At 69.5% G+C, this 53,967-nt stretch carries 64 protein-coding genes (2 of these 64 running past the window's edge); 25 read left to right on the plus strand and 39 right to left on the minus strand.

Annotation, left to right across the window (positions count from 1 at the left end; all coding sequences use genetic code 11):
• The 3 genes in view from DEA06_RS13020 to DEA06_RS13030 are tightly spaced (at most 45 nt apart) and all read right to left on the minus strand, a layout consistent with a single transcriptional unit that may run on beyond the window.
• Positions 1–1,037, minus strand: partial view of a Rieske 2Fe-2S domain-containing protein gene (locus DEA06_RS13020; protein WP_116648442.1) — the 5' portion only. It extends 43 nt beyond the left edge of the window; only the first 1,037 of its 1,080 coding nucleotides appear in the window; the start codon lies at positions 1,035–1,037; its stop codon lies off the left edge, out of view.
• A 45-nt stretch (positions 1,038–1,082) separates the two neighbouring features.
• Positions 1,083–1,886, minus strand: coding sequence for a cytochrome c (locus DEA06_RS13025; protein WP_116648443.1), 804 nt, complete (start codon positions 1,884–1,886; stop codon positions 1,083–1,085).
• Positions 1,887–1,905: 19 nt separating this feature from the next.
• Complete coding sequence (locus DEA06_RS13030; RefSeq protein WP_116648547.1) at positions 1,906–2,535, minus strand: heme-copper oxidase subunit III; 630 nt, start codon at positions 2,533–2,535, stop codon at positions 1,906–1,908.
• Between the two features lie 170 nt (positions 2,536–2,705).
• Between DEA06_RS13030 and trpD the strand changes: the two genes are divergently transcribed.
• Together trpD and DEA06_RS13040 are read left to right on the plus strand one after the other, a co-directional pair.
• Positions 2,706–3,773: an anthranilate phosphoribosyltransferase gene (gene trpD / locus DEA06_RS13035; protein ID WP_116648444.1), complete on the plus strand. Its 1,068-nt coding sequence runs from the start codon at positions 2,706–2,708 to the stop codon at positions 3,771–3,773.
• A gap of 27 nt (positions 3,774–3,800) precedes the next feature.
• Positions 3,801–4,793 (plus strand): PHP domain-containing protein, encoded by a 993-nt coding sequence (locus DEA06_RS13040; RefSeq protein ID WP_205781280.1) that lies wholly within the window; start codon positions 3,801–3,803, stop codon positions 4,791–4,793.
• A gap of 11 nt (positions 4,794–4,804) precedes the next feature.
• Here DEA06_RS13040 and DEA06_RS13045 read toward each other — a convergent pair whose 3' ends face one another.
• The 4 genes from DEA06_RS13045 to DEA06_RS13060 form a co-directional block, all read right to left on the minus strand.
• Complete coding sequence (locus DEA06_RS13045; protein WP_116648548.1) at positions 4,805–5,122, minus strand: hypothetical protein; 318 nt, start codon at positions 5,120–5,122, stop codon at positions 4,805–4,807.
• A 129-nt stretch (positions 5,123–5,251) separates the two neighbouring features.
• On the minus strand, positions 5,252–5,914 hold the full coding sequence (locus DEA06_RS13050; RefSeq protein WP_116648446.1) for a response regulator transcription factor: 663 nt from the start codon (positions 5,912–5,914) through the stop codon (positions 5,252–5,254).
• Complete coding sequence (locus DEA06_RS13055) at positions 5,911–7,080, minus strand: sensor histidine kinase (protein WP_116648447.1); 1,170 nt, start codon at positions 7,078–7,080, stop codon at positions 5,911–5,913. The genes DEA06_RS13050 and DEA06_RS13055 overlap by 4 nt, the downstream gene beginning before the upstream one ends.
• A gap of 96 nt (positions 7,081–7,176) precedes the next feature.
• A complete protein-coding gene (locus DEA06_RS13060; protein WP_116648448.1) occupies positions 7,177–8,106 on the minus strand; it encodes a 5'-3' exonuclease in 930 nt (309 codons plus the stop codon).
• Between the two features lie 261 nt (positions 8,107–8,367).
• On the opposite strand from DEA06_RS13060, the gene DEA06_RS16390 reads away from it, so the two are divergent.
• Entirely contained in the window at positions 8,368–8,721 is a 354-nt protein-coding gene (locus DEA06_RS16390) for a hypothetical protein (protein ID WP_133241768.1), read from the plus strand.
• 173 nt (positions 8,722–8,894) lie between these two features.
• Here DEA06_RS16390 and DEA06_RS16395 read toward each other — a convergent pair whose 3' ends face one another.
• Positions 8,895–9,665, minus strand: a complete 771-nt coding sequence (locus DEA06_RS16395) for a hypothetical protein (protein ID WP_133241769.1) — start codon at positions 9,663–9,665, stop codon at positions 8,895–8,897.
• Positions 9,666–9,670: 5 nt separating this feature from the next.
• On the minus strand, positions 9,671–10,204 hold the full coding sequence (locus DEA06_RS13075) for a hypothetical protein (RefSeq protein WP_133241770.1): 534 nt from the start codon (positions 10,202–10,204) through the stop codon (positions 9,671–9,673).
• A 93-nt stretch (positions 10,205–10,297) separates the two neighbouring features.
• Here DEA06_RS13075 and DEA06_RS13080 point away from each other — a divergent pair, with 93 nt between their 5' ends.
• A complete protein-coding gene (locus DEA06_RS13080; protein ID WP_116648452.1) occupies positions 10,298–10,888 on the plus strand; it encodes a nucleoside deaminase in 591 nt (196 codons plus the stop codon).
• A gap of 31 nt (positions 10,889–10,919) precedes the next feature.
• Here the strand turns inward: DEA06_RS13080 and DEA06_RS13085 are convergent, their stop codons facing one another.
• Positions 10,920–12,011: a hypothetical protein gene (locus DEA06_RS13085; protein WP_133241771.1), complete on the minus strand. Its 1,092-nt coding sequence runs from the start codon at positions 12,009–12,011 to the stop codon at positions 10,920–10,922.
• Positions 12,012–12,099: 88 nt separating this feature from the next.
• Here DEA06_RS13085 and DEA06_RS13090 point away from each other — a divergent pair, with 88 nt between their 5' ends.
• The 5 genes from DEA06_RS13090 (at position 12,100) to DEA06_RS13110 (ending at position 15,696) form a co-directional block, all read left to right on the plus strand.
• Positions 12,100–12,522, plus strand: coding sequence for a YchJ family metal-binding protein (locus DEA06_RS13090; protein WP_116648549.1), 423 nt, complete (start codon positions 12,100–12,102; stop codon positions 12,520–12,522).
• Positions 12,523–12,572: 50 nt separating this feature from the next.
• Complete coding sequence (locus DEA06_RS13095; protein ID WP_240606943.1) at positions 12,573–13,697, plus strand: NAD(P)-binding domain-containing protein; 1,125 nt, start codon at positions 12,573–12,575, stop codon at positions 13,695–13,697.
• A gap of 27 nt (positions 13,698–13,724) precedes the next feature.
• A complete protein-coding gene (locus DEA06_RS13100) occupies positions 13,725–14,108 on the plus strand; it encodes a PPOX class F420-dependent oxidoreductase (RefSeq protein WP_116648455.1) in 384 nt (127 codons plus the stop codon).
• A 3-nt stretch (positions 14,109–14,111) separates the two neighbouring features.
• Positions 14,112–14,753 (plus strand): SDR family oxidoreductase, encoded by a 642-nt coding sequence (locus DEA06_RS13105; RefSeq protein ID WP_116648456.1) that lies wholly within the window; start codon positions 14,112–14,114, stop codon positions 14,751–14,753.
• 166 nt (positions 14,754–14,919) lie between these two features.
• Positions 14,920–15,696, plus strand: coding sequence for an isocitrate lyase/phosphoenolpyruvate mutase family protein (locus tag DEA06_RS13110; protein ID WP_116648457.1), 777 nt, complete (start codon positions 14,920–14,922; stop codon positions 15,694–15,696).
• 6 nt (positions 15,697–15,702) lie between these two features.
• Here DEA06_RS13110 and DEA06_RS13115 read toward each other — a convergent pair whose 3' ends face one another.
• Genes DEA06_RS13115 through DEA06_RS13125 form a run of 3 tightly spaced genes read right to left on the minus strand, consistent with a single transcriptional unit; the run spans position 15,703 to position 17,674 of the window.
• Positions 15,703–16,338 (minus strand): LON peptidase substrate-binding domain-containing protein, encoded by a 636-nt coding sequence (locus DEA06_RS13115; RefSeq protein WP_116648458.1) that lies wholly within the window; start codon positions 16,336–16,338, stop codon positions 15,703–15,705.
• Positions 16,335–17,405, minus strand: coding sequence for an FUSC family protein (locus DEA06_RS13120; RefSeq protein ID WP_116648459.1), 1,071 nt, complete (start codon positions 17,403–17,405; stop codon positions 16,335–16,337). The genes DEA06_RS13115 and DEA06_RS13120 overlap by 4 nt, the downstream gene beginning before the upstream one ends.
• 50 nt (positions 17,406–17,455) lie before the next feature.
• Positions 17,456–17,674, minus strand: a complete 219-nt coding sequence (locus tag DEA06_RS13125) for a DUF2945 domain-containing protein (protein ID WP_116648460.1) — start codon at positions 17,672–17,674, stop codon at positions 17,456–17,458.
• A gap of 116 nt (positions 17,675–17,790) precedes the next feature.
• Here DEA06_RS13125 and DEA06_RS13130 point away from each other — a divergent pair, with 116 nt between their 5' ends.
• Together DEA06_RS13130 and DEA06_RS13135 are read left to right on the plus strand one after the other, a co-directional pair.
• Positions 17,791–18,129, plus strand: a complete 339-nt coding sequence (locus tag DEA06_RS13130) for a TraR/DksA C4-type zinc finger protein (protein WP_116648461.1) — start codon at positions 17,791–17,793, stop codon at positions 18,127–18,129.
• 134 nt (positions 18,130–18,263) lie between these two features.
• Complete coding sequence (locus DEA06_RS13135) at positions 18,264–18,479, plus strand: hypothetical protein (RefSeq protein ID WP_116648462.1); 216 nt, start codon at positions 18,264–18,266, stop codon at positions 18,477–18,479.
• Between the two features lie 105 nt (positions 18,480–18,584).
• Here the strand turns inward: DEA06_RS13135 and DEA06_RS13140 are convergent, their stop codons facing one another.
• A complete protein-coding gene (locus tag DEA06_RS13140; protein ID WP_116648463.1) occupies positions 18,585–19,007 on the minus strand; it encodes an organic hydroperoxide resistance protein in 423 nt (140 codons plus the stop codon).
• 17 nt (positions 19,008–19,024) lie between these two features.
• Positions 19,025–19,465 (minus strand): MarR family transcriptional regulator, encoded by a 441-nt coding sequence (locus tag DEA06_RS13145; protein ID WP_240606944.1) that lies wholly within the window; start codon positions 19,463–19,465, stop codon positions 19,025–19,027.
• Between the two features lie 338 nt (positions 19,466–19,803).
• Here DEA06_RS13145 and DEA06_RS13150 point away from each other — a divergent pair, with 338 nt between their 5' ends.
• Together DEA06_RS13150 and DEA06_RS13155 are read left to right on the plus strand one after the other, a co-directional pair.
• Complete coding sequence (locus DEA06_RS13150; protein ID WP_116648464.1) at positions 19,804–20,454, plus strand: SGNH/GDSL hydrolase family protein; 651 nt, start codon at positions 19,804–19,806, stop codon at positions 20,452–20,454.
• Between the two features lie 52 nt (positions 20,455–20,506).
• Complete coding sequence (locus tag DEA06_RS13155; protein WP_116648465.1) at positions 20,507–21,016, plus strand: ACT domain-containing protein; 510 nt, start codon at positions 20,507–20,509, stop codon at positions 21,014–21,016.
• Between the two features lie 15 nt (positions 21,017–21,031).
• Here DEA06_RS13155 and DEA06_RS16925 read toward each other — a convergent pair whose 3' ends face one another.
• Genes DEA06_RS16925 through DEA06_RS13175 form a run of 5 tightly spaced genes read right to left on the minus strand, consistent with a single transcriptional unit; the run spans position 21,032 to position 23,715 of the window.
• Positions 21,032–21,157 carry a hypothetical protein gene (locus DEA06_RS16925; RefSeq protein WP_276308359.1) on the minus strand — a complete coding sequence of 42 codons (126 nt, stop codon included), beginning with the start codon at positions 21,155–21,157 and terminating at the stop codon, positions 21,032–21,034.
• Positions 21,158–21,171: 14 nt separating this feature from the next.
• Positions 21,172–21,411, minus strand: coding sequence for a hypothetical protein (locus tag DEA06_RS13160; RefSeq protein ID WP_116648466.1), 240 nt, complete (start codon positions 21,409–21,411; stop codon positions 21,172–21,174).
• The gene (locus tag DEA06_RS13165; RefSeq protein WP_205781281.1) at positions 21,408–22,076 is read right to left on the minus strand and encodes a hypothetical protein; all 669 of its coding nucleotides are present in this window, start codon (positions 22,074–22,076) and stop codon (positions 21,408–21,410) included. Before DEA06_RS13165 ends, DEA06_RS13160 begins: the two co-directional genes overlap by 4 nt.
• Positions 22,073–22,903, minus strand: a complete 831-nt coding sequence (locus DEA06_RS13170) for an endonuclease/exonuclease/phosphatase family protein (RefSeq protein ID WP_240606945.1) — start codon at positions 22,901–22,903, stop codon at positions 22,073–22,075. The genes DEA06_RS13165 and DEA06_RS13170 overlap by 4 nt, the downstream gene beginning before the upstream one ends.
• Positions 22,900–23,715, minus strand: coding sequence for a glycosyltransferase family A protein (locus DEA06_RS13175; protein ID WP_240606946.1), 816 nt, complete (start codon positions 23,713–23,715; stop codon positions 22,900–22,902). Before DEA06_RS13175 ends, DEA06_RS13170 begins: the two co-directional genes overlap by 4 nt.
• 111 nt (positions 23,716–23,826) lie before the next feature.
• Here DEA06_RS13175 and DEA06_RS13180 point away from each other — a divergent pair, with 111 nt between their 5' ends.
• The 4 genes from DEA06_RS13180 to DEA06_RS13195 all read left to right on the plus strand — a co-directional run bounded on the left by DEA06_RS13180 (position 23,827) and on the right by DEA06_RS13195 (position 25,949).
• On the plus strand, positions 23,827–24,141 hold the full coding sequence (locus DEA06_RS13180) for a biopolymer transporter Tol (protein ID WP_116648468.1): 315 nt from the start codon (positions 23,827–23,829) through the stop codon (positions 24,139–24,141).
• Between the two features lie 102 nt (positions 24,142–24,243).
• Positions 24,244–24,726, plus strand: a complete 483-nt coding sequence (locus tag DEA06_RS13185) for a pyridoxamine 5'-phosphate oxidase family protein (RefSeq protein ID WP_116648469.1) — start codon at positions 24,244–24,246, stop codon at positions 24,724–24,726.
• Between the two features lie 54 nt (positions 24,727–24,780).
• Positions 24,781–25,521: a sulfurtransferase gene (locus tag DEA06_RS13190; protein WP_116648470.1), complete on the plus strand. Its 741-nt coding sequence runs from the start codon at positions 24,781–24,783 to the stop codon at positions 25,519–25,521.
• Positions 25,518–25,949, plus strand: coding sequence for a DUF3054 domain-containing protein (locus DEA06_RS13195; protein WP_116648471.1), 432 nt, complete (start codon positions 25,518–25,520; stop codon positions 25,947–25,949). Before DEA06_RS13190 ends, DEA06_RS13195 begins: the two co-directional genes overlap by 4 nt.
• 153 nt (positions 25,950–26,102) lie before the next feature.
• Here DEA06_RS13195 and DEA06_RS13200 read toward each other — a convergent pair whose 3' ends face one another.
• From DEA06_RS13200 to efeU, 9 genes are all read right to left on the minus strand, one after another.
• Positions 26,103–26,306 carry a cold-shock protein gene (locus DEA06_RS13200; protein WP_116648472.1) on the minus strand — a complete coding sequence of 68 codons (204 nt, stop codon included), beginning with the start codon at positions 26,304–26,306 and terminating at the stop codon, positions 26,103–26,105.
• A 31-nt stretch (positions 26,307–26,337) separates the two neighbouring features.
• The gene (locus DEA06_RS13205) at positions 26,338–26,658 is read right to left on the minus strand and encodes a hypothetical protein (RefSeq protein WP_116648473.1); all 321 of its coding nucleotides are present in this window, start codon (positions 26,656–26,658) and stop codon (positions 26,338–26,340) included.
• Between the two features lie 190 nt (positions 26,659–26,848).
• Positions 26,849–28,126: an NAD(P)/FAD-dependent oxidoreductase gene (locus tag DEA06_RS13210; RefSeq protein ID WP_116648474.1), complete on the minus strand. Its 1,278-nt coding sequence runs from the start codon at positions 28,124–28,126 to the stop codon at positions 26,849–26,851.
• 62 nt (positions 28,127–28,188) lie between these two features.
• Positions 28,189–29,268: a DNA polymerase IV gene (locus DEA06_RS13215; protein ID WP_205781282.1), complete on the minus strand. Its 1,080-nt coding sequence runs from the start codon at positions 29,266–29,268 to the stop codon at positions 28,189–28,191.
• 93 nt (positions 29,269–29,361) lie between these two features.
• A complete protein-coding gene (msrA, locus tag DEA06_RS13220; RefSeq protein ID WP_116648475.1) occupies positions 29,362–29,916 on the minus strand; it encodes a peptide-methionine (S)-S-oxide reductase MsrA in 555 nt (184 codons plus the stop codon).
• Positions 29,913–30,389, minus strand: a complete 477-nt coding sequence (msrB, locus tag DEA06_RS13225) for a peptide-methionine (R)-S-oxide reductase MsrB (RefSeq protein ID WP_116648476.1) — start codon at positions 30,387–30,389, stop codon at positions 29,913–29,915. The genes msrA and msrB overlap by 4 nt, the downstream gene beginning before the upstream one ends.
• Before the next feature lie 374 nt (positions 30,390–30,763).
• Positions 30,764–32,068: an iron uptake transporter deferrochelatase/peroxidase subunit gene (gene efeB / locus DEA06_RS13230; protein ID WP_116648477.1), complete on the minus strand. Its 1,305-nt coding sequence runs from the start codon at positions 32,066–32,068 to the stop codon at positions 30,764–30,766.
• A 1-nt stretch (position 32,069) separates the two neighbouring features.
• The gene (efeO, locus tag DEA06_RS13235; protein WP_116648478.1) at positions 32,070–33,299 is read right to left on the minus strand and encodes an iron uptake system protein EfeO; all 1,230 of its coding nucleotides are present in this window, start codon (positions 33,297–33,299) and stop codon (positions 32,070–32,072) included.
• The gene (gene efeU / locus DEA06_RS13240) at positions 33,296–34,288 is read right to left on the minus strand and encodes an iron uptake transporter permease EfeU (RefSeq protein ID WP_116648479.1); all 993 of its coding nucleotides are present in this window, start codon (positions 34,286–34,288) and stop codon (positions 33,296–33,298) included. The genes efeO and efeU overlap by 4 nt, the downstream gene beginning before the upstream one ends.
• Before the next feature lie 263 nt (positions 34,289–34,551).
• Between efeU and DEA06_RS13245 the strand changes: the two genes are divergently transcribed.
• From DEA06_RS13245 to DEA06_RS13255, 3 genes are read left to right on the plus strand one after another with little or no spacing between them, the layout of a single operon-like run.
• Positions 34,552–35,373, plus strand: coding sequence for an SDR family NAD(P)-dependent oxidoreductase (locus DEA06_RS13245; RefSeq protein ID WP_240606947.1), 822 nt, complete (start codon positions 34,552–34,554; stop codon positions 35,371–35,373).
• A 5-nt stretch (positions 35,374–35,378) separates the two neighbouring features.
• On the plus strand, positions 35,379–35,534 hold the full coding sequence (locus tag DEA06_RS16945; RefSeq protein ID WP_116648481.1) for a DUF2256 domain-containing protein: 156 nt from the start codon (positions 35,379–35,381) through the stop codon (positions 35,532–35,534).
• Positions 35,531–36,976, plus strand: coding sequence for a cryptochrome/photolyase family protein (locus DEA06_RS13255; protein WP_116648482.1), 1,446 nt, complete (start codon positions 35,531–35,533; stop codon positions 36,974–36,976). Before DEA06_RS16945 ends, DEA06_RS13255 begins: the two co-directional genes overlap by 4 nt.
• Positions 36,977–37,015: 39 nt before the next feature.
• Here DEA06_RS13255 and DEA06_RS13260 read toward each other — a convergent pair whose 3' ends face one another.
• Positions 37,016–37,717 (minus strand): response regulator, encoded by a 702-nt coding sequence (locus DEA06_RS13260; protein WP_116648483.1) that lies wholly within the window; start codon positions 37,715–37,717, stop codon positions 37,016–37,018.
• Positions 37,714–38,967 carry an ATP-binding protein gene (locus DEA06_RS13265; RefSeq protein WP_116648484.1) on the minus strand — a complete coding sequence of 418 codons (1,254 nt, stop codon included), beginning with the start codon at positions 38,965–38,967 and terminating at the stop codon, positions 37,714–37,716. The genes DEA06_RS13260 and DEA06_RS13265 overlap by 4 nt, the downstream gene beginning before the upstream one ends.
• Positions 38,968–39,092: 125 nt before the next feature.
• Here DEA06_RS13265 and DEA06_RS13270 point away from each other — a divergent pair, with 125 nt between their 5' ends.
• From DEA06_RS13270 to DEA06_RS13280, 3 genes are read left to right on the plus strand one after another with little or no spacing between them, the layout of a single operon-like run.
• Complete coding sequence (locus tag DEA06_RS13270; RefSeq protein ID WP_116648485.1) at positions 39,093–40,076, plus strand: tripartite tricarboxylate transporter substrate-binding protein; 984 nt, start codon at positions 39,093–39,095, stop codon at positions 40,074–40,076.
• A gap of 20 nt (positions 40,077–40,096) precedes the next feature.
• On the plus strand, positions 40,097–40,726 hold the full coding sequence (locus DEA06_RS13275) for a tripartite tricarboxylate transporter TctB family protein (RefSeq protein WP_165818008.1): 630 nt from the start codon (positions 40,097–40,099) through the stop codon (positions 40,724–40,726).
• Positions 40,726–42,264 (plus strand): tripartite tricarboxylate transporter permease, encoded by a 1,539-nt coding sequence (locus tag DEA06_RS13280; RefSeq protein WP_116648487.1) that lies wholly within the window; start codon positions 40,726–40,728, stop codon positions 42,262–42,264. The genes DEA06_RS13275 and DEA06_RS13280 overlap by 1 nt, the downstream gene beginning before the upstream one ends.
• Before the next feature lie 75 nt (positions 42,265–42,339).
• Here DEA06_RS13280 and DEA06_RS13285 read toward each other — a convergent pair whose 3' ends face one another.
• The 8 genes from DEA06_RS13285 to DEA06_RS13320 form a co-directional block, all read right to left on the minus strand.
• Positions 42,340–42,927 (minus strand): hypothetical protein, encoded by a 588-nt coding sequence (locus tag DEA06_RS13285; protein WP_133241772.1) that lies wholly within the window; start codon positions 42,925–42,927, stop codon positions 42,340–42,342.
• A 63-nt stretch (positions 42,928–42,990) separates the two neighbouring features.
• Positions 42,991–44,097, minus strand: coding sequence for an Lrp/AsnC family transcriptional regulator (locus DEA06_RS13290; protein WP_116648489.1), 1,107 nt, complete (start codon positions 44,095–44,097; stop codon positions 42,991–42,993).
• The gene (locus DEA06_RS13295; RefSeq protein WP_116648490.1) at positions 44,031–44,939 is read right to left on the minus strand and encodes an alpha/beta hydrolase; all 909 of its coding nucleotides are present in this window, start codon (positions 44,937–44,939) and stop codon (positions 44,031–44,033) included. The genes DEA06_RS13290 and DEA06_RS13295 overlap by 67 nt, the downstream gene beginning before the upstream one ends.
• A gap of 46 nt (positions 44,940–44,985) precedes the next feature.
• Positions 44,986–46,179, minus strand: coding sequence for a Xaa-Pro peptidase family protein (locus tag DEA06_RS13300; RefSeq protein WP_116648491.1), 1,194 nt, complete (start codon positions 46,177–46,179; stop codon positions 44,986–44,988).
• Positions 46,169–47,071 (minus strand): ABC transporter permease, encoded by a 903-nt coding sequence (locus DEA06_RS13305; protein WP_116648492.1) that lies wholly within the window; start codon positions 47,069–47,071, stop codon positions 46,169–46,171. Before DEA06_RS13305 ends, DEA06_RS13300 begins: the two co-directional genes overlap by 11 nt.
• Positions 47,068–48,033 carry an ABC transporter permease gene (locus tag DEA06_RS13310; protein WP_116648493.1) on the minus strand — a complete coding sequence of 322 codons (966 nt, stop codon included), beginning with the start codon at positions 48,031–48,033 and terminating at the stop codon, positions 47,068–47,070. The genes DEA06_RS13305 and DEA06_RS13310 overlap by 4 nt, the downstream gene beginning before the upstream one ends.
• 18 nt (positions 48,034–48,051) lie before the next feature.
• Positions 48,052–49,668: an ABC transporter substrate-binding protein gene (locus tag DEA06_RS13315; RefSeq protein ID WP_116648494.1), complete on the minus strand. Its 1,617-nt coding sequence runs from the start codon at positions 49,666–49,668 to the stop codon at positions 48,052–48,054.
• Positions 49,668–50,876: a membrane dipeptidase gene (locus DEA06_RS13320; protein WP_116648495.1), complete on the minus strand. Its 1,209-nt coding sequence runs from the start codon at positions 50,874–50,876 to the stop codon at positions 49,668–49,670. The genes DEA06_RS13315 and DEA06_RS13320 overlap by 1 nt, the downstream gene beginning before the upstream one ends.
• Before the next feature lie 168 nt (positions 50,877–51,044).
• On the opposite strand from DEA06_RS13320, the gene DEA06_RS13325 reads away from it, so the two are divergent.
• Both DEA06_RS13325 and pgi read left to right on the plus strand, forming a co-directional pair.
• Complete coding sequence (locus DEA06_RS13325) at positions 51,045–52,721, plus strand: ABC transporter ATP-binding protein (RefSeq protein WP_205781283.1); 1,677 nt, start codon at positions 51,045–51,047, stop codon at positions 52,719–52,721.
• 20 nt (positions 52,722–52,741) lie between these two features.
• Positions 52,742–53,967, plus strand: partial view of a glucose-6-phosphate isomerase gene (pgi, locus tag DEA06_RS13330; RefSeq protein WP_116648496.1) — the 5' portion only. Its footprint extends 454 nt past the window's final position; only the first 1,226 of its 1,680 coding nucleotides appear in the window; its start codon is at positions 52,742–52,744; the stop codon falls past the right edge of the window.

Genomic DNA, 53,967 nt, shown 5'->3' on the forward strand with positions numbered 1-53,967 from the left:
TCGCTACGAGCGACGAGGTAGCCCTCGTCGTCGACGGTGATGGGCAGCTGCGGCAGCGGACGAGCGGCGGGCCCGAAGATGACCTTCGCGCCGTCGGCCACGTCGAACTGCGACTGGTGGCAGGGGCACAGCAGGTGGTGGGTCTGCTGCTCGTAGAGGGCGACGGGGCAGCCGACGTGCGTGCAGACCTTGGAGTACGCGACGATGCCGTCGTACGACCAGTCCTTCTTGTCATCGGCCTCGGTGAGCTGCTCGGGGAGCATGCGCATGAGCAGCACGATCGCCTTGGCCTTCTCCTCGAGGTACCCCTCGTCGTGGCCGAGGTCGGCGAGCTCTTCGGGGATGACGTGGAAAGCGGAACCGAGGGTGACGTCCGCGGCGCGGATGCGACGACCCGACGGGTCGTGAGCGAGGTGCGAGCCCTCTTTCCACATCGTGTGGCTGAGGAGCGCCACCGGGTTGCCCGCGATCGGGTTCTCGGGGGAGTTCTCCGGTGCCAGGCCGCGGAAGAGCGTGATGCCGGGGATGACCGAGGCGACGAGCGCGGCGAAGAGGGAGTTGCGGATCACCTCGCGGCGTCCGAAGCCCGACTCCTCGTTCGCGTCGACGAAGACGTTGATGGCGCCTTCACGCGTCGCATCGCGACCACGCGTCGCGTGACGCGGCTCGATGTACTCCTTGTCGGACATGACGGCCTTCGACCAGTGGATCGCGCCGATGCCGATGGCCAGCAGGGCGAAGCCGATGCCGAGTCCGATGAAGAGGTTGTTGTTGCGGATGTCGATCATCTCGCCCGACTCGATCGGGAAGATCATGTAGGCGATGCTGGCCCAGAGGCTGGCGGCGACCGACAGGTAGAACAGCGTGTAGACCGTGCGGACCGCGCGGCGCATGGCCTTGGGGTCCTGGTCGGTGACGCGGTGACGGTGGGGCGGCAGCTCCGTACCCTGCACGGGGTCGGGCACCACGACAGCGAGCCCGGAGGCGGGCTTCCATGAAGCCCTCTCGTGCTCGAGCGCGTCTTCCTCGTGTGCCATGTTGCTCCTCGTGCGTGTGATGTGTCGTGCGGGCGTCGGTCGAAACTAGTTCGACTTCGCCGTGATCCAGACGGTGAGGGCGATCAGCGAACCGATGCCGAACACCCAGATGAACAGGCCCTCGGAGACGGGACCCAGCGAACCCAGCGTGAAGCCGCCGACGGACGGGCTCTCCTGGTTGTACAGCAGGTAGGAGATGATGTCGCGCTTGTCTTCGACGGTCAGGTTCAGGTTGTTGAAGACGGGCATGTTCTGCGGGCCCGTGACCATGGCGGCGTACATGTTCACCGGGGTCGTGGTGTGCAGGTTGGGGGCGTACTTGCCCTCGGTCAGCGCACCGCCGGCGCCGGCGACGTTGTGGCACATCGCGCAGTTGATACGGAACAGCTCGGCACCGTTGGCCAGGTCGCCTTCACCGTCGAGAGTCTCCTCGTCGGGGAATGTCGGGCCCGGAGACGTCGACTGGACGTACTTGCCGAGCGCGTCGATCTGCTCCTCGGTGAACTGAACGGGCTTCTGCGGTGCCTGCGGGGCCTGCGCCTGCAGCGGCATGCGTCCGGTCGAGACCTGGAAGTGCACCGACAGCTCACCGGCGCCGTACAGCGACGGCCCGGCTTCGGACCCCTGCAGGTCCATACCATGGCAGGTTGCGCAGTTCGCCTGGAAGAGCTTCTGTCCGTCTTCGACCGTCAGCGTGGACGTCGTCGCGGAGGTGTCGTCGGTCGCGGCCATCGCCGCGGACGCACCGGCGTAGATGCCGCCGGTGAGGAGCAGGCCGATGCCGATGAGTGCGGCCGCTGCCAGGGGGCTTCGGCGGCCGTTAGAGCGGCGCTTCTTCTCTCGTGCCATGTCGGGGTGCAGCTCCGCTCTATTTCAGGAAGTAGATGACAGCGAACAGGGCGATCCAGACCACGTCGACGAAGTGCCAGTAGTACGACACGACGATCGCGGTGGTCATCTCTTTGCGCCCGAAGTTCTTCACGGCGTACGCGCGGCCGATGACGAGGAGGAAGGCGATGAGGCCGCCCGTCACGTGCAGGGCGTGGAAGCCGGTGGTCAGGTAGAAGGCCGACGCATATGCGTTGGCGGTGATGGGCATGCCCTCGGCGACGAGCTGGGCGTACTCCCACACCTGTCCGGAGACGAAGATCGCGCCGAGCGCGAAGGTGAGGAAGAACCACTCGACCATGCCCCAGCCGAGGATGCCGCGCTTCTTCGTCGAGTAGGGCTGGTACCGCTCGGCGGCGAACACGCCCATCTGGCAGGTCACCGACGACAGCACGAGGATGATCGTGTTGCCCAGCGCGAACGGAACGTTCAGTAGCGCGCTCTCCTGCTCCCACAGACCGGAGGAGGTGCTGCGCAGCGTGAAGTAGATGGCGAACAGGCCGGCGAAGAACATGACCTCGCTGCCGAGCCAGACGATGGTGCCCACGGCAACCGGGTCCGGCCGCTTCACGGAGCGCAGAGCCTGGGAGTATGTCGCTGGGGTCGTCACCTGACCATTATGGACGATTTCGGCGTCGTAGTTTCGCACCGCCGACCCAACAAACTGCTTCGTCTAACTAAGCACCGCCTAAGAATCGTCCGCGAGTTCACTGGATGCCGGGTGCGACGTGGGCGCGAGAACCGCGCGGTCATGCGGGCGGCCCTCACTAGGATCGAATCATGGCGGAGCGGTATTCCTGGCCCGAAATTCTCACGATGCTCCTCGACGGGCGCGACCTCAGCGTGTCGGAGTCGACCTGGGCGATGCAGCAGGTGATGGCGGGCGACGCCACGCCGTCGCAGTTGGCGGCCTTCCTCGTCGCGCTGCGGGCGAAAGGCGAGACGGTCGACGAGATCGTCGGCTTCCGCGACGCGATTCTCGAGGCCGCCGTCGGGTTGCCGGTCAAGGCCGACGTGCTCGACATCGTGGGCACCGGTGGCGACCGTCACCGCACGGTCAATGTCTCGACGATGTCGGCGATCGTCGCGGCCGCGACAGGCATCCCGGTCGTCAAGCACGGCAACCGCGCGGCCAGCTCGGCTTCCGGGTCGTCCGACGTCTTGCGCGAGCTCGGCATCGACCTGACGCTGTCGCCCGAGGCGGTGGCCGAGACGCTCGAGCGCACCGGCCTCACCTTCGCCTTCGCGACGGCGTTCCATCCCGGATTCCGCCACGCCGGTCCGACGCGTGCCGAACTCGGCATACCCACGGTCTTCAACTTCCTCGGTCCCCTGTGCAACCCGGCGCGCGCCGAGGCGAACGCGGTGGGTGTGGCGCACCTCGACCGCGTCCCTTTGATCACGGGGGTTTTCCGCACGCGCGGCGCGACCGCACTGGTCTTCCGCGGCGACGACGGTCTCGACGAGCTGACGACGACGGGTCACAGCCGCCTGTGGGAGGTCAGCCGCGGTGACGTGCACGAGCACGACCTCGACCCTCGCGACCTCGGTATCCGCTTCGCCGACCTCGACGATCTCCGTGGCGGGTCGCCCGCCGACAACGCCGAGGTCGTCCGTCGCGTGCTCGCCGGCGACACCGGTCCGGTGCGCGACATCGTGCTTCTCAACACGGCGGCGGGCATCGTCGCGTTCCGGCTCTTCCAGGATCCAACGCAGGTGCAGCGTCCGATCGTCGAGCGGCTCGCGGAGGGGATGGCTGCTGCTGCACAGGCCGTCGACGACGGCCGCGCGGCGGCGAAGCTCGACGACTGGGTTGAGACGAGCCGATCGCTCGCGACGCCGTCGTAGGGCCCGAGCTCAGGAGAGGAGATCGACGTGGATCCGCTCGACGCACTGAACGAGATCGCGTACCTGCTCGAGCGGGAGCGCTCCTCTCGCTACAAATCGAAGGCGTTTCGCACGGCGGCGCAGTCCATCGCAGACCTCGACGACGCGGCCCGGCGGGATCCGGCGCTCCGCCGTCGCAAGGGTGTCGGCGACTCCACCTTCGCCGTGATCACCCAGGCGCTCGACGGGCGTGTGCCCGACTATTTGGTCGGTCTGAGGGAGAAGGCGGGGGTCGCGACCGGCTCTGAGCTGCGGGGGCTCCTGCGGGGGGACCTTCACAGCCACAGCGAGTGGTCGGACGGTCTGACCCCGATCGAGCTCATGGTCGACGCGGGCCGCCGGCTCGGGCACGAGTACCTGGCCCTGACCGACCATTCCCCGCGCCTGCGCGTCGCGAACGGTCTCTCGCCCGAGCGGCTCCGTGAACAGATGGGCATCGTCGAGTCGTTTCGCGGTGACGGCTTCACCCTCCTCACCGGTATCGAGGTCGACATCCTCGACGACGGCGCGCTCGATCAGGAAGACGACCTGCTCGACGAACTGGACGTGGTCGTCGCATCCGCCCATTCCCAGCTCCGCATGGAGAGCGGTCCGATGACCCGTCGCCTGGTCGGGGCGGTCTCGAACCCGAGGGTCGACGTGCTCGGTCATGTCACCGGACGCCTCGTCGAGGGGGCGCGGGGAACGCGGCCCCCCTCGACGTTCGACCCGCGCGCCGTCTTCGACGCGGCTGCGGCGCACGGGGTGGCGGTGGAGATCAACTCGCGGCCCGAGCGCCAGGACCCTCCCGACGAACTGATCGCGATCGCCCTCGACGCGGGCTGCTTGTTCTCGATCGACTCCGACGCGCACGCACCTGGCCAGCTCTCCCTCATCGACTACGGCGCCGCGCGTGCGGAGCGGGCGGGTGTGCCCACTGATCGCGTCGTCACCACCTGGTCGCTCGAGCGCCTGCGGGAGTGGCTCGGCCGACGGCGGTGACCGCTCGCGGCTCAGCCGGGCTGCGCGTTGGCGCGCAGCACCTCGAGCCGCGCGCGATATTCGGTCTCATCGATGTCGCCCTTCGCGAACCGCTCGGCGAGAGTGCCTTCGGCCAGCTGGGCTGGACTGCGCCGGCCCCCGGGCCCGAAGCCGTTGGCTGCGGCGGCGCGGCGCCACCGACGGCCGAACACGGCGAAGAGCACGCCGATCAGCACGATCCAGAACAGGGGGATCAGCAGGAACCACCAGCCGAAGCCCGGGCCGCCCCACCCCCCGGGGTGATGGGCGGACAGGTGAGCGGCCGCCGCGGCGACCAGGGGTACGGACATGGAGTTCCTCTCCGTCGGGCCGCGGAAGATCGCGACCGGATGCGTCGAGTCCACTCCCATCGCGGTCGTCGCGAATCCACCCGGGGGAGGCACTTCGCCTGCATCCGGCGGAGTACCGTCGGTCGGCGTCTACTGCCACCCGGGCGCGACGAGCCCGGACTCGTACGCCAGCACGACCAGCTGGGCGCGGTCGCGCGAGTGCGATTTCTGCAGGATGCGCGAGACGTGCGTCTTCGCCGTCAACGGAGACAGCACGAGCCGCTCGGCGATCTCGTCGTTGGTCAGACCTTGCGCGACCAGCCGCAGCACCTCGCGCTCACGGTCGGTCAGCGCGGCCAGCAGTACAGGATCCGGACTCGCGCGCAGCCCGTCCGCGGCGCGCTCGAGCAGCCGCCGCGTCACGCCGGGCGAGAGCAGCGCGTCTCCGGCGACCGCGACCCGTACGGCGCGGATCAGATCGGCGGGTTCGGTGTCTTTGACGAGGAAGCCGCTCGCCCCGGCTCGGATGGCCCGGCCGACGTACTCGTCGAGCTCGAAGGTCGTCACGATCACGACGCGCACGTGTTCCAGCGCGGGGTCGACCGCGATCTGCTCGGTCGTCCACAGCCCGTCTCCGTCGGGCATGCGGATGTCGATCAGCACGACGTCGACCGGTGTCGTGCGCAGCATCCGCAGCAGCTCTTCGCCCCCCGACGCTTCGACGACGACGTCGATGTCGGGCTCGGAGTCGAGCAGCGCCCGGAACCCCGCGCGCACGAGCTGGTGGTCGTCGGCGAGCGCGACGCGGATCACGGGGCGCCGCGCCAGGGGAGCCGGGCGGCGATGACGGTGCCGTGACGCGAGTCGGACGAGATCACGAGCGTGCCGCCGGCGAGCTCGGCCCGTTCGCGCATGCCGCGGATGCCGCCTCCCGCGACGTGGTCGGGAACCATCCCGGTGCCGTCGTCGCCGACCGTGGCGACGAGATCGTCGGCGTCACGCGCGAGCGTCACCGTGGCGGTGGTCGCCCCCGAGTGCCGCACGACGTTCGTGAGTGCCTCCTGCACGATGCGGTAAGCCGTGGTCTGCACGACGCTCGGCGGGGTCTCTCCGCGCAGTTCGTCGTCGAGCCTGACCTCGAGTCCGAGTCCCGACCGGTCGCGGGCGAGAAGCGACAGGTCGGCGAGCTGGGGTTGTGGAGTCAGCGGCGCGCTGGTCGGGTGCCGTTCGTCACCGCGGAGGAACGACAGGACGCCGCGCACCTCGTCGAGACCCGTGGCACTGAGGGCGCGGATGCTTCTGAGCGCCTCGCGGGCGCGCTCGGGATCGCGGTCGAACAGATGCAGCCCCACGCCGGACTGCACCGAGATCTGGCTCAGCGAGTGGGCGAGCACGTCGTGGAGCTCGCGGGCGATGCGCGCGCGTTCGTCCTGTTCGGCGGTGCGGCGGCGTTCGTTCAGCTGCGCCCGGCGCTCGTCGACAGCCGCACGGCGCGCACGGAACCCCTCGCCGATGGCGAAGCAGACGCCGAGCCCGACCGTCACGACCGCGACGCGGAACGGATGCCACGACGTGTCTGCGCGCAGACCCGCGATCGCGATCGCGACCACCCAGCCCGCGCCGACGGCGCCGAGGGCCCAGAAGCGGGCGCCGCGCACGACGGCGCCGATGATCGCGAAGGCGAGGGCGAACATCGGAGGCCCCGCGTCGGGGCGGAGGAGGAGCCCGGCCACGGTGAGGGCGGTGACGGCGACCACCGTCGGACCGGGGAAGCGGCGGGCGCCGAGCAGGGCGAGCGCGGATGCGGCCGCGAGAGCGATCGCCAGCGCTGCGCTCGGACCCCACGAGCGCCCGGCGGCGGTGATCGCGATCGTTCCGGGCACCTGCAGCACGAAGGCGACGATGACGGGGAGGTACAGGGTGACCCCGGGCGGCGGGCGGAAGCGGGGCGCGCCGTCGTCCCAGGTGGTGCTCGGCATGCGCTCGATGCTACGCCGCGCCGGTGGGACGGGCGTCGGCCGCACGGACCGGTGCGGTGTACTCCCGGGGGAGTACTCGGATGCTTCGGTGGCTCGTCAGCGGGCGAGCGCGGCGATCGCGCGGCCCATCGGGCCGGTGAGGTTCCAGCGCTCGGCGAGCGCGTCCGCCGCATCCGTCCTCTCGGCGTCGAGCGGCACGATGGCCGTCGGTACCTCGGCGAGCGACAGGTCGCGAACGACCTCGACTACCGTCGGCGCGACGGCGATGTAGTCGAGCGCGGCCAGGATCTTCGCCCGCTGACCGGCGGGCATGCCTTCGCCGGCGCGTGCCGCCGCGACGATGCCGCCGAGGTCGCCGTGGGCGGCCAAGAGCGACGCGGCCGACTTGTCTCCGATGCCCTTGACGCCGGGAAGGCCATCGGAGGAGTCGCCCCTCATCGACGCGAAGTCGGCGTACTGCCGCGCGTGCACCCCGTACTTGGCGAACACGACGTCGTCGGTGACGATCTCGAGGTTGCTCATGCCGCGCGCGGTGTAGACAATGCGCACGGCGCGGTCGTCGTCGACGAGTTGGAACAGGTCGCGGTCGCCGGTGACGATATCGACGGGCATGTCGGCCGTCGTCGCGAGCGTGCCGATGACGTCGTCGGCTTCGTGCTCGGCCGCACCCACGATCGCGATGCCGAGGGCGTCGAGCGTCTCGCGGATGACCGGCACCTGCAGTTCGAGCGGATCGGGCACGACCTCGACATCGGGCGCGTTCTCGACCGGCTCGGCGACACGGTGGGTCTTGTAGCTCGGGATCAGGTCGACCCGCCACTGCGGGCGCCAGTCGTCATCCCAGCACGCGACGATGTGGGTGGGTTCGTAGGTCGCGACGAGCTTCGCGATGATGTCGAGGAACCCGCGCACGGCGTTGACCGAGGTGCCGTCGGGCGCCTTGACGGTGTCGGGCACGCCGTAGAACGCACGGAAGTACAGCGACGCGCTGTCGAGCAGAAGCAACTTCTCGGGCCGTGGTGCCATGTGCTCAGCGTAGTGACGTCGCCCTCTGCCGCTCGCGTCCTCCGATCCCCACCGGGTCGCTATGCTCTGACCCGTGTCGCACGTGCTGACCCGCTGGCGGTACTCGGCACGCGATGGGCGGAAAGCGAATGCTGGGACCTGAAGTGGCGCGGGTTCTTCCGCTTACGCCCTGAGCTGGTCGCCCGTGCGCCTCTGAGGTTTCTCGACTGGACGATCGACGGCCAGCCGCTCCGCGACAGGCTCGCGTTTGCGAACGGACGAGTGTGCGAGAACGTCACGTTCCTGACGGAAGGCTCTTACGGCGATCCATTTGCCATCGAGAGTCTTCGCGCGCTCCTCGGGGAGAACACGTCCGGCATGGATCCGTGGGTCCAGTACGACGACGGCCGTGCCGGTGTGTGCTGTTCTGCCTCGGGTGCGGGGGGGCTGGATTGTGGCGCCGTCAGCACGGACGTGCAGGTGATGGAGACGACGGTGGAATGGCGCAACGTCACGTACCAGGACGGCCTGACGGGCGAGGTCGGGGGGCCGGATGCCCCTGCGTTCACTCTGCGGTTCGATCGCACGCAATACGAGACGACGGTGCGCGCCCTCCTGGAGGAGTGGAGTACCTAGAACGTCGCGGCGACGTCCGCCCGGAAGTACAGCGACGCGTCGAGAGCGAGCGGCGACGCTCGGTGTCGTTGGGGGCAGGTTGTGGGCGTAGGAGACGGCGCCGGCGTAGGACGTCTTGCGGCGATGTGTCCTACGCCGGCGCCATGTCCTACGCCCGACACGGATGATGCGGATCAGCAGCCGGGGCCGGAGGGGTTCTCGGCGCAGGTCTTGTCGACAAGCGCCGTGCGCGCTTCGAAGATCTCGACGCGCTGACCGGGTCCGGCCGCGGTGACGACCCCGATCACCGGGCGCCAGCCGGTGCCGAAGTCGACGGCGGCGACGTACTCGACCGACACGACGGCGTTGTAGACACCGCGGGAACCGTAGGCGTGGCTCGTCGGGGTGGCCGTGAACTGCGGTTGACCCAGCGCGGTCCAGGCGGTGCCGCCGGATGCAGACCGAGCGGACGAGCCGTCGCCGTAGGAGAAGACATAGGCCGACGGGGTGAAGCGCACCGTCACCGGCCTGTCGAAGAGCGTGCCGGTGAGAGTCTGCGTCGACGCGGAGGCGACGAAGTTGGTCGGCATGCCGACGATGCCGACACCGCCGGGTTCGGCCTCGAACGACGGAGTCGCGGGCGCGAACGACGCGAGGTCGGATGCCGTCACGTCGGGCAGCGAGACCACCCCGAAACCGCGGCCCCGGCACAAGACGTCGGCCGGCCCGCAGTCCTGCGGCGCGATGGCTTGCGAACCGTCGTCGGGGGAGGAGCCGGCGCTCGGAGGCGCACTACCGCCGGCGGACGCGTTCGAGCCGCCGGAACCGACCGTGCCCCCGACGGTGACCTGCGAACCGTCCGTGGAGGCATGGCAGGTGGTGCCCCATGTGCCGACGTCATTGCATTGTTTGCCGGCGATGGGCAATGTGGTCAGACCTGCCAGAAGAGCGACAGTGACAAGCACGCGGACTAATCGCATACTGGTTCCCCGCTGCGTCCAGAAACTGAACTGACTTGCAAGCTTCCCGCTGCAGTTCGCGGGCCTTCCACTGTCACCCGCAGGCTCTGAACGGGAACACGGTCAGGATCGACGATCGATTCCCCGCTGAGTTCAGTCAACTCGACTGTCGAGACGTCAAGGCACACGGAGAAGTGGATGATGCCGTTCTCCAGGTCAGCCGACTCGCGTTGCAGATCGGTAATCGTTGATTCGCCCGACTTTGCTACTTGATCGGCGTGATATGTGGAGAGCCCTCTACGGTCGCTGGTGTTGAGCTCGCCGGTGGTGAGGGCGAAGACGGGCTCGAACGTCTCGGGGTCGCTCAGGTCGACCTGGTTGAGCGCGTCGACGTAGGCGCGGTAGGTCTGCTCCGCTGCGGCGAACGCCTCTTCTTCGGTGGCGAAAGCGGGGGTGGTCTCTTCCGGTTCGGGGGTGACGGAGCATCCGCCCATCACAAGGACCATCGTGGCGAGGGCGGCGGAGGCGACGTGGCGAGCGTTCACCCGATCAGGGTATGAGGTGGGCGCAGACCCCGCCGGGGTTCTCCACAACGCCGCTGTAACAAGCGGTTCACACGGATGGGCGAGGATGTCGGCATGACACTTGCGACCGGCTTCTCCGTCTCCCTTCCCGAATGGCTGCGGGGCGAGCTCGATCAGCTGCCCGACGCGCTCGAAACCGCAGAGGAGCGGATGGACCTCGTGAACGCGCTCGCCGACCGCAACTGGCGCGAGGGCAATGGTGGACCGTTCGCGGCGATCGTCGTGGAGGCTGCCACAGGTCGCCTTGTCTCGGCGGGCGTCAACGTGGTGCTGAGCTCGGGTCTCAGCTCGCAGCACGCAGAGGTCACCGCCCTCGGGCTCGCCCAGACCGCGCTCGGCCGGTGGGACCTGGGTGCCGACGGTGCCGACCTCGAGCTCGTCGTCAACTGGCGTCCGTGCGTCATGTGCTACGGCTCGACCATGTGGAGCGGCGCGCGCTCGCTCGTGATCGCCGGTGATGGTCCGGAGCTCGAGGAGCTGAGCGGGTTCGACGAGGGGCCGATGGTCTCCGACTGGGCGGAGCAGTTCGAAGCGCGCGGAATCCGCGTGCGCATCGGGGTGCGAAACGCCGAGGCGATCGAGGTCTTCCGGGCCTACGGCGCGTCGGACGCCACCGTCTACAACGCGCGCGGCGCCGTCGACTGACGGGCGTCGCCGACGGGTCGTGCGCGGCGCGTCAGAGCGCGGCCGCTCCCCAGAACACGGTCTGACCCGAGTCGAGGTCGAGCACGTAGAAACCCGAGCCGACGGCATCGGGTGCGAGGTCGTACACCTCGTAGAACGTGACCGTCTCGCCCGGCTCGACCACCTCGACGTCCCACGCGCTGGGATAGGTCTCGATGTCGGAGAGGTAGGTCAGCTCTGCCTCGCCCCCGTCGGCCGTGAGGAAGCGGGTGTACGGCAGGTAGGCGTAGTCGACCGCCAGATCGATGGTCTCGTCGGTGACGTTCGTCAGCTGCACGGGCACGCCGACATAGGCGCCGAATGCGGGCTCGAGGTCTCCGGTTGCCGCGGCGGCGGCCGTCAGGTCTTCGAAGGGGAGAACGGTCAGCGCCCACACGTCTTGCGAGACGTTGTCATCGGTGATCGTGATGGTGGAGCCCGGAACGAGCGGGGCGGAGATCGTGTTGCCGTCGGCGCCGAAGTCGGGGGTACCGAGCATCGGATAGGAGTAGTAGTCGTCGTCGGGCGCGGGGGAGTACTCCGACCCCGAACTCGATCCCGACGAGACGGCCGAGCCGAACGCGCCGATGGTGAACAGCACCACGGCCCAGACGATCGACAGAAGGAATCCCGCACCGGTGATGATGAGTGCGGCGATCGACATCCCCTTGCCGGGGGTCTTCTTCACCAGGGCGATGATGGCGAGGATGATCGCGGTCGCGAACAGAGCCCAGGCGAGCGCCGAACCGACGAACGGGATGAAGGAGATCAGCACCCCGAGCACCGACGCGACGAGGGCGAGCACCGCGAGCACCGACGAGCCACTCTGCGGCGCACCGGCATTCCACGGTGCGCCGGGAGCCGGGCCGCCCATGGGCGGACCCCACGTCGGCGGGGCACCCGGGTAATCCTGACGCGGTGCACCGTAGGCCGCAGGGCCGCCGGGCGCGGCATAGGGCGGAAGGGGCGCGGGGTGGACAGGCGGCGTCGGAGCACCCTGGGGCTGCGGGGGCGGTGGCGCGGACTGCGGGCCGGCGGCGTAGGGCGGCAGGGGAGGCGACGCGGCGGCTCGCTCGTTCTCGTTCGGGCGGGTGCCGTCGGTCATGGCTGCTCCTGTTCGGTGGTCCGCCCATGCTACGGAAGATCGCCGACACGTCGGAGGCCCTTGCGGGCGCGGCGGTACAGTGACGAACGTGTCTTTCGGAGCCGCGTCGTCGCGAAGGGGATTCCCCCGGTTCGCGGCCGGCGACCCGTGCCCGTGCGGAGCCGGACGATACGACGGATGCTGCGGCCCGATCCTCGGCGGTGAACCCGCGCCCACCGCGGAGAAGCTGATGCGCTCGCGGTACACGGCGTTCGTCGCCGGTGACGCGGAGCATCTGCGGCGCACCTGGCACCCGCGCACCCGTCCCGCCGATGTCGAGCCGGATCCCGCGACGGCATGGACCGGGCTCGAGGTGCTCGCCACAGAGGCCGGCGCACCGGCCGACCTCGAGGGGACGGTGGAGTTCCGCGCCCGCTGGAGCGAGAGGGGAGTGCGCGGCGGCCTGCACGAGCGCAGCCGCTTCGCGCGCCGAGGCGGGCGATGGGTGTACGTCGACGGCGAGATCCTCTGACTCGACCCGTCACGCGGAATACCGGCGCGCCGTGCGTGGTTCTGGAGGCCGTGAGCACCACAGCGCGCACGGTCGACGTCGTCGTCGTCGGCGCGGGCCAGGCGGGGCTGTCGACGGCCTACCACCTGCGTCGCCGCGGCTTCGTCCCCGACGGCGAGGCGCACGCATCCGATCGATCGTTCGTCGTGCTCGACGCGAATTCCGCTCCCGGTGGTGCGTGGCAGCATCGATGGGCGTCGTTGCGCATGGCGACGGTGAACGGCATCCACGAGCTGCCCGGGTTCGATGTGCCCGCGGCCGACCCGACGGCGCGGGCGCGTGATGTGCTGCCCGCGTACTTCGCGGACTACGAGCGCGAGTTCGGCCTGGGGGTGCGTCGGCCGGTCGCCGTCACGGCCGTGCGTCGCGAGGCCGACGCGCTGCGCGTCGAGACCGACGCCGGCGCCTGGCGCGCGCGGTTCGTCGTGTCGGCGACGGGAACGTGGACGCGCCCGTTCTGGCCCCACTACCCGGGCCAGGAACGTTTCCGCGGGCGCCAGCTGCACACGGCCGACTACGTCTCGGCCGAGGAGTTCGCGGGTCGTCGGGTGCTGGTGGTCGGTGCGGGGGTGTCGGGCGTGCAGCTTCTGGACGAGATCTCGCACGTCGCCACGGTGTTCTGGATGACGCGCCGCGAGCCCGTCTGGATCGAGTCCGACTTCGACGCGCCCGCGCGGGTCGCCGCCATCGCCGGTGTCGAAGACCGCGTGCGCCGTGGCTTGCCGCCCGGCAGCGTCATCTCGGTCACCGGTATGCACTGGACGCCGTGGGCGCGCGCGGCGCGCGCGCGGGGCGTGCTCGAGCGGCTGCCGATGATGGCCGGCATCGAAGAGGACGGCGTGCGCATGCCCGACGGCACGTTGCTCGAGGTCGATGCGATCCTGTGGGCGACGGGATTCCGTCCTGCCCTCGAACACCTGGCGCCGCTTCGCCTGCGAACACCGGACGGCGGATTCCGGGTCGACGACTCGAGGTCGCTCGACGAGCCGCGCCTGTTCTTCGTGGGGTACGGCCCGTCGGCCTCGACGGTCGGGGCGAATCGGGCGGGGCGATCGGTCGCCGCCCGGATCGTGAAGGAACTCGCCCCCGATGCTCCGGCGTCAAGCCCCGCGCGGCGGGTCGGGGCCGGTGCGTAACGTGGAGATCCGACGAAAGGAGTGCGCGTGATTCCCGACGACCTGCGCGATCTACTCGACGAACCGAATTATGGCGCCCTGGGCACGGTGAGACCCGACGGCTCGGTCCAGGTCAATCCGATGTGGTTCGAGTACGACGGTGAGCACCTCCTGTTCACCCATACGACCCGGCGGCAGAAGTTCCGCAATCTCGCGGCGAACCCGTCGATGAGCCTGATGGTCTTCGACCCCGAGAACCCCTATCGCTACATGGAGGTGCGCGGGCGTCTCGTCGAGGCGACACCCGACCCCGAGGGCGCCTTCTACGTGCGGCTCGGGCAGCGCTACGGCAACGCCGATCAGCAGCCGCCGCCCGACAGCGCCGACCGGGTCGTTCTCAGCATGTCCATCGAACACATCGGAAGGCACTGACTCATGAAGGTTCTCGTTCTCGGCGGCCACGGCAAGGTCGCCCTCCTGCTCGCACCGCTTCTCGCCGCCCGCGGCGATGACGTCACGTCGGTCATCCGCAACCCCGAGCACGCGGACGACGTGACCGCCGCCGGTGCCAGCTCGCTCGTGCTCGACGTCGAGGCGGCCGACGAGGCCGCGCTGCGAGACGCCGTCGACGGATACGACGCGGTCGTGTGGTCGGCGGGTGCCGGAGGCGCCAGCGCCGAGCGCACCTACGCGGTCGACCGCGACGCCGCGATCCGCACGATGGATGCTGCTGCCGCGACCGGTGTGCGTCGCTTCGTGATGGTGTCGTGGATCGGCTCGACCCCCGACCACGGCATCTCGCCCGACGATTCGTTCTTCGCCTACGCCGACGCGAAGCTCGCCGCCGACGACCACCTGCGCGCAACCGCGCTGGACTGGACGATCCTCGGCCCGGGCACCCTCACGCTGGGCGAACCGACCGGCACGATCACGCTCGACCCCGAGGGCAAGGGCGAGGTGTCGCGCGCCGACGTCGCGGCCGTCATCGCGGCGTCGCTGGCGGACGACCGCACCGTGGGCCGTTTCATCCGATTCGGAGGCGGCGACACGCCGATCGCCGAGGCGCTCGCCGCCTGAGCTCCTTCCGCGGGCGCACGGGTTGCGACCCCGCGCACGGCCTAGGCCCGCGCCCTGGTCGTGCGCTCGGAGCCAACCCGTGCGCGCGAGGCGAGCGACTCGTGCAGCCGCGGACCGGTCGCAAGGCCGGGGACCGCGTCTCTCGGCGCACCGTAACGTGGGACGCATGAGCACCCAGATCGAGAAAGCCCAGAGCTTCGCGCAGCTGCACACCGCCCCCGAGATCCTCCGCGTCGTGAACGTGTGGGACGTCGTCTCGACGAAGGCGATCGCCGCCCTCCCCGAGACGAAGGCCATCGCCACGGCGGGGCACTCCATCGCCGCCACGTTCGGCTATGAGGACGGCGAGAACATCCCCCTCGACGTCATGCTCGACATGGTGCGTCGCATCGCCGAGGCTGTCGACCTGCCCGTGACCGCCGACCTCGACGCGGGGTACGGCGATGCGGGCGAGACCGTGAGGAAGGCGATCGGCGCCGGAGCGGTCGGTGCGAACATCGAAGACCGCTTGAAGCCGCTCGCCGAGTCGGTGGCCGTCGTCGAGGCCGCCATCGCCGCCGGCGAGGCGGAGGGTGTGCCGTTCGTGCTGAATGCGCGCACCGACGCGTTCGTGCGCGGCGGCGATCGTCCCGTCTCCGCATCGATCGCCGACGCGATCGAGCGTGGCCGGGCCTTCCTCGACGCCGGCGCCACCTCGGTCTTCGTTCCCGGACTCCTCGACGCTGACACCACCCGCCAACTCGTCGAGGGCATCGGTGACCGTCGCGTGAGCGTCATCGGCCTCCCGGGAGCCCTCACCGCGGCGGAATACGAAGCTTTCGGCGTGGCGCGCATCTCGTACGGACCCACGACGCAGCGCGTCGCTCTCACCGCCCTGCAGGACGTCGCGAAAGACCTCTACGCGAACGGCGTCATCCCGTCCAGCATCCGCGCCCTGAACTGAGCGCGTCTATTCGAAGGGCTCCTCGTCGACACCGCGCACGGCGAGGAGCTCTTCGGCCGCCAGCGTCAGATCGATGACCTCGCGGAGGAGTCCGCCGACGCTCGTCGCGCCGAGCAGCGCGAGCTGGTCGATCGGCCCGAGCGGCGCGATCGCGGCGATCTGCCACGCCCGCGCGAGCGGTTCTTCGGCGAGCTCGATGCTCGGTTCCCACCGGGTGTCGCCGTACTCGCCGGCGCGCGCGAGCACGCGCCGAACGATCCTCTCGGCCTCCGACGAAAGGGGGGCGAGGGCATCGTTCCAGTCCAGATCGGGCAGCATGCGCACTCGGGCGCGCGGGTAGGGCGCGTCGTCGAGCCACTCCTCCACCTCGAAGCGGCTTCCTCCGCGTGCGAGCACCGAGATGACGCCCTCCTGCGGCAGCACCCGTTCGAGTCGCGCGACCGCGCCCCGTGCGAACCGCTTCTCTCCGCCCCCCACTTCGTGTCCGCGTTCGATCAGCACGACGCCGAACTCCGCGGGTTGTTCATCGAGCAGCATCCCGAGCATCTTCAGGTAGCGCTCCTCGAAGATGCGTGCTGCGAGGGGTGTGTGGGGAAAGAGCACCATGCCCAGGGGGAACATCGCGAGCGTGCGGTCGGTCATGAGTTCGCCGTCTCTCCGAGAGCTTCGTGAATGCGGTGCAGGTCGACGAGCAGTGAGCCGACGAGAACCCAGTGGCCCTCCGACGGCGCGCCGATGTCGAGCGGTCGAGTCAGGGCCGGGGGTTCGAGGGGTGAGGATGCTGCGCCGTCGGCCGCGCGCGACGCCGAGGTCGCATCGGGGGCCCGGTGCCGGAGGACCGCGAGATGCACGTCGTGCGCGGCCCGGCGCAGCTGTTCGGCGATGGCGCGGACCGACGGTTCGTCGACGATCGACGGGTCGTACCGGTCGTAGGCTGCCCGGGTCATGCCGATCACCTGCGTGAGGATCGGAGTGAAGACGTCGAGCAACCGCTCGAGCTGGGCGAGGTCGTCGCGGTGACGGCGGCCCCGCGGATTGAGGGCGAGCGAGTCGCGTGCGTCTGACAGCGCTTCGTCGGCCGCGTCGCGCATCGGCCGCATCAGGCGTGCCTCGAGCAGGAGCTCTTCGAGAGAGGCGGGCGTCTGCGGGGTCGCGAGCGCGTCGGCGAGGCGATCGAGGGCGGCCGACAGCTCGTCGCCGAGCGCCTCGATGCGCTGCCGGGCCGGGGCGACGGCGACAGGGGGCACGAGCGCCACGTTCACGATGAGGCCGACCAGCGCGCCGATGAGCGTCTCGATCACGCGATCGACGGCGTAGAGCGGGGTGGCGGTGCCGAGTGCGAGCACCAGGATCGCGCTGATCGCCACCTGATTGGCCGCCCCCGGGGTCAGCTTCAGCGCCCACGCGGCGAGAAGAGCCACGGCGGCCGCGATGAGGATCACCCAGGTCGACGAACCGAGCGCGATGCCGAGCGCGGAGGCGACGATCACCCCGGCGATGACCCCGACACTGCGTTCGACCGCGCGCGTCAGCGACTGGTTCAAGCTGGGCTGTACGACGAGGAGCGCGGCGATCGCCGCGAAGACGGGGAGCGGCCCGGGCACGAGCCACCCGGCGAGCAGCCACGCCGCGATCGTCGCTATCGCCGACTTCGTGACCTGGAGGAACGGGGTTCGGCGCGCGGAGCGGAAGGAAGCGGTCACACGCATGCTTCGAGAGTAGGCCCGTCGCATCCGCCCGCGGCTGTCACATGGCGTGCTCAGGCGTCCGTGAGTCTGCGCAGAGCCGATCCCTTGTGCGCCGCACGGTTGCCGCTCTTGTCGGATTCGACGACGAAGGCGGGTTCGTCGGACGAGGCCGTGAAGTGCTGCCCGGCGAGGGTGAAGTCGCTCGTCTTCTTCTCTACGATGCTGCCGTGCGTGCGACCCTGCGGGGTGTTCCAACTGACCCGGTCACCCGTCGAGAAATCCTTCGCCATGAGCGCCTCCCTGATGCGTATCACCGATCGTGCCCGCTCGACGCGCGCGCTCGTGCGGGATTGACAGTCGTCAGCTGGCCCTCCCCACGTGCGCGCGGGCGTAGCCTGGAGCGCTGATGACCACAGATCACGCCACCGTCCTGCGGACGCTGCTGCGCGAGGCCGAACAGCGTCTCGCCCACCTCGACGACGACGAGCGCAGTCTTCTGCGCGACCGCGCCGATGCAACGGCCGACGATGAGCACGACCCCGAGGGGTCGACGCTGTCGGGGGAGTGGAGCCGGGTCGACGCGTTGCGGCGCGGCGCCGAACACGACAGGGCGGATGCTGCGGCGGCGCTCGCCCGCGTCGCCGACGGAACGTACGGTACCTGCGTCGTCTGCGGCGGCCCGATCGCGCCGGGGCGGCTGGAGGCGCGTCCGACGGCGGCCACCTGCATCGGATGCGCCCGCTGAGGCTCTGGTTGTGCAGCATCCGTCACGGGCGTAGGACATGGCGCGGGCGCAGGACGCATCCGCACTCATCGTCCTACGTCGGCCACATCTCCGACGTCCACGACCTTCGCGGGAACGACGCTTAGGCTCGGGGCGTGGAAACTCTGCTCGTCGTGCTGCTGTTCGTCAATGCCGCCTTCAACGTGATCGTCTGGCCGCGGTTCTACATGCGCGTCGCCAAAGACCCCCGGGCACGCGATGCCGCGGGGAAGCCGACCACCTTCCTCATCGTGCACGCGGTTCTCATCGCGCTGGCCCTCGTCATCGCACTCGCATCGGTGATCGCCGGCGTCGCCGCGCTCACCACCTGATCCCTCTCAGACCGACGTTCGCTGCGCGCTGTTTTCGCGGCGTCGACCGACGAGGAAGGACCGCCGTCCCGAGAGGGCGGCGGTCCCTTCTCGTGAGTGGGGAGGTCAGTCGTCGGAGACGGTGACCGTGACGTCGATGTTGCCGCGGGTCGCGTTCGAGTAGGGGCAGACCTGGTGGGCGGCGTCGGCGAGCGCCTGTGCCTCGTCGTGCGGGAGGTTCGGGATGACGACCTCGAGCTCGACGGAGAGCTGGAAGCCGCCCTCGCCGTTCGGGCCGATGTGCACGCGCGAACCGACGCTCGTGTCTTCGAGCGTGACCTTCTGGCCCCGCGCGACGGCCTGAAGCGCACCGTGGAAGCAGGCCGCGTAGCCAGCGGCGAAAAGGGCCTCGGGGTTCAGGCCGCCACCGGGGCCGCCCATCTCCTGGGGGATGCGCAGGTCGGTGTCGAGCAGTCCGTCTTTCGTGACGACGTGGCCGCCGCGTCCTTCGCCGGTTGCGAGTGCTTCTGCGGTGTAGATGACGTCCATGGGGATGTCCTTTCGGTTCAGGAGGCGGTTGCCTCGGAGGAGGCCTGCACGCTGCGGGTGAGGCTGTGCAGGGAGTCGAGGAGTCGACGTGCGGCGTCGATCTCGATGCCCATGCAGGTCGCGATCTGGGCGGAGACCCCGCTCATGCGTTCGCGGAGATCGAGTCCGAGCTCGGTGAGGGAGACCTCGACGACGCGTTCGTCGTCGGAGCGGCGCGTGCGGGTCACAGTGCCGGCGCGTTCGAGTCGCCGAAGAAGGGGAGACAGCGTGCCGGAGTCGAGGTCGAGCGTCTGGCCGAGCTCGCCCACCGTGCGCGGGCCGTCGGTCCAGAGGGTCACGAGCACGAGGTACTGCGGGTAGGTGAGGCCCCAGGGCTCGAGTACGCGCCGGTAGGCCTGCGTGGTTGCGCGGCTCGCCGAGTACAGGGCGAAGCACACCATGTCGTCGACTGCGGGCATGCGAAAAGCATTGCACGCCATTGAATTGTGTGCAACTGATTCGACGACGGTTGACCACGCTCGGGAGCGGGTCGTGTCAACGAGGAACCCCGCGAGCTGGGGGAGCACGGCCCCCAGAGCCACGCCGACGAGCCCCGCGGCGCAGCAGATCACGGCCACCGTCACCTGCACGCGCAACCTCACACGAGCGAACACGACCTGCCCGGCGGCCGAGGCGGCGAAGACGGAGAACGCCGTGGCGCCGGCGGCCGTGAGAGCGTCTCAGCCGTTCGCGGGGGAGACGCGCAAACCGGACCCGGTGCGGCTCCGAAGAGAACGAGACAGAGGAGGATGGTCGGATGCGTCGAATTCTCGCCGTCACACTGGCGGCCGTGGGTCTCACCCTCGTGGGCTGCGCCCCGCAGCAGGCGGCACCGCCGGATGACGACGGTCGTCCGCTCGTCGCCTTCTACGGCGACTCGTACACGCTCGGTACGGGTGCCAGCTCTCCGGATGAGCGATGGTCGACCCGTCTCGCCGAGGACCGCGGCTGGCGGGAGTACAACCCGAGCGTGAACGGGCTCGGGTTCGTGAACAACCGCGATGCGCGCGGTGCCGACCTCCCCGGCGACATCATCGACTCCCAGCCCGACATCGTCGTCATCACGATGGGACTCAACGACGCGTTCAGCTTCGACGCGCGGGGAACCGAGATCCGCGACCGCATCGCCGACGACGTCGACCGCCTGACCGGAGCCCTCCCCGACGCGCGCTTCGTGGTCGTCGAACCGTTCTGGTACACCGCCGAGCGCACCGACGGCCTCGAGACCATCATCGGCTGGGTGAAAGACGCCGCAGAGCGCATCGACGCCGACTACATCCCGGGGGCCTCGTACTGGATTCAGGGGCGTGAGGGCGAGATGGCGGAAGACGGGCTTCACCCGAACGACGCGGGTTACGACGAGATCTACCGACACATGGATGCGGCGTTCACCGAGATCGGCCTCTGAGCCCTGCCGCGGGGCCTGCCCCGACCGGGGCGTGCACGCTACGCTGGCGCCCATGGCCACCCTCGTCCTGACCGTCGTCGGTGCCGACCGGGCTGGTCTCGTGGCCGCTGTCGCCGGCGAAGTCGACGCGCACGGCGCCAACTGGGAGAACAGTCAGCTCGCAGAGCTGGCCGGAGCCTTCGCCGGCATCATCGAGGTGTCGGTCGACGAGGCCCGCGTCGCATCGTTGCGCGCCGCGCTCGCTGAGATCCCCGGGCTGGTGACCGTGACCCTGCCGACGACGGGATCGTCGCGCGGCTCCCGAGATCGACGCTTCGCGGTCTCGGTGCTCGGCAACGACAGACCGGGGATCGTCCGGGAAGTGTCGACGACGCTGAGTCGACGCGGCTTCGGCATCGAGCGGATGACGACGGAGGTGCGCGACGCGCCGATGGCCGGCGGGCGCGTGTTCGAGGCCACGATCGTGGCGATCTCCGCCGCATCCGCCGACCCCGACGACCTCGCCACCGGACTCGAGCAGCTCGCGAACGAGCTGCAGGTCGACATCGCGCCCCTCGACTGACGTCGAGGGGCGGGCTCAGCCCGAGGGGTTCTCGACCGGCGTGCCGTCTTGTTCGGTGGTCTCTACATCGTCGACATCGCCGCCCGTGGCCGTCGCGTCGTCGATGTCGGTGCCGTCGTCCTGCGGGTTCTTCTCGCTCATGGTCGTCTTCTCTCTCAGCTCTTCACTGCTTTGCGTGCGGCTTTCTCGGCCTTGTGGGCGGTCTTCTCGGCCGACTTCCGCGCCTTCTTCAGCTGTTTCGCGGCGCGGCGGCGGATCTTCTTGACCTCGGGGTCGTTCCACAGCGCGACGACAGCGGTAGCCAGTGCACCGTACTTCGCGACGACGAGGCGGACGCCGACGAAGACACCGGCGGCGGCGCCGAGGACGAGAAGAAGTTTGGCGAATCGGTTCATGACGGGTCCTCCGGGTATTCGGCTTCGAGTGCTTTCCCATCACATCGCGCACCGGTCGGGATGCGCCCTCCCTTGCGCACGGGCGCGGGGTGTGGCACGAGCGGGTGGACCGCGTGCGCGAGCAGGCATCCCGCCAGGAGGGCACCGAGGCCTCCGACGGCCATGTCACCGATCGTGTCGTCATAGGTGACGAAGATGTCGTCGGTGACGAGGGTCTTCCCCAGCCACTCGATCATCTCCCACACCGCGCTGAGGGCGAGTCCGAACGCGGTGACGAGCACGATCGCCGCGCGTCCGGTGAACGCCTGCGTGCGCGGGGCGGCGACGACGCCGGCATAGGCGCAGAGCACGTACAGGAGCACGGCTAGCACGCCCGTGCAGACGAGGTGGACGGCGATGTCCCACCACGCGACGCGGGTGTAGAGGTCGAACACGTTGCTCCACGCCGCGACGAGGACGGTCGCGGTCGTCACGATGTCGAAGATCGGACGCAGGCCGAGGAACCGGGGCGCCACCAGAGCAGGGAGCGTCAGCCCGACGATGCCGGCGTCGGTGGCGGTGAACCAGATCGCGGCCGCGATGACGCTCAGGGCGCCGATCAGCCGGAGGGCGTCAGCGGTGTATTCGCCGATCGAGCGAGGTGGCCGGAGGAAGTTCTCGATCATCGGATCGTGTCGTCGAGGTCGACGCGGACGACGGCGTGCACGGGAAGGTGGTCGGACGGCCACCGGCCGTCGACGGGCTCGCCATCGATGGCCGCGCCGAGCACACGCACGCCTTTCGTGACCACGATCCAGTCGATGCGGGGTGCGTCGGCGCGCGGCCGGCGATAATTCACGAAGGTGCCCCACCTCGGGGTGAGGTGCGTCCGGGCGCTCGCCCACGCGTCGCGCAGGACGCCGCCGGACAGCAGCACGCGCAGCGCCGGTGAGGCCGCAGCCGCGTTGAGGTCGCCCATGACGATCACGGGTTCCGTCGCCTCTTCGGCCGCGCGCCTCACGATCTCGCTCGAGCGCACCCGTGCGGCCGCGGAGAAGGGATCGAAGTGCGTGTTCATGACCCGGAAGCGCGCCTCGGTCGCGCGGTCGCGGAACAGAGCCGACACGACGATCCGCGGGACGACGGACCCCCACGAGCGCGATCCGGGCTCGTCGGGTTGCGTCGACAGGGCGGTCTGGTCGGCCTCGACCAGCTCGAGCCGTTCCGCGTCGTAGAACAGCGGGCAGGCCTCGCCACGCCCATCGCGGTTGCGACCGCGGCCGATCGAGCGATAGCGCGATCCGAGCGCGGCCGCGACGAAGGCCGCCTGATCGGGCATCGCCTCCTGCACGCCCAGGACCGTGGGGAGTTCCGCGGCGAGCAGGGCACGCAGGGGTTCCCTCCGCCGTGACCACCGATCGGCCGGACGCGGGTCGATGCCGAGGCGACGACGGATGTTGTAGGTCATGACGTGCAGTTCGGGGGCGTCGACCGGTCCGATCACGCCGGTCATCGTGCGCATGACAGCAGGGCGCGATCGCGGCGGGCGCTGCGTCGATGCAGCGCGACGCGAAGCCAGCGGTGCGGAGGGAAATCGTGGGGCCAGTGCACGGTCACCGTGCGGAACCCCCTGCCGATCCGCTGTCGGAACCCCGACACGCTGGCGAAGGGGCGCATCGACATCCCCATGGCCGCCGAGGGGAGCCGCCCGATGCGGTGGCGCTCGCCGAGGTGGAACGCGAGATCGACGTCGTCGTGCAGCATCGCGTCGTGCCGGTGCACCGCCGAGCGGACGTCCATCCACGCCTCACGGCGAAGCGCCACGTTCGAGCCGAAGAGAGGAAGGTGCCCGAGAGCGGGTGCCGTGACGAGGATGTAGGCGAGGAGGTAGGCGAAAGCGAGCGGACGGCGCAGCATCCGTGGTCCATCGATGAAGCGCGCGCCACCGGTGAACGCTGCGACGTGCGGCTGACGGGAGAACGCGGAGAGGACCATCTCGATCCACGTCGCGTCGGGGACGCAGTCCGCATCGAGGCGGAGGATGACCGCGCCGGTGGCGGCGTCGTACCCGAGGGCGCTGGCCGCGGGTATGCCCGGACGCACGCACTCCACGACACGGGCACCGGCACGGCGGGCGACCTCCGCAGATGCGTCGACGGAGCCGTTGTCGACGACGATCGTCTCGTCGGCGAGGCGCGTCTGGCCCGCCAGGGCGGCGAGGCATCGCGAGAGCGCGACAGCGTCGTCTTTCACGGGGATCACCACCGAGACGGTCACGTAGGCGGACGACGCCCGGGGGCTGCGTCGTTCGGGGATGGTCGTCACGGCGTCTCCTCGGCGGCTGACCAGCCACGCTACCGCCGTCCCGCCCCGGCCTCGGGCCGTTGACAGGCCGCACGTTGCGGCATAGCGCCGCACTGCGATGATGGGCCGACCATGACCGATGACGAGGACGAACGCTGGCTGGTCATCGACGGGCGTCGGTGGCGCCGCACCGATCCCTGCCTGCCCGACGATCTCGCTGCGGCGCTGCGCTCCCACCTCGGGAAGGGGCGCTCGGGCGTCGGCGCGGGCAAGCGTGCGGGCGACGATGCGGCGGTCACCGCGGCCCGGCATCGCGTCGGACTCGCGAAGCACGGACTCGGCGAACGCGGTCCGTACTGGTGGGACGAACCGGAGGACGACCGCATCGCACGCGCTCGAGCGGCGCTCGCCGAGTTGGACGGCCTCGAGTCCGCGACACGTGGGTAAGTGCGTCGCACCGTTCCCGCCCGGTGTCAACGGCGTGCGCCGGGGCCCGGAGAGGCGTTGCATGGGGGGCATACCTCGACCCACCCGTGGAAAGGCCGCGTCATGATCGCAACCCCCTCCGAACTCGAGAAGCTCGCCAGCCTCCTCAAAGGCTTCCGCTTCGCGATGCTGACAAGCCGTGACGAAGACGGCAAGTTGACCGCCCACCCGCTCACCGTGCAGGAGAGCGAATTCGACGGCGACCTGTGGTTCATCATCGGCCGTCACGCGTCAGCGGTGGAGCACGTCTCCCGCGATGCGAACGTCGGCGTCTCGTTCAGCTCCAACGATTCGTGGCTGTCGCTGGCGGGCACCGCCAGCATCGTCGACGACGGCGCGAAGCTGCGCGAGCTGTGGACCCCGGCCGTGGAAGCCTGGTTCCCCGAGGGGCCCGAAGACCCCGACGTCACCCTTCTGAAGGTCGACACCGTCAGCGGCGAGTACTGGGACAGCCCCGGCGGCAAGGTCGCCACGATCGTCGCCCTGGTGAAGCACAAGGTCACGGGTGAGAAGTACGAGGGCGACAACGAGAAGTTCGACCTCTGACGCGACGACACCCGCGGATTGGAGGGGGGCGCCGCGTCTGCGTACGCTGGGCCGGTGCCCTCCGTCCTGAACGTCTCGGCGTACCTGTTCACGCCGATCGATGACCCTGTCGCTCTGCGCCCGGTGCTGCGAGCGCGTGCCGTCGACGCGGGGCTGAAGGGGACGATCCTCCTCGCCGAGGAGGGCATCAACCTCTTCCTCGCCGGGGACGAGTCGGCGCTGCGCGGGTTTCTCTTGCAGCTGACCGCCGACGAGCGATTCGCCGCTCTCACGGCGAAGGAGAGCTGGTCGAGTGCGCAGCCGTTCCGCAAGATGCTGGTCAAGGTCAAGCGCGAGATCATCCGCATGGATCGCCCCACCGTCCGCCCCGCGGCCGGTCGTGCCCCGGCCGTCGACCCCGAGACGTTGCGTCGTTGGCTCGATCGCGGTCACGACGATCGAGGGCGCGAGGTGGTGCTGCTCGACACGCGCAATGCGTTCGAGGTCGATTACGGCACCTTCGACGGCGCGCTGAGCTGGGGTATCGAACGCTTCACGCAGTTTCCGGATGCGGCGGCCTCCCACCGCGACGACCTGACCGGTAAGACGGTCGTGAGCTTCTGCACCGGTGGTATCCGCTGCGAGAAGGCTGCCCTTCACCTCCGGGAGGAGGGGGTGGACGCCTACCAGCTCGACGGGGGCATCCTCGGTTACTTCGAGCGGGTCGGGCGCGCCCACTGGAGCGGCGATTGCTTCGTCTTCGACGAGCGCGAGGCGTTGACGCCCGGGCTCGCACCGCGCGAGGTCGACGCATGACGGACCGGGTGACCGTGGGCCGGTCGACGGGTCTGCGGGTGGCAGGGGCGTTCGCACTCGACGCCGCGCTGGTGGTCGCCTTCGCGGCGACGGGGCGTGCGACGCACGACGGCGATGTCTGGAGCGGGCTCGCGGTGACGGCGTGGCCGTTCCTCGCCGCTCTCACCGCCGGGTGGCTCGTCACGCGCGCATGGCGGGCGCCGTCCGCGCCCGTGCGGGTCGGGATCGGCGTCTGGGTGACGACGGTCGTCGGCGGGATGCTGCTGCGGGCGCTGTCAGGTCAGGGCACGGCTGTCGCGTTCGTCGTCGTGGCGACGTTGACCCTGTTCGCAGCTCTCGTGGGCTGGCGGTTCATCGTCGCGCTCGTTCGGCGTTCGCGCTCGAAAACGGCGCTCACCGAGCGGCGGCGGTCTTCGCGGGCGAGGTGATCATCAAACGGTGGCACTCAGGCCATCGGAGGTCTCGATCGACATCGTCCGCGGGGTAATACTGCTGGCTCTCGGAGCCTCCGCAATCACGGAGTGGGCGTGAGGGCCAAGACCGACCGGCCGGACAGCGTGCGCTGCCCGGCCGGAGAAGTCTCAGAGGGGGCGAATGTTCGCAGCCTGCATACCCTTGGGTCCGCGCTCAGCGTCGAACTCCACCTTCTGGTTCTCCTGGAGCTCCTTGAAGCCGCTGCCGGCGATCGCGCTGAAGTGCGCGAACAGGTCGGCGGAGCCGTCATCGGGAGCGATGAAGCCGAAGCCCTTTTCGGAGTTGAACCATTTCACGGTGCCAGTGGCCATCGTGTTCTTCCTTTTTCTTTTCGGGCCGCAATCAGCGACCGTGTGTGCCGCTTCGACGTGTGCGGAGCGGACGGATGAGGCGCAACGAACGCGACCGGCGCGGGGTGACCCGGCGGGTGGCGATCGTTCCGCGAGCTTCTTCGACCGTGGTCTGCGCGAGAACGGCAGACGCATGGCGACCGAGGTCTTCACCGACGGGGCCGTGCGCGTCGTAGCCATCGGTGACGGTGGCGACGAACCCGGCGTACTCGCCGGCATCGGTGGCGACGAGGATGTCGGCCCCGGCCTGGCGCCAGTGGACGGATGAAGAGGAGGAGCGGGGTGTGAAGGGAGGTACGGTGACGAGCGTCAAAACAAGCTTTCAGCAGGGCGGAGGAGGCAACACGATGGTGCTCTCACTGCGCAAAATCTAGGGGTTATATGAGCCGTCTCAGACGGGGAAGAACGTCGGGGTTGCTGTTCTCTACATTGAGGCAGAGGGTTTCGACGCGGGGCCCCGGATCGGGACACCAGCAACGCTACCACGCTCTTCGACCGCACGGCTAGGGGCGGTCGTCGATCGCCCCCTCGCGATCGGCGGCGACGATCGCGCGCGCGATCCGCTCTCCCGAGGCGAGGGCACCCTGGATCGACGCGGTGGCGCGGTGGTCTCCCGCCACGTAGACGGCCTCGGCGACACGGGCGTGCGGCGTCGCCCGCAACGGAGCGGCCTGCACGGGGAGGGCGTGGGGAATGTCGTCGCGTCGCAGCAGGTGCCACGACCCCGCATCCGTCTGCCAGATCTCGCCGAGCTGGCGGCGCACCTCAGATTCGGTCGCCTCGTCGACGCCGCCGGAGCGCAGCAGACACGTCGCCTGCACGAGGTGGCGTCCGCTCGGTGCGTACGACGCAACGGTGTTCGACATCACCGCGGTGTTCACGATCGGACCGCGCCCGCGGGCGTCGACGCTGATCATGGCGGATGCTGCGGGAGCGGTGTCGGTCGCGAACCACCACGTCTGCAGTCCGCGCGTCGCCGGGCGAGGCAGATCGACGAGGTCCGAGACCGCGTCGGGTCCGACCGCCACGACGACGATCGCGGCGGAGATCGCGTCACCGCCGTCGACGTCGACCTCCACACCGCCCGGGGTCGACCGGAGACGCGATACCCGCTGACCGAGTCTGATGCCGACCCCTTCGGCGGTTGCGGTGAGCGCGAGCTGCGCGGGGAGCGCGCCGATTCCGCGCTCCGGGAGCCCCGGGTGTCCGAGGACGAACATGCGCACCAGCAGACGGACGAACGCGTCGGAGGTGCTCTGCGCATCATCGGCGAGCACCCCGGCGAGAAACGGCGCGAGCACCGCGGTGCGGAGCGTGCCGAACAGTCCCGCCCGATCCCACCCCTCGCGAAGCGTCCGGTCGGGCGCGGCCATCATCGTGCGGGGGCCCAGCAGTGCCGGTGCCATCCAGCGGGCGAGGGCGACAGCATCCGCCCCGCTGATCAGGCCGCTCCGGAGGGTCTCGGGAATGCTCGCGGGGTGCCGCAACGGGTGGGCGATCTCGGCGACGGTGCGCTCGCGGCGCACGCGCACACCGACCGGGAAGCGCTGCAGGCGGAGGGCGGCGATGTCGACCCCGCGCTGCATCGCCGGGTAGGCGGGGTTCAGCACGTGGAACCCGCGGTCGAGAAGGAAGCCGTCGACCTCGTCGGTGCGCTGGCGCCCACCCACCGCGTCGCCGGCCTCGAGCACGACCGCGTCGCGACCGGCTCGAGCGAGGTCTGTCGCGCAACGCAGACCCGCAAGGCCCGCGCCGATCACGATCACATCATGCGTGTGCATGCCGCGAGCCTAGGCGGCCCGCTCGGTTCGCGCCCAGGGCTTGCCGGTCGGCTCGAAAGGCCTCACCAGCCGCCGCGCGTCGGCGTGTGGCCCTCTCTCGCGTCGTCGGGCATGGCCATCTCGGCGCGGACACCGAGCAGACGCACCGCGCGATCCGGGTCGATCTTCGTCACGAGCGCCATCGCCTCGGCGACCACGGACTCGCGGTCGTTCGTCGCCGCCACGCGACGCGTGAAGGTCTTCGTCACGAAGGGTGCGTAGCGCACCTTCAGGCCGAGGCCCACGACGGGGCGTTGCTCGGCGACAACGTCATCGAGCACCTGGTCGAGCATGGCGCGCACCGCGTTCTCGATGTCGGCACGGTCGACGAGATCGACCTGGAACGTCGTCTCGCGGCTGTGACCGCGGGCCACCCACGGGGTGTCGTCGACCGTGGTGGCCCCGTCTCCTCGACCGAGCTGCCGGTACCAGAGCCCCATCTTCGGTCCGAACTCGGCGGTCAGCACGTCCGTGTCGACGTCGGCCAGCTGCGAGACGGTGACGATGCCGTGGGCGGCGAGCCGGCGCGAGACCTTCGAGCCCACACCCCAGAGCTCCTTGGTCGGAAGGTCGCCCATCACCGACGACCAGTTCTCGGCCGTCAGTCGGAAGACGCCGCGCGGTTTTCCGAAGCCGGTCGCGATCTTCGCTCTGACGAGGGTGTCGCCGATCCCGACGCTGCAGTGCAGCAGGGTGCGTTCGAGGACGGCGGCCTGGATCGCTCGTGCGTAGGCCTCCGGATCGGCGGTCTCGATCCCGACGAACGCTTCGTCCCACCCCAGCACCTGCACGGTGGCATCCGGCTGTGCACGCAGCGTCGCCATGACTCTCTCTGATGCGGCGGTGTAGGCGGGAGCGTCGACGGGGAGCAGCACGGCGTCGGGCGCCTTCCGCGCGGCGATCCGCAGCGGCATCCCCGAACCGACGCCGAATGCACGCGCTTCGTACGACGCCGTCGACACGACGGCGCGCTCCGCGGGGTCGCCCCGCCCGCCCACGATCACGGGCTTCCCGGCGAGCTCGGGTCGCCGCAGCACCTCGACGGCGGCGATGAACTGGTCGAGGTCGACGTGCAGCACCCAGGATGCGGCGTCACCACTCATGAGCCCAGTGTGCTCCGCACCGACGACTTCCGCAGTCCGCAGACAACGAGAGCCGCGACCCGGCGGGGATCGCGGCTCTCGTTCGAGCGAGGTTTACGCCGAAGCCTCGGCGCGCTTCGGCAGCACCCAGCCGGGGCGCACGAAGTGGCACGTGTAGCCGTGCGGGATGCGGATGAGGTAGTCCTGATGCTCGGGCTCGGCCTCCCAGAACGGGCCCTCGGGCTCGATAGTGGTGACGGCCTTGTTCGGCCAGAGCCCGGATGCGTCGACGTCGGCGATGGTGTCGCGCGCGACCTGATCCTGCTCGGGGGAGAGCGGGAAGATCGCCGAGCGGTAGCTCGTGCCGACGTCGTTGCCCTGACGGTTCAGGGTCGACGGATCGTGGATCTGGAAGAAGAACGCCAGGATGTCGCGATACGTGGTCTTCGTGGGGTCGAAGACGATCTCCACCGCCTCGGCATGGCCATCGTGGTTGCGGTATGTGGCGTGGTCGTTCGTGCCGCCGGTGTATCCGACGCGCGTGTCGAGCACTCCGGGCTGGCGGCGGATGAGATCCTCGACGCCCCAGAAGCATCCGCCGGCGAGAACCGCCGTCTCGGTGCCGGGCGTTCGGGTGATGGCTCCGGTGTCGCTGGGTCCGCTGGTCATGATGCGATCTCTCCTTCATTGTCGCTGAGCGTGTCGAAGTGTGTCAGGTAGGCGCCGTAGCCCTGCGCCTCGAGCTCGGCAACGGGCACGAACCGCAGTGCGGCCGAGTTCATGCAGTAGCGCAATCCTCCCGCATCGCGGGGGCCGTCGTCGAAAAGGTGGCCGAGGTGACTGTCGGCGCCGGCCGATCTCACCTCGGTGCGCTTCATCCAGAGGGAGCGGTCGGTCTTCTCGGTCACGACGGACGGATCGATGGGCTGGGTGAAGCTCGGCCATCCCGATCCGCTGTCGAACTTGTCGGTCGACGAGAAGAGCGGCTGACCCGAGACCACATCGACGTAGATGCCGGCTTCGTGATTGTCCCAGTACCGGTTGCGGAACGCGGGCTCGGTGGCGTCCTCCTGCGTGACGCGGTACTCGTTCGGGGTGAGGCGGCTCAGCGCCTCGGGAGTCTTTCGGTAGTCGGTGCTCACGGTTTCCTCCTCGGATCGCACCGCTGGCTGCGGCGTCACTCAAGAGAACGGCGGCCACCCCGGTTTTGGTCCCTCGAACCTGGGAGCGGGGTGTGAGTTCGCCAGGCCCGCGACGACGCAAGATGGTCGCATGGGCGACTCCGGCACGCGGCGAGCGGGCAGCATCCATCTGATCGGCGGCGGACGCGACGCAGGGCGTCTGGCACCGTTGTGCGCCGCATTCGTCGAAGACGCCGCGGAGTGGAGGCCGCCTGGTACGTGGCTCCGGGCGTCACCGTGCGGCGGGTGACGGTGCGGTTCGGGGCGCGTTTCTCGCCGTGGGGCGCGACATTCCGCGCCCCGAGCGGAGAAACCCGCCCCGAAACGGCGCAGCGTCAGGCGAAGAGGCCCGCGCCGACGTACGAACCCGGCGCGGCGCCCGGGGGCACGGCCCACAAGCCCGAACCCACGTGACGGATGTACTCGCGCATCGCGTCGGTCGACAGCGCTCGCTGCAGGGTGACGAACTGTTCGGGGCTGCGCTGGAACGACAGGAAGAACAACCCCGCGTCGAGCCTGCCGAGATCGGTGTTGCCGTCGACGAAGTTGTATCCGCGGCGGAGGATGCGGATGCCGCCGTTGTTGTCGGGGTGGGCGAGATGCACGTGACTGGTGCGGTCGATGCGAGGCGCGCCCGCCGCATCCGTCGCCGAGAAGTCGGGCTCGGTGAACTCGTCGCCTCCCGACAGGGGTGCTCCCCGTCCCTTGTCGCGGCCGACGATGCGGTCCTGTTCGCTCAGGCGCACGCGGTCCCACGTCTCGATGATCATCGCGATCTTGCGTGCGACGAGGTACGAGCCGCCCGCCATCCAGGCGGGTTCGTCGGCCGTTCCGACCCACACGTTCTCGTCGAGGGCGGCTGTGTCGTCGGCGAGGATGTTCGCCGTGCCGTCCTTGTAGCCGAAGAGGTTGCGCGGGGTCGCGGCCCCCGTGGTCGTGCGCGAGGTGCGGCCGTAGCCGAGCTGCGACCAGCGGATCCGCGCGCGTCCGAACGCGATGCGACTCAGGTTGCGGATCGCGTGCACGGCCACCTGGGGGTCGTCGGCGCACACCTGGATGCAGAGATCGCCGTCGGATGCTGCGGGGTCGAGGTCGTCGCCGAGGAACGGGGGCAGGCGCTCGAGCGCCGCGGGGCGCGCGCCGGCCAGTCCGTACCGGTCGTCGAACAGTGACGGACCGAAGCCGAACGTGATGGTGAGACCGTTCGCGGCGAGTCCCTGCGCCTCCCCGGTGTCGTCGGGTGGAGCCTCGGGGGAGCCCCCGACCGCTCCGGTCGCGCTGACCTCGAGCCCCTGCGACATCCGCGCCGAGGCGTAGCTCCAGTCCTGCAGGAGCGAGATGAGGTCGTCGCGGTCGGTGCGCGCCATCATGTCGAACGAGGCGAAGTGCAGGTGCTCCTGCACGGGGGTCGTGATCCCCGCCTGGTGCGCGCCGTAGAAGTCGTACGCCGTCGCCGCCGGGTCGACCGTGGCCGCCGCGGCCGCGGTGCGCTGCGCCACGACGCCGCCGCCGGCTCCCATCACGAGGCCCGCGGCGCCCGCCCCGAACGCCCACCCGAACAGCCCGCGTCGCGAGACGCCGGCTGCGTGGGCGGGGGTCGGGGCGTCGGTGCCCGTCGTCTCGTCGGATTCGGTGGTCACATCACTCCAGGACGGTCACGGTGAGCTGCGAGAGCGGCTCGGCCAGCGCGTTGATGAGGTCGGTGAACTCGCGCTTATCGGCCTCGGTGAGCTGGCCGTAGCCGACGAAACCGTCGGTGAGCGAACCGTGCGCTGCCAGCGAAGCCTCGAGGTCGGCGTAGCCGGCGTCGATCTCGTCGACGAGGGCGGCACCCTCGTCGCCCTTCGAGGCGGCGAAGTCGGAGACGAGCGAGAACGCCATCTTCGACCCCTCGACGTTCGCGGCGAAGTCGTAGAGGTCGGTTCCCGACCACCAGTCCTCCTCGCCGCTGATCTTGCCCGTCGCGACCTCGTCGAGCAGCGCGATCGCGCCGTTCGAGATGCCCGCGACGCCCTGCGCGTCGAGCGCCGTCTGGAAGTCGGCGGAGTGCACGTAGTCGTACAGCTCCTGCACGTCGGCGATCAGCTGGTCGCCGTACGAGGCGCGTTCCTCGGCCGTCGACGGCGCCCAGCCCTGCCAGGCGGGTGTCTCGCCGTCGGCGTTCAGGGCGTCCTGAGCCGGAACCCAGAGGTCCTTCTCGATGCGGTGGAACCCGGTCCAGTCCAGCCCCTCGGCGACCGCGTCGACCTCGCGGTAGTCGATGCGGGGGTCGAGGTCGCCCAGGGCTTCGGCGACGGGCTCGATGCGCTCGTAGAACGCGCGCACCTGCGGGAACTGCGCCTGCGCGGCCGCATCGTCGCCCGATTCGTAGGCGGCGACGAACGCCTCGACGGCGGGCACGAGCTGGCCGACCTGATCCTTCACGAACGCGGCATAGAGGTCGACGGCCTGCTGCTTCTGCTCGGCGTCGGGTCCGTCGATCGCGACGGCGTCGCCGCTGACGGCGAAGCCGGCCCGGCCGACCCCGTCGCCGATCATGCCGGGCTTGCAGAGCGTGTAGTAGTCGCCGGGCTGCGCGACGACGGTGAGCGTCCGCGACGCGCCCGGCGCGATGTTCTCGACCTCGCCCACGATGCGCAGGCCGTCGTCGGCGAGCAGGTAGAACTCCGTGACCTCGTCACCGCTGTTGGTGACGTCGAACGCGAGGGTTCCGCTCGTCGCGGTCGATCCCGACACTTCGCAACCGTCCGCGGTCGACGTGACGGTGAGGGCATCGGATGCGGCGACGTCGGCCTTCGCGACGCAGCCTGCCAAGACGATGGTCACGACCCCGAGGGCTGCCGCCGCTCCGACGAGACGAGAGGTGTTCATACTGCTCCTTGCTGTGTGGTGGACGCGCCGGCGGCGGGAAAGCCGGTGCCGTGGGAGGAGATCTCTGCGTCGCGGGCGGAGGTCGTCGACGCCGGGGGAGCCGACGTCGCTCGAGACGGACGCCCCATCGCGCCGCGGACGAAGAAGAAGCCGACCACGGCGATGTACACGAACCACGCGATGACCTGCAGCCACGTCATCCGCGGCATGAAGCCGATCGTGGCCTGGAGGATGGCGGCCAGCGGGCTGCCCGGCGGCACGGCGGCGGAGACGTCGAAGGCCCACCCGAAGGGGACGGCCGCCCACCCGGTCGCCACGGCGCCGGTCGCGGCGTCCAGGGGCGCGGCAGCGGTGAAGGGACCGGGAAGGGCGCCGGCCTCCTGCAGGTCGTGGATGGCGTAGGCGAGCACCCCGGCGGCGACGATCACGAGGAACGCGCCCGTCCAGGTGAAGAAGGCTCGCAGGTTCAGACGCAGCATCCCCCTGGCCACCGCCCACCCGAGCACGACCGCGCACGCGAGACCGAGGAGGGCCCCGAGGAGCGCATCGGGAGCGTTGCCGAACGACTGCACCATCGACCACAGCAGCAGAGTGGTCTCGATCCCCTCGCGGGCGACCGAGACGAAACCGATCGCGATCAGAGCCCAGACGCTGCCCGCGACGAGCGCGCGCTGAACCCCGCTCTCGAGATCGTTCTTCAGTGTGCGGGCGGTGCGCTGCATCCAGAAGATCATCCAGGTCACCATCGCGACCGCGACGAGGGAGAGGAGTCCGCCGATGAGCTCCTGCGCCTCGAACGTCAGCGAGTAGGCGCCGAAGGTGAGGATCGCGCCGATGCCGAGCGAGAGGGCCACGGCGAGCGCGACACCGGCCCACAGACGGGGGAGCGCGTCGCGGCGGCCTGATCTCGACAGGTAGGCGACGAGGATGCCGACGACGAGGGCCGCCTCGAGGCCTTCGCGCAGGCCGATGAGGAAGGTCGCGAACACGGGCAGACGTCCTTGCGTGGGGAGGGGGAAGGAGGTGCACCCACCGGGTCGACCTCATGAGGTTAGGCTTGCCTCACCGATCCGAAAGAGTACGCCCATCGAGGCCTTCCCGTCCACACGACGCATCGACGTCGAGCGACGTCGCCCCATCGAGCGCCGCGGATCGGCGAGGATCGCGGGGAGAAGGCGCGTCGCCGCGCAACCCCCGGGGAACGCGAAGATTGCGCGTTTACGCTGACCGCACCCGCAATCGAGGAGGACCCGTGCCGCGCACCATCGTCATCACCGGAGCAAGCGACGGCATCGGCGCCGCATCTGCCCGTCAGCTCACCGACGCCGGCGAGCAGGTCGTGGTCGTCGGGCGCAATCCCGAGAAGACGGCCAAAGTCGCCCGTCAGCTGGGGGTTCCCTCGCACGTCGCCGACTACAGCGATCTTTCCCAGGTGCGAGACCTGGCCGCCGTGCTCCTGGAGACCTACCCCCGCATCGACGTGCTGGCCAACAACGCCGGGGGCGTCTTCGGCGACCGTGCGGTGACGAAGGACGGCTACGAGCTGACCTTCCAGGTCAACCACCTGGGCGGTTTCCTGCTCACCAACCTGCTGCTCGAACGATTGATCGAGAGCCGGGCGTCGATCGTGCAGACCTCGAGCTTCGCCGCGCGGGGATTCTCCCGCTTCGACATCGACGACCTCCAGGGCGAGAACCGCTTCTCGGCGACGACCGCGTACGGCAACGGCAAGCTGGCGAACGTGCTGTTCACGAAGGAGATCAACCGTCGCTTCGGTGACGACGGGCTCAACGCCGTCGCGTTCCACCCCGGTGCGATCGCGAGCGGATTCGCCGCGGCATCGACGGGTCCGTGGCGGTTCATGTACACCAACCCGCTCGCGGCGCGCCTGCTCACCTCGACCGAGGTCGGCGGGGCCCGCCTGACGTGGCTCGCGCTCGGCAAACCCGGGGTCGACTGGGAACCGGGCCAGTTCTACTCGAACAACCGGCCGTCGAAGACGAGCCGCGTCGCCGACGACCCGCTCATCGCCCAGCGTCTGTGGGACGAGAGCGCCGAGATGGTCGGGCTGTAACCGCGATGGCCGCGACCCCGCGGCAGACGAAACCGTGCGCTCACTGCGGGCGCCCGTTCGCCGACCGCAAGCGGTGGGCCGGGCGCGAGCAGTGGGACGACGTGAAGTACTGCTCACGCGGATGCCGCGCCGCAGCCGCCCGTGAGAGGCGCCGGGCATGAAGGCGGCGCTCATCCTCGGCACGCAGCTGTTCGCGCAGCATCCGGCCTTCGACGATCCCGACATCGACGCGTTCTTCTTCGTGGAGTCGCCCGCACGGTTCGAGAAAATGCCGTACCACCAGCACAAGATCGTGCTGGTGCTCGCGGCGATGCGACACGCTGCTGCGCGACTCGAGGCCGACGGCCGCGCGGTCCACCGCGTCGAGCTCGCCGAGGGGCTGTCGTTCGCGGAGGGGGTCGAGCGGCTCGTAGGCGAGACCGGTGCCGAGGGGCTCGCGTGGATGAGCGCGACCGATCGTGGCGTCGACGAGCGCCTCGGCCGGCTGTGCGCCCGGCTCGGGCTGCGCACCCGCGTCTACCCCGACGACTTGTTCCTCACGCCCGCGGATCTCGTCGACGGATGGTTCGCCGAGCACCCCACCCCCGTCATGGAGGACTTCTACCGGTGGCAGCGTCGCCGCACCGGCGTTCTGATGGACGGGGAGAAGCCCGTGGGGCGTCGCTGGAACTTCGACGCCGACAATCGCGAACCCCTCCCCAAGGGCGGCCTGCCGATCCCCGCGCTGCCGACCCTCGAGCGCGACGCGATCCTCGAGCGCACGATCACCGAGGTCGCCGACCGGTTCGCGGGTCATCCCGGCGATGCGACGCAGTTCTGGCTGCCCGTGACCCCCGACGGGGCGCGTGGCTGGCTCGAGACGTTCGTCGCCGAGCGACTGCAGAATTTCGGCCGCTACGAAGACGCGATGGCGCACGACGAGGCGTTCCTGTTCCATTCCGTGGTCTCACCGATGCTCAACATCGGACTCGTCACGGTGCGGGAGGTGGTGGATGCGGCGCTCGCCGCCGTCGACGACGTGCCGCTGGCCTCGATCGAGGGGTTCGTGCGGCAGGTGGTGGGGTGGCGGGAGTACATGCGCGGGATGTACCGGGCTCACCCGGTGCTGGAGCGGACGAACTTCCTTGGCCAGGAGCGACGGCTCGAAGGCTGGTGGTACACGAACGAGGATGTCCCCGACGACCTGCCCGAACCTGTCCGCACGGTGCTCGGCCGGGTTCACCGGTGGGGATACGCCCACCACATCGAACGGCTCATGGTGCTCGGCAATTGGTTTCTGCTGCAGGGGTACGAGCCGCGCGAGGTCACGCGCTGGTTCTCGGCGCTCTTCGTCGACGCGTATGAGTGGGTCATGGTGCCGAACGTGATGGGCATGAGTCAGTACGCCGACGGAGGGCTCGTCGCGACCAAGCCCTACATCTCGGGCGGTGCCTATCTGCAGCGCATGGGCTCGTGGTGGTCGTCGGGCCGGGAGGCGAAGGAATCGGCCTTCACCGACGCGTACTGGCGCTTCCTCGACGATCACGAAGACCAGCTGACCGGAAACCACCGCCTCGCCCGGCCGCTCGCCCAGATGCGTTCGCGCCGCGAGGCCGCCGAGTAGTCCGGGCGTCGAGAGCGCGTGGCATCGGTTCCCGGGGAGTCACGCCACGCGGCGGTACAGAACCTCCGGGCGGCCGCGCGCGCCGAAGCGGTGCGAGACGGCGGCCTGACCGGTGTCTGCGAGATAGCCGAGGTAGCGGCGTACCGTCGCGCGAGAGGCGCCCGACGCGTCGGCGATCGCCTGCACGGTGGCGGGTGTCGTCGGGTGCAGCGCCGCGAGGATCGTCTGCAGCGTGGAGTCGGCGAGGCCCTTCGGCAGCGCGATCGGGGTCGATGGCACTGCGGGCGCGGCGCGCGGTTCGACGAGCCGGTCGATCTCGCCCTGGGCGAGCCCGATCGGCGTCTCGGCCGGGCGCATGCCGCGCTCGGCGCGATACTCGGTGAGCCGGGCGACGAACGCCTCCTTCGTGAACGGCTTCACGAGATACCCCACGACGTGGGCCGCCAGGGCCTGGCGCACGGTGAACCCGTCGCGCGCCGAGCTGATCACCATGACGTCCACACCCCACTCGCGCACCAACCGCAGCCGGTGCAGCACCTCGATGCCGCTGAAATCGGGCAGGTTCATGTCGAGCAGCACGAGATCGATGCTCGTGTCCGCAGCCAGCCGCGCCCCGTCTGTGCCGGTGCGGACGGCCGCGACGAGCTCGAACCCCTCGACGTCGCGCAGATACGCCGAATGCAGGCGCAGTACGGCCGGGTCGTCGTCGACGAGCAGCGTACGGATGCGGGTGCCGTTCACCGCACGAGCCCTCGGGCCGGGATCGGCATCTCGACCGTGAAGCGCGCCCCGCCCCACGGGGAGCGCCCGACCGTGACGGTGCCGCCGCGCCCGGCGACCGCGCGACGGACGAGGTCGAGCCCGACCCCGCGCGCGTTGGGTCCGCCCTTCGACGAGACGCCGCGCTCGAAGATGCGGTCTACCAGGTCGGCCGCGATGCCCGGGCCGTCATCGGCCACGTCGACGTGCACCCCGGTCGGGTCGGCGACGACGAGCACGCGAACGGTCTGCCCGCCCGCCTCGATCGCGTTGCGACAGAGGTTGCCGACCACGAGCAGGTCGGCGTCGTCGAGCAGCCCCGGCTCGACGGTCGTCAGCGGATCGACCTCCAGGCGCCCGCCGCGCGCGTGGAACTCGGACGCGAGGGCATCCAGCAGGGTGCGCAGGGCGGGGTCGCCGACGGCCGCGGCCGCGGCCGTGCCGGTCGTCAGCGGCACCAGCCGATCGACGTACTCGAGCGCGGCCTCCGCTTCGCCCTCGGCGACCAGGCCGCGGATCACGTGCAGACGGGTGCGGAACTCGTGCGTCTGGTCGCGCAGCGCCTCAGCGATCCGCCGCTGGGTCTCGGCATCGCGGGCGCGGTCTTCGAGACGGCGGATGCTGCGGCGCAGCACTCCGGTCAGCAGCGCGCTGACGAAGCATCCGATCACCACCGATCCGAGCACCCAGGGGAGGAGCCCTCCGACCGCGGCGCTCAGGTCGCTCGCGATGCTGCTCTCGAGGATGCCGACCGACGCCGCGCCCACGATCTCGTCGCCGTCGGAGACCGGCACCTTCGCGCGCAGCGTCGACCCGATCGTGCCCGTCTCGGTGCCCACGAAGGTCTCGCCGTCGAGCACGGCCGACGGGTCGGTCGAGACTCGCAGACCCCGCTGATCGGGGGTCGGGTGGGTGAGCCGGATGCCCGCCGCGTCGGTGATGACCACGTAGTCGACGCCCGAGGCCTCCTGCAGGATGTCGGCGAGCGGCTGCAGCTCGGCCATGGCCGAGGCGGTGTCGCCCTGCACGGCGGTACGCACCTGGTCGAGGTCGGCGAGGCTGCGCGAGACATCGAGCACGCGCTCGGTGGTGGCGACGCGGATGCTGCGGTCCTGCACCGCGAGGGCCACCAGAGTGGTGACGGCCACGCAGGCGAGCACGACCACGCACTGCATGACGAGGATCGCGAGCGTGCGGGTCTTCGTGCTCGCACCCGGCGTGTTCGAGGTCATCGTCGACTCCTCTGCGGCGTGAGCATCAATGAGCGCAAATCCAGCCGAACGCGACGCGACACCCACGCGATGCCAGTCTACTCGGGCGGTCTGCAGCAACGACGACGCAGACCCGGGAGGTGGATATGCGTCGACGCATCATCGGAACGATCGTGGGTGTCCTCGCCGGAGCGCTCTTCCTCGGCGCGGCCGTGCACGCGAGCGTCACCGGAGGAGGCTCCGCCAGCCCACGCACGAAGATCACCCTCGTCGCGCCCGCCGCACCCGGCGGCGGATGGGACGCTTTCGCCCGCGAGGGCCAGCAGGTCATGCGCACCGAGGGCATCGCCGGGGGAGTGCAGGTCGTGAACATCCCCGGCGCGTCCGGCACGATCGGCCTCGGCCAGGTCGCCGAGATGGGGGACCGGCACGACATCATGCTCGTCACCGGCGGAGTCATGGTCGGCGGAACAATCATCAACAACTCCCAGGTCACGCTGGAAGACGTCACCCCGATCGCCCGGCTCGCCGACGACTTCAACGTGCTCGTGGTGCCGTCCGACTCGCCGTTCCAAACGCTCGACGACTTCGCCGCGGCGCTCGCCGCCGACCCGGGCGGCACGGCCATCGCCGGCGGTTCGCTCGGCGGCATCGACCACCTCCTCGCGGGGCTCCTCGCGCAGGCCGTCGGAGCGAACCCGGCCTCCGTGAACTACCTCGCCTACCCCGGCGGCGGCGAGGTCGTGACCTCGGTTCTCTCGCACACGGCCGCGGCGGGCCTGTCGGGGTACAACGAGTTCCGCGACCAGATCGAGTCGGGCAGCATGCGGGCCCTCGGCACCTCCGCCCCCGAGCCCGTGGAGGGCATCGACCTGCCGACCTTCCGCGAGGGCGGGCTCGACGTGTCGATGTCGAACTGGCGCGGGTACATCGCCCCGCCCGGGATCGACGACGAGACCCGCGAGGAGCTGATCGCCATGGTCACGGAGCTCCGCGACACGGAGGCGTGGGCGGAGGTGCTCGACCGCAACGGCTGGGTCGACAGCTTCATGACCGGAGACGAGTTCGGCGCGTTCATCGCCGATGAGACCAGCCGCACCGAGCAGATCGTCGAGGAGCTGGGACTATGACGACCAACGATTCACATCCGATGACCACGGGAACCATCCGTGTCCAGCGCATGCCCCGCTGGTTCACGGGCCGCAGCGAGCTGTTCGTCGTCGCCGGCGTGCTCGTGCTCGCGACGTGGATGCTCATCGGCACCGTCACGATGAAGGTGCCCGACGGCGCCGCCTTCCCCGGGCCGCAGTTCTTTCCGACTCTCGTGTGCGTGTTCCTCTACGCGGTGGCCATCGCCCTGGCGATCGAGGTGCTGCGCACCCCGCAGCGCCAGCACGTGGGGGATGACCCGGTGGAGATATCCGACGAGATGCTCCGCGACCTCGGCGCGATCGACGCGACGAGCGAGATCCGCGTCGTCTCTCCCGAGGACTACGCGGCGAAGCCGACGGATGCTGCGGCGAGCGCAGCATCCGGATCCGACCACAAGACGGTGCTGATCACGATCGCCGGCTTCGCGGGCTTCATCGTGATCCTGCCGTTCATCGGCTGGCTCATCTCGGCGGCGGCGCTCTTCTGGGTCATCGCCTGGGCGTTCGGCAGCAAGCGACCGCTGATGGACATCGCCATCGCCGTCATCATCTCGTCGGTCGTGCAGCTGGCGTTCGGGGCGGGCCTGGGCCTGTCGCTCCCCGCCGGCTTCCTGGGAGGGATTCTCTGATGGATCAGCTCGGACACCTCATGGAGGGGTTCTCCGTCGCCTTCACGCCGCAGAACCTGCTCTTCCTCGTCATCGGCGCCGTGCTCGGCACGGCCGTGGGCGTTCTCCCGGGCCTCGGTTCGGCCATGGCCGTCGCCCTGCTGCTGCCGGTCACGTTCAGCCTCGACCCGACCGGCGCGTTCATCATGTTCGCGAGCATCTACTTCGGAGGGCTGTTCGGCGACTCGACCTCGGGCATCCTGCTCAACACCCCGGGCAACTCCTCGGCGATAGCCACGACCTTCGAAGGTCATCGGATGGCCAAGGACGGCCGAGCGGCCAAGGCTCTCGGAACGTCGGCGATCGGTGCGTTCATCGGCGGCACCATCGCCTGCATCCTGGTGGTCTTCTTCGCCCCCGCGATCGTGCAGCTCGCGACGATCTTCGGTCCGGCCGAGTACTTCGCGCTCGCCGTGTTCGCCTTCGTCGCCATCTCGGCCGTCGTCGCCGACTCGATCGTGCGCGGACTCGTCTCGCTCGGCCTCGGCTTCGCCCTCGCCCTCGTCGGCATCGACGGCATGACGGGCACCGAGCGGTTCACCGCAGGCAGCCCGGTGCTCTTCGACGGCATCTCGATCATCGTCATCACGGTGGGCCTCCTCGCCCTCGGCGAGGTGCTGCACGTCGGCTCGTACATCCGGAGATCGGGCGGCCCCGGCGCGGTCGTCGCGCCGAAGGGCTCGCCGATGCTGAACGCCCGAGAGTGGCGTCAGGCGCTGCCGGCGTTCCTCCGCGGCACCGCGTTCGGCGTGCCGTTCGGTGCGATCCCGGTGGGCGGCTCTGAGGTTCCGACGTTCCTGGCGTACGGCACCGAGAAGCGACTCGCCAAGCGTCGCAACGACCCCGACTTCGGCACGCGCGGTGCGATCCAGGGCGTGGCCGGTCCTGAGGCCGCAGGCAACGCGACCGCGGGCTCCGCGATGGGCGCGTTGCTCGGCCTCGGCATCCCCACGTCGGCGACGGCGGCCATGATGATCGCCGCGTTCCAGCAGTACGGCATGCAGCCCGGCCCGTTGCTCTTCGAGCGCAGCGGCGACCTGGTCTGGCCGCTGCTGGCGAGCCTCTTCCTGGGGCTCATCATCCTGCTGATCATCAACCTGCCCTTCGCCGCGGTGTGGGCGAAGCTGCTGCTGATCCCGCGTCACTACCTCTACGCGGGCATCTCGGTCGTCGCGATGCTCGGCATCTACGCCATCGCGTCGCGCACCGTCGATCTCTGGATGGCGCTGGGGATCGGCGTGGTCGGACTGATCATGCGACGTTTCGCGCTCCCGCTCGCGCCGGTGCTGATCGCCGCGATCCTCGGCCCGCTGGCCGAGACGCAGCTGCGCCGCGCGCTGGCTGTGTCAGAGGGCGACCCGACGATCCTCGTCTCTTCGCCCATCACGGTGGTGTTGTATCTGCTGCTCGCGGTGGTTGTCGGGGTCAGCGTGCTGCAGCACACCCGCCACACCATCACTCGTCGCAAGACCGACAAGGCCGACGCGCTCGTCCCCTGACCCGCGCAGAACAGGCAGTTCGTGCCGCATTCGGATGGATGATGCGGCACGAACTGCCGTGTGCACGTCGACGTCTCAGGCGGTCCACTCCCAGGTGGCGAAGACCGACTGCGCGAGGGCGGTGCGGCCGGCCTCGGCGACGTCGTCGTTGAAGGTGAAGGTCACGACGTAGGTCTGGCCGGCGTTGGTGGGGTAGTACTGGTCGACGCGGAACTCGCTGCCGCTCGAGGCGAGGAGCGCGGTGAGGTGCGACGACTCGACCCCCGCGACCGTCACCCGCTCGAGCACCTGCACGTCGGTGGCTCCGCCGGTCTCGAGCTCCTGCACGCCGATGGTCTCGACCTGCTCGTTCGTGACCTCGCCGGCGGGGCTGAGGACGACGTTGATGTTGTCGGCGAAGCCGTCGGTGTCGGTCACATCGGCCACGGCCGTGTCGACGCCGTCGGGCACGGCCTGTCCGTCGGGGATGCCCCAGCCCTCGGGAGCGATGAAGCTGTAGCCGTCACCGGTGATCCGGTCGCCGGTGGTGGCTTCGTCCGACTCGGACGGTGCAGTCGTGCTCGAGGCGGCGGGGGTGTCGGTGCCGATCGTCGCGGGCGAACACCCGGCGAGGGCGAGCGCGAGTACGACGGAGGCGGCGGCGAGGGCGGGGATACGGCGCATGCCCTTCACCGTACGCGGGGTGCGGGGTGGCATCGACCGCCTTTACATCCGTGCGCGGCGGAGTCACGCGGAAGCGATGGCTCCGTGGTCGGGAAGTGCGGACGCGAGCTGCGTCCGCCACCACGGCGTCTCGATGAACCCGCGCTTGAGGAAGACGAGCTCCATGCTCGACGTCCACCCCTGCACGCCGTCGAGGTGGGCGAGGGAGTCGGTGATGAAGGCGTAGAGCTCGGCGGTCGACGGTGAGATCACCTCGCACACGAGTGCGTTCTGATCCAGGAGCACGGCCAGGTATCGCACGAAGGGGTAGGCGCTGAGCTCGCGTGCGACGTCGTCGAGACGGTCAGGGCGCACCGTGACGGTCATGAAGGTCTCCGCCGCCATCCCGAGGGCCGCGGAGGGAACGAGGGCGAGCATGTCGACGCAGTGAGTGCTGCGCATCCGTTCGAAGCGACGCCGCACGCTCGACTCGTTCATGCCGAGCCGTTCGGCGATGCTCTGGAACGTCTCTCGTCCGTCGGCGCGCAGCGCCGCGAGGATGGCCCGATCGGCGCCGTCGAAGTGCTCGGGCGCGCACGGTGCGTGCGTCGGCGGCGCCTCGTCCTCGGCAGCATCGGGCGGCCCGAGCATCTCCCCGTACAGCTGACGACCCCAGTCGAAGCTGACTTTGTAGACATGGAGGATGAGGTCGCTGCGCCAGCGCTCGACACCGTCGATCAGTTGCAGCTCCGCGACGTGATGCGGGTACCGGGTGGCGCCGCCACGCACGATGACCTCCGCCATGATGTCGTAGCTGCCCGTGACGACCGTGCAGAACCTGACCTCTTTGTTCTGGGCCAGTGTCTCGGCGACCCGCATCTGCATCCCCGGGGCGGTGTTGATGCGCACGAAGAACGAGTCGAACGGTCCGTCGGCGCCGAGGGCGGGCACGGCCGCGACGCGTACGACGCCGTCGGCGATCAGCTGCTGTCCCCGTCGCGAGACCGTCGTCACCGGGCCGCCGACCGCTTCGGCGATGGCCCGCCAGCTGGCGCGTCCGTCACGTTGCAGCGCGACGATGATGCGCTTGTCGAGGTCGGTCAGGCGGTCCAGAGCGCCGGAGATCACGGGTTCGCTGACGCCGTCGGAGGGACGACCCGATGTAGGAACGAGCGGACGGTCCGTGTCCATTCCTCTGCCTCCTCGATCTGGGGCGAGTGGCCCGACTTCTCGAAGACGACGAGATGCGAGTCGGGGATGAGCTCTGCGATGGTCTCACTGCACGATACCGGCGTGATCCAGTCGGTGCGTCCGACGGTGATGAGCGTCGGCGCCGTCACTCCGGGCAGCCGCGGCTTGAGGTCGTAGTTCTTCAGGTTGACCGAGAAGGCGTAGTTGTGCGCCTCGAAACGGTAGGGCGTGGCCTGCACCTTCCGTTCGGTGGCCTCGGGGTCGTAGACGAAGTCGTAGAGCGGCAGGATCTCCCGCCAGCAGTCCTTGAGGTCGTCGTTGTCGCGAACCCGGCCTTCGTCGATGCGGTCGAACTTCTCCATGTCGATGTCGACGCGGTCGCTGGCGATCGCGTTCTCGCGCGCCAGGTGGGCGTTGCCGTTGTCGGCCGACGTGTCGCGCAGCACGACCGCGCTCACCCGGTCGGGGTAGCGGATGGCGTACTCCATCGCCATGAAACCGCCGTACGAGCCGCCCGCCATGATGACCGTCTCCGCACCCGCCCACTCGCGCAGCCCGTCGAGGTCGGCGGCCCACTGCTCGTGGCTGAAGACGCCCGCCCCCTCGCTCTCCCCGCTGCCGCGTGCGTCGAACACCACGACGCGATACTCGTCGGCGAGTCGGCCGAAGCTGGCGCGGGGCTCGGCGCGCGATCCGAGCCCGGGTGCGCCGTGGTGCGTCAGGATGACGGGGGCGTCCTCCGGGCCGAGCACTTCGACGGCGAGCTCGTTGCCGTTGATCACCACGCGTTGCGCGCGTGTGGTCGCTGCTGCGAACTCGGGGGAGACGGCGTTCTCGGTCATGGTCGTCCTTTCGACGGGTGGATGCTGCGCGGGGAGCCGGCGAGGATCAGAGGGGGATGACGCAGTCCTCGAGCGAGCGCGGGAACGACGTGAGGGGCTCGGAACCGGTCTCGGTGACGAGCATGCTGTCGCTGATCCGATACCCCGCGTGTCCGGGGATGTAGATTCCCGGTTCGTTGGAGACGATCATGCCGGGTCGGAGGACCGTCGGATCGCCGTCTTCCAGCCACGGCGGCTCGTGCATGCCGAGCCCGATACCGTGCCCCTGCCGGTGCCGGAGGTACGACCCGAGTCCGGCGTCGCGGATCACGTCGAGGCAGCGCGCGTTGCTGTCGCAGCAGCGGATGCCCGGGGCGATCGCGCGGCCGCCCTCGGCCTGTGCGTCGCGGATCGTGTCGTGGTAGCGCCGCTGGTCGGACGTCGGCTCGCCCAGCACGAACGTGCGCTCGCCCTCGACGAAGCGCCCGCCGACGGCCGCGCCCAGCGACAGCATGAAGGTGTCCCCGTCGCGGAGTCGGTACGAGGAGGGCAGGCCGTGCGGGATGGCCGAGTTCGCTCCGGCGTAGACCAGGCCGCCCGCGAGGAAGGAGATGACGACGACGTCGGCGTGCTCCTGATACATCTCGCCGACCCCCACGCGTCCGACGTGGGCTGCGAGGTCGGCTTCGGAGGGGAACGGTGCGCCCGAACCGATCGCATCGCGCACGAGGTCGGCCCCCGCCTGGAGCATGAGATCGGTGATCCGCGCCGCCTCCCGGTGGAGTGCGACCTCCTCGGGCAGCTTGATGAAGCGGGCGGTCGTCACCATCTCGCTCGGCACCCACTCGACGCCATCGAAGGCGGAGCGCAGGAGCGCGAGGCGATGGTGGGTGATCTGCGTGGTGACCGCGATCCTCCGTGCCGGCGCCGCCGCTCGTGAGAGCGGTGCGAAGGGGCTCTCGAGGCCGGGGTACTCCGCGAACGTGACGATCTCGGCGTGCGCGCGCTGCTCTTCGGCGTGCTGGCGTTCGAGCTCGGGCACGAGCAGCACGACCCGACCGGTCGACTCGAGTAGAACGGCCACCGGGCGCTCGCCGGGGTGGTGGAAGAATCCGGTCAGGTACGACACATCCTCCGGATGGTCGGTGATGAGGGCGTCGACCTTCTCAGCGGCGAGCATGGCCAGTATCCGCTCCTGGATGCGGTCGTACACCTCCGCACCGAGGCGCTGCGAGAAGGGAGTGGACGGATCAGCGCTCATGATTGCGGGGGTTCCTCGCGTCGTTGTAGCCGATCGAGAGCAGCGTCGCCGACAGCACCAGCGCGAGGATCGCCAGCGACGGGAACAGCGTCAACCACCACGCGCTCACCATCGCGCCCGACTGCTGCGCTTCGAAGAGGATGCGACCCCACGACCACGTCGTGGGGTCTCCCAGGCCGAGGAACGCCAGTCCCGCGGCGGAGAGCACCGCCCGCGATGCCGTGACGACGACCGACACCACGATGACCGGTGTGACGGCGGGGATGATGTGGCGCCCGACGATCCAGATGTGGTTGCGCGTCATCAGGCGGGCGGCGTCGATGTAGGGGAGCTTGACGACGGCGAGAGCCTGCGAGCGGACGAGGCGCGTGACCTCGGGCCACGAGAAGGCCGCGACGACGAGGATGATCGTCCACGTGCTGGGCCCGGCGAGCGCGGCGACGAGGATCATGAGCGGCAGAACAGGCAGCGACAGGGTGAGATCGACGACGACGCTGACGACGGTGTCGAGCCGGGGCACGTAGGCGCCGGCGACGGCCACGAGAGTGCCGATCATGATGGCGATCGCCGACGCCGCCACGGCCACGAGGACCGACTGCTGGGTGCCCCAGATCACCTCGGCGAACACGTCGCGGCCGAGCGCGTCGGTGCCGAACCAGTGCGCCGCGCTGGGGGGACTCAGAACCTCGGTGCCGTAGCTGGCGGGGTACGGGGAGAGGAGAGGCGCCAGGACGCTGACGAGCACGAGGATCGTCAGGATCACGAGCGAGACGATGCCGAGAGGCTGTCGCCGGAACGCGCGCCACGTCGCCCGACTCGCGCGGTCGCCGCGTCCTCCGGCGGGCTCGACGAGCGGGGTGGTGAGTTCTGTGGTGGTCAGCGGGGCGGTCATGATGCGGTCTTCACTCTCGGGTCGAGGAATCCGTAGGCGATGTCGGTGAGCATGTTGGCGATCACGACGGTGAGAGCCAGGAGCAGGAATGCTCCCTGGAGAACGGGGAAGTCGAGCTGGGTGACGGCCTCGTAGATTCCCCGGCCGATTCCGGGGTAGGCGAAGACCGTCTCGGTGAGCACGGCGCCGCCGACGACGAAACCGAGCTGCAAGCCGATCAACGTGATGGCGGGGAGCATCGCGTTGCGCAACGCGTGTTTCCAGAGGATGCGGCGCGGGGGGATGCCGTTCGCCTTCGCCAGCGTCACGTAGTCGTCGCCGAGTGCGTCGATGAGGGTGGCCCGCATCGTGAGGGCGAACGACCCGAGCTGGATGAGCGCGAGTGACACGGTCGGCAGCACGAGGTGCTGGAGCACCGACCCGTACCACTCCATGCCGTAGACCCCCTCGCTGTAGGCGCCGCCGATCGGGAACCAGCGGAACATCAGCCCGAAGACCAGCAGGAGGAGGATCCCGACGCTCGGGACGAAGAGCGATTGACCCGTCACGCCGAGCACCTGCACGAGCCGGTCGAGGAACCGGTTCTTGTGCGACGCCGCGAGCACGCCGAGCGGGATGCCGATGACGATGGTGAGCACGAGCGCTGAGATCGTCAGCAGCAGCGTCCACGGCAGCCGCTGCAGGAGCACGTCGACCACCGGCACCGACTGGGTGAACGACGTGCCGAGGTTTCCCTGCAGCAGCTGCCCCAGGTAGAGGACGTACTGCACGGGGAGGGGCTGATCGAGCCCGTACTGCGTGAGCAGGGCCGCCCGCGCTTCCTCGGTCATGTTCGTGCTCGCCACTGCCAGCGCCGGGTCACCGGGCAGCAGTCGCAGGAGCAGGAAGGTCACGGTCACGGCGAACAGGATCGTGAGGGCTCCCCGCCCGAGGCGGCGGAGGACGAACAGAGCGATGGACACGCGGGCGGCCCTTCCGGATTACTCGGCGACCCGGAAGGCGCTGGCCACCGAGACGGGGTTGACGATCGACAGCAGCTCGCTGGGCTTGGAGATGAAGCCGTCCCACTCGGAGCTGTACGCCACATAGAGGTTCTGTGTGTACATGACGTTGTCGTAGACCTGCTCGTGGACGATCTTCGCGGCCTCCTGCATGAGCGAGATCTTCTTCGCCTCGTCGAAGGTCTGGGAGGCTTCGGCGATCAGTGCGTTCAGCTCGGCGTCATCGTTGTAGGTGTAGTTGATGGCACCGCCGGGCAGGTACGACAGGCTGAAGTTCGTCACCGGGTCGTCCATGATGGCGAAGTTGCCGGCGTAGATGTCGTAGTCGCCGTCGTTCGTCTGCGACAGATAGGTGTTCCGCTCCGAGCCCTGCAGCTCGATACGGATGCCGGCCTGCGCTGCGCCGTCCTTCACCAGCTGCGCCCACTGGCTCGTCACCGGATCCTGCAGCGAATAGATGAGGCGGAACGAGACGGGGTACATGCCGTCGGCGTCGGCCGTGTAACCGGCGTCCTCCATCAGCTGCCGCGACTGGTCGGGGTCGAAGGCGTACTCGCTGATCGAATCGTCGTAGTACTTCGACAGCACGGGCATCAACGGGCTCGACCCGGTCGAGACGGCCTGTCCCTGCAGCACCACGCTGCGGATCGCCTCGTAGTCGGCGGCATGCGCGAGCGCCTGGCGCACCTCGACCTTGGCGAGGTCGGGGTTCTGCATGTTGTAGGTCATGTGGGCGTAGCCCAGACCGGTGACTTCGGCCACCTCGATGCCGTCGGTGTTCTGCAGCTGCTGCACCTGCGCGGGCGGCAGCGAGTTGGCGATGACGTCGACCTCGCCGCTCTGCAGCGCGAGGATCTCGGTGTTCACGTCGGGGTAGACCCGGTAGACCACCTTCGCGGCGACGGGCGTGCCGCCCTCGACGAGGGGGTAGTCGTCCACCCGTTCCATCGTGTAGCTCTGACCCGCCTGCACGTTGGTCAGGAGGTAGGGGCCGGCACTGACCCAGCCGTCGCTGCCGTCGTTCGCGAACTCGGCGACCGAGCCTGCGGGCTCGAAGACGTGCTGCGGTACGACGTTTCCCCAGAAGCCGATCTCCTCGACGATCGACGAGTCGGGCTGCGTCAGCTCGATCTCGACCCGCGTGTCCGACACCGCGGTGGCCGAGGAGAAGTTCGTCATCTGTCCGTAGAAGGTGCCGGAGGGCTGATCCTGTTTGACCGCGTTCATCGTGTAGGCGACGTCCTCCGCCGTCAGCGGTTCGCCGTCGCTCCACGTCATGTCGTCGCGGATCTCGTAGTACCCGGTGGTGTCGTCGACGTAGCCCCACTCGGTGGCGAGCTGCGCCTCTTTCGCGCCGTCGTCCCCGATGGAGAGCAGGTGCGGGTACATGAGGTTCGTGACCCAGTAGTCGCTACGACTGTTGCCGATCAGCGGGTTGTAGTTCACGACGTCGGTGGTGGTGGCGATGGTGAGGGTGTCATTCCCCGCCTCGCTCGCCCCTCCCGATGGTGCTTCCGGAGCCTGCGGCGCGCAGGCGCTCAGGGCGAGCGCGGCAACGGCGAGCAGGCCCGCCCCCGCCAGTGATTTGTGTCGCATCAGAACCAGACCTCCTCGAGTACGCGCATCGTGTTGCCACCGACGACGGCGCGGATTTCGTCGTCGGAGTATCCGTGCTTGACCAGCCAGCCGATGATGTTGCCCATCGCTTCGGCGGGGTTCTCGACGCCGTCGACGTAGGGCACCTCTTCGAAATCGACCTGGCCGTGGGCCTGGCCGAGAGAGAGCTGCGCCGCGAAGGCGTGGTGGAGCCCGACGTGATCGCCGAAGAGGGTGTCGGGTCCGAAGCTCACGTGCTCGATCCCGACGAGGTCGACGCAGTACTGGAAGTGGTCCATCACCGACTCCAGCGAGTGGTGGGGATGCGCCGGCGACAGGGTGGTGTGGGGAGCGGCCTCGATGCCGATCACCCCGCCGCGCTTCGCGCACTCGATGATCGTCTCGTCGGTCTTCATGCGGTTGGTGGGCCAGAGGCCCCGCGCGCCGGCATGGGTGATGAAGACCGGCTTGGTCGAGGCTTTGATGACGTCGACGCAGGTGCGGTCGCCCGAGTGCGAGATGTCGATCGCGATGCCCAGCTTGTTCATGCGGGCCACGGCCTTCTCGCCGAAGTAGGTCAGACCGCCGTCGCCGCGCTCCTTCAGCCCGCCGCCGAGGTAGTTCGCCTCGGAATAGGCGATCCCCATCTGCCGCACGCCGAAGCCGTACAGGACGTCGAGACGGTCGACCTCGTTCTCGATCGGAGTGGCCGCCTCCAGCGCGAAGATGTGAGCGATGCGGCCCGTGTCCTTCGCCAACTGGATGTCTTTCAGGGACTCGCCCTTGATGACGTAGTCCTGGTGGGCGAGATCAGCCATGCGCACGCCGAGGTCGAAAAGGACGTCCTGGTACTTCCAGCCGGCGTCGCTGGAGATGCAGCAGGTGCCGTCCATCCCGTTGTCGAACACCGCCGTCAGGCCGGAGCGCGCGAGGCCCGCGTAGCCCGTGGGTTCCCTCCCCGCGCGGATGTGGTCGCGCAGGTCTTCCATGTTCTCGGGGAACACCTGCACGTGCTCATGCAGAGAGATCACCGTCTCCTCGGCGAGGAGCTTCTTCGCGCGGGCCGACTGCTCATCGGTGAGCTGCAGCCCGGCGTACTCGGGCACGCGGCCGATCTGGGCGGCGTAGGTGAACTCTCGATAGTCCACCCCTGCTTCGAGATAGTCGTACGCCCGGTATCCCGTGTACCGCTCAGCTGGTTCGAGCACGTGTGTCTCCATTCACTCGGCAAGTCAGGGCGCTCGGTCGCGAGGATCGGCGCCGTCGGCATGACTTTGCCGTTCATCCGGCGCATATGTCAACCGAAATGATGAAATCCGGCACAGAGTTTTCATGTTTGAAACAATCCGGCACCGCAGGGGGTGCATGATGGAGCGATGAGGAACGAGACGATCACGGGGCGCACGGTTCTGTCGGTGCGAGGACTCGACATCGGATTCCGCAGCGCCGGTGAATACGTACCCGCCGTCAGCGGTCTCGATCTCGACGTGCGCGGGGGCGAGCTCGTCGCCCTTCTGGGCGAGTCGGGGTCGGGAAAGACGGTCACCGCGCGCGCCATCATGGGCATCCAGGACGAGGCGGCCGTCGTGCGCGCCGACGAGATGCGTCTCGGTGACACCGATCTGCTCTCCCTCGACGAACAACGGCGGCGCCGGCTCCGCGGCGACGCGATGAGCATGGTGCTGCAGGACGCACTGTCATCGCTCAACCCCGTGCTGTCGATCGGCGATCAGATCGGCGAGATCTTCCGCGTGCACCGGGGGATGCGGCGTTCCGCGGCCAAGGCGCGCGCGGTGGAGCTTCTCGACCTCGTCGGTATTCCGTCGCCGAAGACACGCGTCGACGATTACCCCCACCAGTTCTCCGGCGGCATGCGCCAACGCATCCTCATCGCGATGGCCATCGCCCTCGAACCCGCTCTGCTGATCGCCGACGAGCCGACGACGGCTCTCGACGTCACGGTGCAGGCGCAGATCCTCCGTCTTCTGCACGATCTGCGCGGGCGTCTCGATATGGGCGTGCTCCTGATCACCCACGACATCGGCGTCGTCACCGAGGTCGCCGACCGCCTGGTCGTGATGCATCGGGGCAAGGTCGTGGAGTCCGGTGATGCCGACCAGATCTTCGAGGCACCGCGGGACTCCTACACCCGCACCCTGCTCGGGTCGGCGCCGCGCCCCGAACCGGCGCGCGTTCTCGCGCCCACGGCCGGTATCGAGCGCTCCGACCCGCCGCTCTCCCTCGAGGTGACCGGTCTCACCCGCACGTTCTCGTCCGGCTCGGCGCTCTCGCGTCACCATGTCAGAGCGGTGGACGGAGTCGATCTCATCCTCCGCCGCGGAGAGACCCTCGGCATCGTCGGGGAGTCCGGATCGGGCAAATCGACCCTCGCGCGCATGATCGTCGGCCTCGAGAGCGCCGATGCCGGCACCGTGCTCTACCAGGGTCGCGACGTGACCCGCCGCACCCGAGGGCGTCGTCCGGGGGCGCAGGCCGGCGTGCAGATGGTCTTCCAGGATCCTTACACTTCGCTCGACCCGCGGATGCGGGTGCGCGACGTGATCGCCGAGCCGCACACCGTGGCCGGGGTGGGTACCGCGAGCTCGCGGCGAGCCCGCGTCGCCGAGCTGCTCGACCTCGTGGGCCTCTCGCCCGAGATGATGAACAGGTTCCCTCATCAGTTCTCCGGCGGTCAGCGACAGCGGATCGGCATCGCACGGTCCCTGATGCGCGACCCGGACGTGCTCGTGTGCGACGAACCGGTTTCGGCGCTCGACGTGACCATCCAGGCCCAGGTCGTCGACCTCCTCGTCGACCTGCAAGATCGCTTGGGGCTCAGCATCCTGTTCATTTCGCACGACTTGTCGGTCGTACGAAACCTGGCCCACCGAGTGCTGGTGATGTATCGGGGCGAGGCCGTGGAGACCGGCGACGTGGAGCAGATCTTCGAGCGGCCCGCGCATGCCTACACACGCGAGCTGCTCAGCTCGATTCCGCCTCTCACCCGGGCGGACAGGGGACGACTCACGAGCGCCGCCCCCGCGGGACGCTGAATCGTCGCTAGCGTAGGGGTGTGAGCGCACCTGTCGACCCCACGTCCACGTCTGCCTGGAGCCAGCTGACCGCGGCCCGCGACACCTTCGAGCCCGATCTACGCGGATGGTTCGCGAACGACCCGGGTCGGGTGGAGCGCCTGACCCACACGGTCGGCGACCTCCACGTCGACCTCTCGAAGAACCTGGTGACCGACGAGATCCTCGCGGCCCTCGTGAAGCTCGCCGAGGAGACCGGCGTCGCCGAGCGATATGCGGCGATGCTCGCCGGCGACCACCTCAACACGAGCGAAGACCGCGCAGTGCTGCACACCGCCCTCCGCCGGCCGGGGGCGGCCAGCCCCGAGCTCGTCGTCGACGGACAGCACGTCGACGCCGACGTGCACGAGGTGCTCGACAACCTGTCGGCCTTCGCCGAGCGCGTGCGGTCGGGTGAGTGGCGCGGGATCACCGGCAAGAAGGTCACCCATGTCGTCAACATCGGCATCGGCGGGTCCGACCTCGGACCGGTCATGGTCTACGAGGCTCTGAAGCCGTACGCCGACGCCGGCATCGAGGCGCTGTTCGTGTCGAACATCGACCCGACCGACGTCGCGCAGAAGACGGCCGGCCTCGACCCCGAGACGACGCTGTTCATCGTCGCGTCGAAGACCTTCACGACGTTGGAGACCCTCACGAACGCGCGCCTGGGCCGCGAATGGCTGTGGTCGGGACTGACCGAGTCCGGCGCGATCGACGGCTCCGAAGCATCCCGGACGGATGCTGTCGCCCACCACTTCGTCGCGGTGTCGACCGCGCTCGACAAGGTCGCCGCATTCGGCATCGACACGGCCAACGCGTTCGGGTTCTGGGACTGGGTGGGCGGTCGTTACTCCGTCGACTCGGCCATCGGGCTGTCGCTGGCGGTCACACTCGGCCCCGACCGCTTCCGCGAGCTGCTCGCCGGGTTCCACACGGTCGACGAGCACGTCGCACACACCCCGCTGGCGCAGAACGTGCCTGTTCTCATGGGCCTGCTCAACGTCTGGTACAACAACTTCCTCGGGGCCCAGTCGCACGCGGTGCTGCCCTACGCTCAGCAGTTGCACCGCTTCCCGGCCTACCTGCAGCAGCTCACGATGGAGTCCAACGGCAAGTCGGTGCGCTGGGACGGCACGCCCGTCGTCACCGACACCGGCGAGATCTTCTGGGGAGAGCCCGGTACGAACGGTCAGCATGCGTTCTATCAGCTGATCCACCAGGGCAC

Source organism: Microbacterium sp. Gd 4-13 (genome assembly GCF_003095395.1).
Lineage (GTDB): Bacteria > Actinomycetota > Actinomycetes > Actinomycetales > Microbacteriaceae > Microbacterium.

Excerpts from the sequence above, each read along its gene's own strand:
- DEA06_RS13280 (WP_116648487.1), top strand. The coding sequence starts at position 40,726 with ATGGATCAGCTCGGACACCTCATGGAGGGGTTCTCCGTCGCCTTCACG.
- DEA06_RS13215 (WP_205781282.1), bottom strand. The coding sequence starts at position 29,268 with ATGAGTGGTGACGCCGCATCCTGGGTGCTGCACGTCGACCTCGACCAG.
- DEA06_RS13055 (WP_116648447.1), bottom strand. The coding sequence starts at position 7,080 with ATGCCGAGCACCACCTGGGACGACGGCGCGCCCCGCTTCCGCCCGCCG.
- DEA06_RS13160 (WP_116648466.1), bottom strand. The coding sequence starts at position 21,411 with ATGAACCGATTCGCCAAACTTCTTCTCGTCCTCGGCGCCGCCGCCGGT.
- DEA06_RS13125 (WP_116648460.1), bottom strand. The coding sequence starts at position 17,674 with ATGGCGAAGGATTTCTCGACGGGTGACCGGGTCAGTTGGAACACCCCG.
- DEA06_RS13295 (WP_116648490.1), bottom strand. The coding sequence starts at position 44,939 with ATGACCGAGAACGCCGTCTCCCCCGAGTTCGCAGCAGCGACCACACGC.
- DEA06_RS13170 (WP_240606945.1), bottom strand. The coding sequence starts at position 22,903 with ATGACCGGCGTGATCGGACCGGTCGACGCCCCCGAACTGCACGTCATG.
- DEA06_RS13045 (WP_116648548.1), bottom strand. The coding sequence starts at position 5,122 with ATGTCCGTACCCCTGGTCGCCGCGGCGGCCGCTCACCTGTCCGCCCAT.
- DEA06_RS13195 (WP_116648471.1), top strand. The coding sequence starts at position 25,518 with ATGACGGACCGGGTGACCGTGGGCCGGTCGACGGGTCTGCGGGTGGCA.
- DEA06_RS13290 (WP_116648489.1), bottom strand. The coding sequence starts at position 44,097 with ATGGACACGGACCGTCCGCTCGTTCCTACATCGGGTCGTCCCTCCGAC.
- DEA06_RS13145 (WP_240606944.1), bottom strand. The coding sequence starts at position 19,465 with ATGCCCGCAGTCGACGACATGGTGTGCTTCGCCCTGTACTCGGCGAGC.
- trpD (WP_116648444.1), top strand. The coding sequence starts at position 2,706 with ATGGCGGAGCGGTATTCCTGGCCCGAAATTCTCACGATGCTCCTCGAC.
- DEA06_RS13025 (WP_116648443.1), bottom strand. The coding sequence starts at position 1,886 with ATGGCACGAGAGAAGAAGCGCCGCTCTAACGGCCGCCGAAGCCCCCTG.
- DEA06_RS13270 (WP_116648485.1), top strand. The coding sequence starts at position 39,093 with ATGCGTCGACGCATCATCGGAACGATCGTGGGTGTCCTCGCCGGAGCG.
- DEA06_RS13130 (WP_116648461.1), top strand. The coding sequence starts at position 17,791 with ATGACCACAGATCACGCCACCGTCCTGCGGACGCTGCTGCGCGAGGCC.
- DEA06_RS13200 (WP_116648472.1), bottom strand. The coding sequence starts at position 26,306 with ATGGCCACTGGCACCGTGAAATGGTTCAACTCCGAAAAGGGCTTCGGC.
- DEA06_RS13085 (WP_133241771.1), bottom strand. The coding sequence starts at position 12,011 with ATGACCGACGGCACCCGCCCGAACGAGAACGAGCGAGCCGCCGCGTCG.
- DEA06_RS13155 (WP_116648465.1), top strand. The coding sequence starts at position 20,507 with ATGGCCACCCTCGTCCTGACCGTCGTCGGTGCCGACCGGGCTGGTCTC.
- DEA06_RS13300 (WP_116648491.1), bottom strand. The coding sequence starts at position 46,179 with ATGAGCGCTGATCCGTCCACTCCCTTCTCGCAGCGCCTCGGTGCGGAG.
- DEA06_RS16925 (WP_276308359.1), bottom strand. The coding sequence starts at position 21,157 with ATGAGCGAGAAGAACCCGCAGGACGACGGCACCGACATCGACGACGCG.
- DEA06_RS13165 (WP_205781281.1), bottom strand. The coding sequence starts at position 22,076 with ATGATCGAGAACTTCCTCCGGCCACCTCGCTCGATCGGCGAATACACC.
- DEA06_RS13325 (WP_205781283.1), top strand. The coding sequence starts at position 51,045 with ATGAGGAACGAGACGATCACGGGGCGCACGGTTCTGTCGGTGCGAGGA.
- DEA06_RS13105 (WP_116648456.1), top strand. The coding sequence starts at position 14,112 with ATGAAGGTTCTCGTTCTCGGCGGCCACGGCAAGGTCGCCCTCCTGCTC.
- DEA06_RS13305 (WP_116648492.1), bottom strand. The coding sequence starts at position 47,071 with ATGACCGCCCCGCTGACCACCACAGAACTCACCACCCCGCTCGTCGAG.
- DEA06_RS16945 (WP_116648481.1), top strand. The coding sequence starts at position 35,379 with ATGGCCGCGACCCCGCGGCAGACGAAACCGTGCGCTCACTGCGGGCGC.
- DEA06_RS13180 (WP_116648468.1), top strand. The coding sequence starts at position 23,827 with ATGACCGATGACGAGGACGAACGCTGGCTGGTCATCGACGGGCGTCGG.
- DEA06_RS13140 (WP_116648463.1), bottom strand. The coding sequence starts at position 19,007 with ATGGACGTCATCTACACCGCAGAAGCACTCGCAACCGGCGAAGGACGC.
- DEA06_RS13115 (WP_116648458.1), bottom strand. The coding sequence starts at position 16,338 with ATGACCGACCGCACGCTCGCGATGTTCCCCCTGGGCATGGTGCTCTTT.
- DEA06_RS13265 (WP_116648484.1), bottom strand. The coding sequence starts at position 38,967 with ATGACCTCGAACACGCCGGGTGCGAGCACGAAGACCCGCACGCTCGCG.
- DEA06_RS13275 (WP_165818008.1), top strand. The coding sequence starts at position 40,097 with ATGACCACGGGAACCATCCGTGTCCAGCGCATGCCCCGCTGGTTCACG.
- DEA06_RS13185 (WP_116648469.1), top strand. The coding sequence starts at position 24,244 with ATGATCGCAACCCCCTCCGAACTCGAGAAGCTCGCCAGCCTCCTCAAA.
- DEA06_RS13210 (WP_116648474.1), bottom strand. The coding sequence starts at position 28,126 with ATGCACACGCATGATGTGATCGTGATCGGCGCGGGCCTTGCGGGTCTG.
- DEA06_RS13120 (WP_116648459.1), bottom strand. The coding sequence starts at position 17,405 with ATGCGTGTGACCGCTTCCTTCCGCTCCGCGCGCCGAACCCCGTTCCTC.
- DEA06_RS13255 (WP_116648482.1), top strand. The coding sequence starts at position 35,531 with ATGAAGGCGGCGCTCATCCTCGGCACGCAGCTGTTCGCGCAGCATCCG.
- DEA06_RS13315 (WP_116648494.1), bottom strand. The coding sequence starts at position 49,668 with ATGCGACACAAATCACTGGCGGGGGCGGGCCTGCTCGCCGTTGCCGCG.
- DEA06_RS13060 (WP_116648448.1), bottom strand. The coding sequence starts at position 8,106 with ATGGCACCACGGCCCGAGAAGTTGCTTCTGCTCGACAGCGCGTCGCTG.
- DEA06_RS13150 (WP_116648464.1), top strand. The coding sequence starts at position 19,804 with ATGCGTCGAATTCTCGCCGTCACACTGGCGGCCGTGGGTCTCACCCTC.
- DEA06_RS13110 (WP_116648457.1), top strand. The coding sequence starts at position 14,920 with ATGAGCACCCAGATCGAGAAAGCCCAGAGCTTCGCGCAGCTGCACACC.
- msrA (WP_116648475.1), bottom strand. The coding sequence starts at position 29,916 with ATGACCAGCGGACCCAGCGACACCGGAGCCATCACCCGAACGCCCGGC.
- DEA06_RS13285 (WP_133241772.1), bottom strand. The coding sequence starts at position 42,927 with ATGCGCCGTATCCCCGCCCTCGCCGCCGCCTCCGTCGTACTCGCGCTC.
- efeO (WP_116648478.1), bottom strand. The coding sequence starts at position 33,299 with ATGAACACCTCTCGTCTCGTCGGAGCGGCGGCAGCCCTCGGGGTCGTG.
- DEA06_RS13080 (WP_116648452.1), top strand. The coding sequence starts at position 10,298 with ATGACACTTGCGACCGGCTTCTCCGTCTCCCTTCCCGAATGGCTGCGG.